This window comes from Actinosynnema sp. NPDC053489, from assembly GCF_044544865.1.
Classification (GTDB): domain Bacteria; phylum Actinomycetota; class Actinomycetes; order Mycobacteriales; family Pseudonocardiaceae; genus Actinosynnema.
The window spans coordinates 1-57,671 of the sequence record NZ_JBITXT010000016.1 but is presented as its reverse complement, the minus strand read 5'-3'; the positions used below and the strand labels follow the sequence as shown (position 1 = coordinate 57,671).

The following is a 57,671-nucleotide window of genomic DNA, read 5'->3' as shown; positions in this document are numbered from 1 at the left end:
GTCGTCGTGCACGAGCGTCGCGGTGTGGACGTACTCCAGCGCGAGCACGGCCGCGGTGACGCGCAGCGGGTCGCCGCCGACCGCCTGCGCGGCGTGCAGCGCCATCAGCGGGCGCAGCAGCTTCCCGGCCGGCACCAGGGCGAACCTGGCCATGGAAGCCAGTTCCTCGGTCGTCTCGGGCCAGCGGCGGCGCAACTCCTCCCGCAGGAGCCGTCCCGACTCGCTCCGGGTCAGACCGTCGAGGAGAGTCCGATGCTGCGGTGAGTCGGAAACGGTCATGCGCGTCCGCCCTTCGGCAGGCGACAGGTTCGGCGCTCAGCGTGACGGTAGGCCGCGTGGAATTCCCCGGCAAGGGTGCGATCAGCGCAACGCCGCCCGGAACTCCAGGAGCGCCAAGCCATCCGAGCCCGCGAACGACCGCGCCGGCGCCAGCCCGACCGACGCGGCGAGCGCGTCGTGCGCCGCGCGGTCCCGTTCCCGGCCGCCCACCTCCACCAGCATCCGCAGGTCGAACGGCGACAGGTGCGGCACGTGCGGCTCGGTGGGCAGCACCTCGACCACGAGCACGCGTCCGTCCGGGCCGGCGGCTTCGGCGCAACGGCCCAGGATCGTCGCGGCCGAGGCGTCGTCCCAGTCGGTCAGCACGCGGGAGACGACGTAGACGTCCGCGCCCGGCGGCAGCGGCTGGAAGAAGTCGCCCTCGACCGCCACGGCCCGTTCGGCCAGGCCGTTCCCGGCGAACCGCGCCACCGCCGAGGCCACCGGCTCGGCCCGGTCCACCAGCATCCCGCGCAGATGCCCGTGCACCGCCAGCAGTTCGGCCAGCAGCGCGCCCGACCCGCCGCCGACGTCGGCCACCAGCCCCACCTCCGACCACGGGTAGAGCTCGGCCACCTGCGGCGCGGTCACCGCCTGGAGGCCGGCCATCAACCGGTCGAAGTGCGCGCGGTACTCCGGGATCGCGTCCAGGTCGCTCCAGAAGTCGCGGCCGTGCACCGACGCGTAGCCCGGTCCGCCGGTGCGCACGGCGTGCGGAAGGCCCAACGCGGCCAGGTCCATCCGCGCCGGGAAGCCGTCCAGATCGAACCTCGTGCCGTAGCCGGTGTCGCCGCGGTCGCGGAGCAGTTCGCCCAACCCGGTCAACGCGAACACGTCCGGGGAGACCTCCGCGAACACCTCGCGGTGGACCAGGTGGCGCAACAAGCGGCCCAACGCGTCCCGGTCGGCGCCGCAGCTCCGCGCCAGCGCGGTCAGGTCCGAGACACCGGAGGCGATCAGGTCGGGCACGCGGAGCGTGACCGCCGTGCGCACGGCCATCGGGGTGACCAGGTCGGTGAGCGCGTCCAACCGCTCCCCTGCGTTCTCGGGCGCCATCGGCGCAGCGTCCCGAACCCCGTCACCGCAGTCAACCCGTGGACCAACTCCCCCGCGTGCCACAGAATGGCCCGATGACGAGTGTGACCGCCCCGGAGATCCGGTTGGTGTCCGGCGCCCTCGGCGCGGAGATCAGCGGCATCGACCTGAACACGTTGACCGACGAGCAGTTCGACCTGATCCGCGACCGGCTGCTGCGTCACCAGGTGGTCTTCCTGCGCGGTCAGCGGGACCTGACCCCGGAGGCGCACATCGCCTTCGGGCGGCGCTTCGGCGAGGTGGAGCTGCACCCGTACCTGCCGCGGCTGGAGGGTCACCCGGAGATCGTCGTCATCGACTCGGAGGACGGCGCGAAGGTCGACGTGTGGCACACGGACATGACCTTCCACGAGAGCCCGCCGATCGCGTCGGTGCTGCACCTGATCGAGCTGCCGCCGCACGGCGGCGACACCATGTGGACCAACCAGCACCTGGTGTACGAGGCGCTGTCGGCCCCGCTGCGCGACCTGGTGGACGGCCTGACCGCGATCCACACCATCCGCGTGGGCACCGAGTTCTCCAGCCGCGCCGAGCACCCGGTGGTGCGGGTGCACCCGGAGACCGGCCGCCGCTCCCTCTACGTCAACCGCCTGTTCACCTCGCACATCCCCCAGCTGTCCCGCAACGAGAGCGACGCCCTGCTGGAGTACCTGTTCCGGTTCTCCGAGAGCCCGCAGTTCACCTGCCGCTTCCGCTGGCAGCCCGGCGACGTGGCCATGTGGGACAACCGCGTGACGCAGCACTACGCCGTCAACGACTACCGCGAACGCCGTCGCGGCCAGCGCATCACGGTGCTGGGTGACGTGCCGACGGGCAACCCGCCGCGCTGGGAGCACTACCAGCCCGCGCCGGGCGAGCGGTACTGGCCCGACCGGGTGAACGCGGTGGAGAGCTACTGATCGTCCCGCCACACCACCGGGAACTCCTCGATGCCCCCGTTGATCCGGTCGTGGCGCCACCGCAGCTCCCCGACCGGGATCGCGGGCGCGAGCCCGGGCAGGCGGCGCAGCAGCGTCGCGATGGACAGCTCCACCTCCATCCGGGCCAGTGCGGTGCCCAGGCAGAAGTGCGGCCCGTAGCCGAAGGCCAGGTGCGCCGTCCGGGCCACGCGGTCGATGTCGAACGCGTTGGGGTCGTCGAAGACCCGGGGGTCGCGGTTGGCCGCCCAGGGTACGGCCATGACGCGGTCCCCGGCGCTCATCGCGACGTCGCCGACGGTCACGTCGTCGGTGACGACCTGCACGCGGAACATGCTGCTGACCGCGGTGTACCGCAGGATCTCGTCCACCGCGGCGGCTACCTTCTCCGGCGACCGCACCAGCTCCGCCAACTGCTCGGGGTGCTGGAACAGGACCCGCACGCCCGCGGCCGTCGAACCCACCTCCAGGCCGCCGCGCAGCAACCCCATGGCCAGCATGATGATCTCCTCGTCGGACAGGCCGTGGTCGTCGCCGTCCAGCCACACCGACAGCAGGTCGTCGCCGGGCTCGGCCCGCTTGGCGGCCAGCTGCTCCGCCAGGTAGGCCCACAGCGACCTCGCGGCGTCCGCGGAGTTGTAGTCCACCACGGAGTTCAGGCCCGCGAGCCAGCCGTGGAACCGCTCGCGGTCGGTGGCCGGGACGCCGATCACCTCGCAGATCACCAGCAGCGGCAGGGGCGCGACGAGGCCGCCGATCAGGTCGGCCGGCCGCGGTCCGGCGATCATGGCGTCCACCAGTTCGTCCACCAGGGCCCGCACCCGCGGCCGGTAGTGCGCCATGCGGCGACCGCCGAACGCGCGGTTGCCCACCCGGCGCACCGCCGCGTGGGCCGCGCCGTCCTGGTTGAGGTCGCGCAGCGGCGGCCGGTCCGGCGGCGGCGGGTGCAGGACCCGGCTGAACCGCGGGTCGGCCAGCACCTTGACGCACCCGGCGTAGTCCAGCACGAGCCAGGCGGGCTCCCCGTCGGGCAGCAGCACCCGGCTCACCGGGTCGGTCTCCACCATGCCGATCAGCTCCGGCGACAGCTCGCCGGCGAACGGCTCGAACGGGTACGGGCGCGGTTCCGGCAAGACGGCCACGGCGGACAACACTGCGCCCGAATCCCCGTCGCGTCAACGGATTCCGCACGCACCCGGTGCGGGTTAGCATGCCCGGTGCGCATTCTGATCTCGACGTGGGGCTGGCGTTCGCACTTCTACTGCCTGGTGCCGGTGGCGTGGGCGTTGCAGGTCGCCGGGCACGAGGTGCTGGTGGCCACCCAGCCGGGGCTCGCGCCGGTCGTGGACGAGGCCGGTCTGGTCGCCGTGCCGCTGGGACCGGACCTGGACTTCGAGGCCGTGTTCACCGGCCGGATCGGCAGGGTCGGCGGCAGCACCGGCACCGGTACCCCCGACCCGGGCGGCCCGGCGATCACCCCGGACGGCGGTGTGGTCCGGATGGCCGACGCCTGGGTGGACGACCTGGTCGCGTTCGGACGGTCCTTCCGGCCGGACCTGGTCCTGTGGGAGCCGTTCAACCTGGCCGCGGCCGTGGCGGCGGCGGTGCTGGACGTGCCCGGCGCGCAGGTCCTGTGGGGACCGGACCACGGCTCCACGCTGGCCTGGGACCACGAGGGCGTCTTCGGCCCGATGGCACGGCGCTTCGGGATCGCGCCGTCGGACGTGCGCGTGGCGGGCGGCCTGGTGGTCGACCCGGTGCCCCCGCCGCTCCAGGTGCCGCTGCCCGTGCCCGGTCTGCCGATGCGCTACCTGCCCTACAACGGCACCCACGTCGTGCCGCCGTGGCTGCGCGAACCGCCGAGCCGGCCGCGCGTGTGCGTCACCGGCGGCACGGTCGCCGGGCCGGGGCTGTCCGAGCGGGCCGACCTCGCGGACGTCATCCGCGCCGTGGCGGACCTCGGCGTGGACGTGGTCGTCGCCGTGGCCAAGGCCCACCGCGACGCGCTGCCGCCGTTGCCCGACACCGTGCGGGTGGCCGACACGCCCCTCGCGCTGCGCCTGGTGCTGCCCGGCAGCGCGGCGTTCGTCCAGCACGGCGGCGCGGGCACGACGATGACCGCCCTCGTCCACGGCGTGCCGCAACTGGTCCTGCCGCAGGTCGGCGACGAGCACTTCAACGCCGAACGCCTGCTGCTGTCCGGCGCGGGCCTGGTCCTGGAGGAGCCCGACGTCGAGTCGGTGCGCGACAGCGTCGCCGCGCTGGTGGACGGGGGACCGTGGCGCGAGGCCGCGGAACTGCTGCGCGACCGCATCCGCGCCATGCCCACCCCGGCCCGGGTGGTCGACCGGCTCGTCGCCTACGCCGAAGGAGGCCGCCCGTGATCCGCTTCCCGCTCCCGCCCGCGCCGTCGCTGCACCACCCGTCGCCGGAGTACGCGCGCCTGCGCGCCGAGGACCCCGTGCCGCGGGTGGAACTGCCCGACGGCACCGTCGCCTACCTCGCGACCCGGCACGCGGACGTCCGCGCGGTCTTCAGCGACCCCCGGTTCAGCCGCGCCGCGGCCACCGGGCCGAAGGGGCCGGAGTGGGAGCTGGGGTCGCTGGCCGACGACTCGCTGCTGGGCATGGACCCGCCGCTGCACACCAAGGTCCGCCGCGTGGTCGGCAGCGCGTTCACCGCGCGGCGGGTCGAGGAGCTGCGCGCGACCGTGGCCGGGCTCGTGGAGGGCATGGTCGACCGCTTGGAGGAGGCCGGTCCCGGCGCGGACCTGAACGTCCACGTGTCCGCGCCGCTGCCGATCGCCGTGATCAGCGGGCTGTTCGGCGTGGCCGACGAGGACCGGGGCCGGGTCAAGGAGTGGTCGGACGCGCTGGTCGGCGACTGGAAGGCCGACCCGGGCCCGCCGCGCGCCGCGCTGGCCGCGTTCGGGGAGCTGATCGAGCAGCGGCGCGAGGAGCCCGGTGACGACCTGATCAGCGCCCTGGTCGCCGCGTGGGACCGGGAGGAGTCGCTGTCGGAGCGGGAACTCGTCTCCGTCACCGCCGGGCTGCTCGCCGGCGGCCACGAGTCCACCACCAACCAGATCAACCTGTTCGTCGCCGTCCTGTCCGCCCACCGCGACCAGCTCGCCGCCCTGCGCGGCGACGACCCGCACGCCGTCGCGGTGGCCGTGGAGGAGCTGACCCGCTACATCCAGCTCGGCGAGAGCGGCATCCTGATGCCCCGGGTCGCCCTCGATGACGTCGACCTGGGCGGCGTGCCGGTACCGGCGGGCTCGGTCGTGCTGCCCGCCGTGGTGTCGGCCAACCGCGACGAGTCGGTGTTCCCGGACGCCGACCGGCTCGACCTGACCCGCTTCCCCAACCCGCACATCGGGTACGGCGCCGGCCCGCACCACTGCATCGGCGCTTCGCTGGCCCGCATGGAGCTGCAGGAGGCGCTGGGCGGCCTGCTGCGCCGGCTGCCGGACCTGCGCCTGGCCGTGCCGGAGTCGGAGCTGCGCCTCAAGCCCGGCCTGGTGGTCAGGAGCTTCGAGGAGCTGCCGGTGACCTGGGACCGGTAGCGGGGGCCGTCGGGTCGAACGCCGCCGCCAGCGCCACCTCCTCGACCGCGTGGAGCATCGCCTCCACCTGGTCGGTGGTGAGCACGGCCATGTCGAACACCATCTGGAGGTGGATCGTGCCCGGGCGGTCCTCGACGCTGATGAACAGCTGGTCCGGCGTCGCGTCGAGGTGGCCGTCCCAGGACAGGAACGTCCGGTGCAGCTCGGCCCGCACCCGCTCCTCGGTGACCGGGTCGTCGTCGGCCAGCAGCTCCCGGGCGTTCGGGCGGGTGCTGAACCTCACATCGTTGATGCGGCAGGTGACGGCGGCCGGGTGGCCGCGTTCGGCGTCGAGGCGGGCGATCAGGCGGTCGAGCTGGTCGGGGTCGTAGTAGGCGCGCATCCACGCGGCCGTCGCCGCGTCCCGGGTCCGCGCCACCACCTCGTCCACCGTGCCGCCCAGGTCCAGCGACAGCACCGAGTTCTGGCTCAGCGTGCCGATCACGTCGGCGAAGCCGGGCCGGAACCGGTTGCCGACGATGACGTTGGTGGTGAGCGGGTCGACCCCGGTGGCGCGGCCGATGGCGATGGCGAGCACGGCCAGCAGCACCCGCGCGGTGTCGGTGCGGGTGCGGCGGGCGATGGCCAGCACCGCCAGGTGGGCGGCGGCGGAGCTGAACCGGCCGTGCCAGTACCGGTGGCCCAGCCGCCCCTCCGGGTGCTTCGGCTCCCCGAAAGTCGAGCGCGGCAGGTGCCGGAGCCGTTCCTCCCAGTGGCGCATCGCCCCGTCGCTGATGCGCCGCACCCGCGGGGTCTGCTCCCGGCGGGCGAGGTCCAGCGAGGTGACGGCGTGGGGGTCGAGCCTGCGGCCGGCCAGTTCGCCGACGCCCAGCCCGGTCATCAGCAGCAGCGTGCCCGTGCCGTCGGCGACGAGGTGGTTGACCGCGAACACCAGGTGCGCCGCCCGGCCGCGGTGCTCCAGCACCGCCAGCCGCACCAGCCACGGGGTGTGGCCGTCGAACGGGGTCGTCAACCACTCGAACCAGATCTCGTGGCTGCGCCGGAGGACCTCGGCCGGGTCGGCGTCGTCGTCGAAGGAGGTCACCTCGACGTCGATCTCGCCGGACTCCACGACGACCTGGCACGGCTCGCCGTCGTCGCCGACGCCGAGCCTCAGCCGCAGCGCGGGGTGGCGGCACATCATCCCGCCCAGCCGGGCCGCCAGGTCGGCCACGGTCACGCCCTCGGGCAACGGGTGCGCGCCGCTGTTGTTGTGCGGCCAGCCGGTCGCGCGCATGTCGCGCATGATCGCCTTCTGGCCCCACGTCAGGGGCGCGGTGCCCGCGCCCGGTCCGGAGAACGGGACGGTGACGCGGCGCTCACGCATCGGCGTGCGCGAGCCCCGCGCCGGAGTCGTGGCCGCCGGACGAGTCGGACCCGGCGGTGCGCGGCGGGGAGTCGCGGAACTCAGCGGTCATGGCCCACGTGTCCTCCCCCTGCCGGTGAAGGAGATTTTTTGTCATGGGGTCCCGGCGGTCAAGCAACCGTTCGAACGCCCCGCGGTCGTCGCGGACCGCGACCGACAGCCGGGCCCTGCCAGGGCCGGTGGCGCTCGACGTCGGAGGCGCGGACCGGAGGCCCGCCTGGTCGTCCTCGTCGTGCGGAGTCGAGAGGCCGGTGGCGGAGGGGGCAAATCGATCGGTCGAATGGAGGTTCGGCCGTCCGGGTGGCGGGGGTTCGCCGCTCGCGGCCGGCGCGCCCGGGTCCCGACCGGCTTCCGCTCCGATGCGAGGTCGAAAGGCTTCTTCATCTCCCGAGAAAGCTTTCAAGAAGCTTCTCGAAGCACGTGTGACCACAAACACCTCCCGCCACGGGTGATCCGCGGTAATACCCGAATCCGCCGGTCGCGGCAGAAACCGGGCCACGTCACCACCTTCAAGGTGAGCAAACCTCGAATTACCGTGGGTAGTACCGGTCCCGCATTTTTGCGCCCGCCGTTCACCCGCTTCGTCGATTGTCGCGCGAAAACCGCCGGATACGCTGACCGAGCTCCACTCGACTTCGGGAAGAAGGACCAAGAAACGTTTGCCAGCCAGAGCGGCGACGGCGCTCGCGACCGCCTTGTTGTGCGTGTCCGGCGCAGTCGCGCCGGCCGATCGCCTGGTCTACGCCACCAATCCTCGCGGCAACACCCTCTCGGCCTACAACCCGACCACGGGGAACGTGGTGGCGACCATCCCGACCGGGAACCTCCCGTTCGGAGCAGCGGTGTCACCGGATGGGAACCGCGTCTACGTCGTGAACTACGGCGACGCCTCCATCTCGGTGATCGACACCAACACCAACGCGGCGACCGGGACGATCCCGGTGGCCGGCGCGAGGCCGGAGCAGGTCGTGTTCTCCCCGGACGGCACCCGCGCCTACGTCGGCCACTTCGTCAGCCCGGGCGTGGGCGGCATCGACGTCATCGACACCGCCGCCGGCGTGGTGGTCGCGACCGTGCAGGTCGGTGCCCAGCCCACCGGGCTCGCGGTGAGCGCCGACGGCTCACGGGTGTACTCGGCCAACTTCATCGCCGGCTCGGTCTCCGTCATCGACACCGCGACGAACACCGTCGTCGCCACCATCAGCGACCCCGCGGCGCGCACCCCGAGCAGCGTCGCGGTCGCGCCGGACGGGACGCGGGTCTACGCGGCCAACTTCAACGGCAACAACGTCTCGGTCATCGACACCGCCACCAACGCGATCACCGCGCTCATCCCGGTGACGGGCGGCCCGGGTTCGGTGTCGGTCACCCCCGACGGCGCACACCTCTACGTGGCCAACCAGAACGCCAACACGGTCGCGGTGGTCGACACCGCGACCAACGCGGTCACCGCCACCGTCCCCGTCGGGACCACCCCGATCGTCGTGCTGGTCGACCCGACCGGCACGAGGGCCTACGTGACCAACGGGCGGGCCAACTCGCTGTCGGTGATCGACACTGCCACCAACACCGTCACCACCACCGCGGCCCTGGGCAACACCCCCTACGTCGTGACCACCGCGCCCGTCGCGCCCACCGTCACCGCGGTGAGCCCCACCAACGGCCCGGCCTCGGGCGGCGGCACCGTCACCATCACCGGTCGCCACCTCGCCGGCACCGGCGCCGTCACCTTCGGCACCACACCCGCCACCGACGTCCGCGTGGTCAGCGACCACACCGTCACCGCCACGGTCCCGCCCGGCACGGGCACGGTCGACGTCACCGCCACCACCCCCGCGGGCACCAGCCCCACCACCCCGGCCGGCCGCTTTACCTACACCCGCGACACCACCGGCCTGACCGCCACGCCGGTCCTGCTCTCCCTGACGCCGGGCGGGCTCAACGTCACCCTGTCGCTGTCGGCGACCCTGACCGACACCACCACCGGACAACCGGCACCGGGCCAGACGATCACCTTCAGCGTCGGCGGCACCACCGCGTGCAGCGCCACCACCAACGCCCAAGGCACCGCCACCTGCCAAGGCGCGGTCCCCGTGCTGCTGGCCCTGCTCCACCTCCAGTACACCGCCACCTTCGCCGGCACCCCCGCCCTGGCACCCGCCACCGCCACCGCACCGCTCATCCGGCTCACCTGACCCGCCGCGACGGGGCCGTCCGGTTCTCCCGCGGGTTCCCCGGTGCCCTGCTCCCGGCGAGGGGTCGCCCCGCCCCGTCGACGTGAGCAGTCCACGCGGCGTGGCCCGGCCGCCGACCGTGCCCCGCCGACACCGGGTCGGGGCACGGTCGTGTCGGGAGTCCGGCCGGTCCGCCGCGCCACACCCCACCGGAAGGTCGCGGGCGGTGGTGGCAGTGGGCGCTGCCGACGAGGCCGGTGACGCCGGATTTGGCAGCGGTCGATCCGGCTCGGCCATTCGCCCGGTCCGGCGGTCGGGCCGATCGGCGCGTTCACCCGGGGGACGCGGAATCAGATTCAGTCGAGTTCACCGAGAATACGTGAGGAAAGAACGGTTCGCGGTCACGAACTCCGCCGACGTGCTTTCCCCGGCTACCTTGGGGAGGTGAGCAGCGGACCGAACTCCGGCACCGACGGCGAATTGACCGAAATTGCGCGGTGGTTCTCCGGTCAGCGGAACGCGTGGGAACGCCTGGGAACTGTCGTGCGCAATTCCCTGGACGAGGTCCTCGACGGGCAGCGCACCGGTCGGTTCGACGTGGCCGACCTCGACGAGGTCGAGAGGGCCTACCTCGGCACGAAGTTCGCCATCCTGGTGGGGGCCGGGTTCGGCCTGCGGCGCGGAACACGGGCGCGTTTCGCGATCGCCGGACATGACGTCGAACCCGCGTTCTCGTCGGGCTCGGCCTGGTCCATCCCGTCCGGCGCGGCGGGGCGCCCGTGCTTCGTCGTTTCGGTGGACGACCGGCGGAGCACCTTCGACGCGGGGCTGGTCCGCGCCACCCGCGACGTGTTGAAAAGGAGCAGCGGGGGGCGGAGGGAGGTGCTGCCCACCGCATCGGCGAAGATCGCCTGGTTGGCGCGCGAGGCCCACCTGCCGGAGAACGCGCTGCTCCACCTACCGCGTCTCGTCAGCAGCGCGATAATGAGCCGGGAGTCCGGGCAACGCCGGGTCAACGAGCTGTTCCGGCGCGTGCAGGGTGAATTGGTCGACCGGACGACCGTCGCCACCGTGGCGACGCAGGCCGACGCCATGAAACGGTGCCGTGACGCTCGCCGCCTGCTCGCCCCCGAGGGCATAGTCGTGCTCGGGCACCAGAAGGACGGTCCCAGGGTCGCCGAAGCGCTGAAGCTCCCCGTCCCGCACAAGGGCTCGCACCTGGCGGTGCGCCTGGTGCGGGTGTCACCGAGCTCCACCGGCCGCCCCACCGCGGAGATCGGCAACGCCCATTACGCGGTGGCACGACCGGGCGACCCGGTGGCGCCCGCACCCGTCATCGACTGCTGACCGACCGGGCCGAACGGCTCGGCCGGTCGGGGTTCAGCTCCACACCACGTCCACCCAGTAGTGGGCGTCCTCCGAGCTCCGGTCGGGGAAGCCGGCGCCGTAGCGGTACACGCCATTGGGGCCGTCGACGCCGCTCGGCAGCGCCGTGAGCGGTTCGAGGTAGGTCCGCTGGCGGCTGAAGTGGCTGAAGTACTCGGTGGTGGCGGAGTAGCGACCGGTCGGGGACAGGTAGGACACGACGTAGGTGGTGTTGGCCGCGACCGGCACCGGGGAGGTGAACCGCAGGGTCTGCCAGCCGGTCGACGTCTCGTTGACGAACGTGCCGGTCGCCAGGCGCTCACCGGTGGAGGTCCACAGGCTGCCGGTGTGCCTGCCGGTGTTGCCGGAGCTCTTGTAGAACCGCACGCCCCGCACGTAGCCGCTCCGGTCGGCACGCCACTTGACGCCCAGCTCCAGCGCGGAGCCGTCGGACAGCTCGGGGTCCGCGGGTCGGTCGTCGGTGGTCCACGCGCCGCACGGGCAGGTCCGCGCCGACGTGGTGGGAGCGGCGGTGACGGGCGCGGAGAGGTTCAGCGAGTCGTCCACCGCGCGCACGCGCAGGTTCGCCCGACCGGACCTGGCCGGGGTGTAGGTGTAGCTCCACGTGCCGCGGCCCGGCTGCCACGCGGCCGGGTGCCAGGACGCGCCGTCGGTGGAGACCTCGACGCCGGCGACCTGGCCCGCCACGTCGGTGACCGTGCCGGAGAAGGTGTAGGCGGTGCCGACGGTGGAGAGGACGGGCACGCTGGTGAGCGCCACGACGGGTGGCGCGGTGTCGGTGCTCGCGGCGGCCGCCCGGAGGGTGGGCTGGAGCGTGGCGGGCTGCGCGCCCATGTCGGCCAGGAAGTTGACGGTGGCCTGCTGCAGCCGCACGTCGGACGTCGGCGTGTTGGTCAGGTAGGCGTGCTCGTCGTCCACGCCCCACGCCCACTGGACCGTGCCGGCGCCGAACACCAGCGCACCGCTCGGGTGCCGGTAGTAGGTGACCGAGTGGGTCGCCGTGCCCGAGCCGTAGAGGTCACCGTGGTTCTTCAACAGGTACGCGCCGTTCAGGGCCACGGTCGTGGACGACATCCGCGCCACGCCGGCGGGCTGGGAACCGTTGTCCGGCACCGTGTTCCACTCGTAGCCCAGCGTCCCGGGCTGGAACGAGTAGGTGGTGCCGGCGGCCATGCCCGGCAACGACGTGTTCCGCCACAGCCGCATCTTGCCGTACGCGGCGGGCACCTGGAGGCGGTCGTCGCGGCGGCCGTTGACCGCGAAGAGGTTGCCCAGCAGGGCGTTCTCGGGTCGTCCGCCGTCCTGGGGCGGGCTGCGGCGCGGGTCGCGCCAGGTGCCGGTCCAGTCGTCCAGGCCGTCGTCCTGGGTGCCCTTGGTCTCCTTGTAGCAGGCCAGGGTGCGCCAGTCGGTGGGCGAGGAGTCGATGCTCTTCTCCCACCGGGTCTTCCAGAAGATCTCGTTGCCGGTCAGGAAGGCCAGGTGCACCCCCGCGTCCCGGGCGGCCTCGACGTTGGCTCGCTGCTCCTCCGACCAGTACTCGTCGTGGCCGACCGCCAGGAAGACGCCGTGGTTCCTGATCAAGTCACCGCGGCGGGCCGAGTCGACGTCGGTGGTGTAGCTGAGGTCGTAGCCGTTGCGCTCCAGGAAGCGCAGCATCGGGTACTCGGCGTTGAAGATGAAGTTCTCCTCGCCGTCGCCGCCGGTGTAGGGGCGGTTGTAGCTGACCTTGTACGCCTGACCGCCCTGCCCCGGCCCGTCGCCGAAGTACAGGCTGTTGCCGCCGTAGCGGTTGTAGGCCACCCACGTCGCGTCGGAGGTCTGGAACAGGATCTTCGACGTGCTGGAGTCGTCGCGCACCACGAACACGACCTCGTTCATCGCGCCGGTGTCGTCGCGCCGCAGCCGCGCGTAGTAGATGCCCGACACCGCGTCGGGCGGCACGGTCCAGCTCGCCGACACCTCCCAGTTCCCGCAGTCGATCAACGCGCTGCCGTCCGCGCCGCGCAGGCACTCCGGCTGGGCCTGGCCCTCGCCGCGCGAGGTCGAGCCGACCAGCCGCGCCCCCGCGCCCCCGTACCAGCCGAGCCGGTAGACGTCCACGGCGTAGGCCGTCGCACTGGTCTTGACCTTGAAGTCGACCCGGCTGCCGGGGGTCGCGCTGATGTCCGTGGTGAAGCCGACGATGGACGGGTCGCGGTAGTCCACCTGCCAGCCGGTCGCGCCGGCCTTGGTGTTCTCGCACGCCACCGGGTTGACCACCGGCGCGTCGCACACCGCCGCCGGGTCGGGCTGCGCGTGGACGGGCCTCGGCCGGACGTCGCCGACGGCCACGACGGACGCCGCCGCGAGGACGAGCACCACGAGGGCCCGCACGGACGACACCCGGGATCTGAGCGGTTTTTCCTGTTGTGCCGACACAACTCCCCCACAAAAAAGAATAGGCCCCCGAAATACCGACGGATGCGCGACGCGCGACAGCGGGCAATCTAACAGGCCGGCTTCGACCTGCGACAACGTTCTCACTCGATCGGCCGCCACCCCACCGGACAATGACGCTCGCAATGGTCCTTCCGGTCGAACGACACCCGTTCCGCCAGGCGATCGGACCCCTCAAATACGGGAAGGGCCGGTCCGGGGCGCCTCGTCCACGCGGAGGGTGAACAGGTCGGGCCTGGAGTAGTGGCCGACGACGTCGAAGTCGAAGCGGGCGCGGGCCAGGTCGTGCAGGTCCAGCTCCGCGGTCAGGACGCCCTCGGCGTCGCGCAGCGGGCCCGCGAGCACCTCGCCGAGCGGGGAGACGATCACGCTGCCACCACCGATGAGGACGGTGCCCGGGTCGTCGCCCTGCACCGGGTGCACGTCGGGCGGCAGGTCGGCGCGCACGAGGTACTGGGAGGCGGCGAGGACGAAGCACCGCCCCTCCAGGGCGACGTGCCGCATGGTGGCCTGCCAGTTCTCCCGGTCGTCGACCGTCGGAGCGCACCACAGGTCGACGCCCTTGGCGTACATCGCGGTGCGGAACAGCGGCATGTAGTTCTCCCAGCAGATCGCGGCGCCCAGCCGGGCCGGGCCGGCGGGCACCACGGGCATGGTCGAGGCGTCGCCCTGACCCCAGACGAGGCGTTCGGCGGCCGTCGGGGCCACCTTGCGGTGCAGGCCCAGGTAGCCGGTCGGGCCGAAGAACAGCGCGACGCAGTACAGCGTGGAGCCGAGCCGCTCGATCGCGCCGACGACGACGTGGCAGCCGAGGTCGCGGGTCAGCTCCGCCAGCACCAGGGTCTCCGGTCCCGGCACGGTGATCGCGGAGTCGTGGTAGCGGCGGAACACCTCGCGCCCCTCGGGGGTCCGGCTGCCGACGGTCACCCCGAAGTCGAGCCCCTTGGGGTAACCGCCGAGGAACGCCTCCGGCAGCACGACCACCTCCGCGCCCCGCCCGACGGCCTCCCGGACGAGGTCCACGGCCTTGGCCAGGTTGGCGGGCGTGTCGAACAGGCGGGCCCCGGCCTGGGCGACGGCCGCCGTCACGCGGTTGCGCTCGATGCTCATGGCGTGCACGGTAACCCGGGTCCCGCCGGGTCCGGCGGGACCGGTCACGCCGGGGCGTCGAGGGCCAACCACGCCTCGCGGCGTTCGCGCTGGCGGGCGGGGTCGGCGACCGGGGCGGCGGCGAGCAGTCGGCGCGTGTACGGGTGCAGCGGTTCGGTCAGGACGTCGGCGGCGGGGCCGGACTCGACGACGCGGCCGCGGTGCAGGACGGCGACGCGGTCGGCCAGCTGTTCGACCACGGCGAGGTCGTGGCTGATGAACAGGCAGGCGAACCGCAGCTCCGCCTGGAGCGCCCGCAGCAGGTCGAGCACGCGGGCCTGGACGGAGACGTCGAGGGCGCTGGTGGGTTCGTCGGCGATGAGCAGTTCCGGGTCCAGGGCGATGGCCCGGGCGATGCCGACCCGTTGCCGCTGCCCGCCGGACAGCTCGTGCGGGTAGCGCTCGCGCAGCGACGGCGACAGCCGCACCGCGTCCAGCAGTTCGTCCACCCGGCGGGCGAGGGCCGCGCCGCGCAGCGGGCCGTGCAGCAGCAGCGGGGCGGCGACGCTGCGGGCGATGGTGGCCCGGGGGTTCAGCGAGGACGCCGGGTCCTGGAACACCATCCCGATGCGGCCCCGCGCGTGCTTCGCCGCACGTCCGCGCAGCCGGGCCAGGTCCTGCCCGGCCAGGCCGACCACCCCGCCGCTCGGCGTGACGAGCCCGGTGACCGCGCCCGCGAGGCTGCTCTTGCCGGAACCGGACTCGCCGACCAGGCCGAGGACCTCGCCCCGCCCGATGTGCAGCCCCACCCGGTCGACCGCCCGGAACCGCCCGTAGTCGACGGTCAGGTCGGTCAGCACGAGCACCGGGTCCTCGCCGGGCCGGTCGGGCACCGACAGCTCCGGCGAGGTCACGGCCACGTGCGTGCCGCGGGCCACCACGCCCGGCGAGACCTCGACGGCGGCGGGTGGTTCGGTGGGCGGCGGCACGCTCAGCGAGATCACGGAGGCCAGCAGCGACCGCGTGTACTCGTGCCGGGGCGCGGCGAAGACCTCGGCCACCGGCCCCTGCTCGACCACCCGCCCGTCGCGCATCACCACGACCCGGTCGGCCAGGTCCGCCACCACGCCCATGTCGTGCGTGATCAGCAGGATCGCCGCGCCGAGCCGGCCGCGCAGGTCGCGCAGCAGCTCCAGGACCTCCGCCTGCACGGTCACGTCCAGCGCGGTCGTGGGTTCGTCGGCGATCAGCAGCGACGGTTCGTTCGCCACCGCCATCGCGATCACCACCCGCTGGAGCTGCCCGCCGGACAGCTCGTGCGGGTACTTCCGCCGCACCTCGACGGGCAGCCCCACCAGTGCCAGCAGCTCGGCCACGCGCCGCGCCGCCTGCGCCTTGGTGCGGTCGCCGTGGGCGCGGGCGACCTCGGTGAGCTGGTCGCCCACCCGGAACACGGGGTTGAGCGCGGTCATCGGCTCCTGGAACACCATGCCGATCTCGTTCCCGCGCACCGCCCGCAGCTCGTCGGGGGTCAGCGTGAACAGGTCCCGCCCGGCGAGCAGGGCCCGGCCGCCGACCCTGGCGCTGCCGGGCAGCAGCCCCAGCAGCGACATGGCGGTCACCGTCTTGCCGGACCCCGACTCGCCGACCACGGCGAGCACCTCCCCCGCCGCCACCGAGTAGTCGACCTCGGTGGCGGCGGGGGCGTCGAACGCCACGGAGACGTCCTCCAGGCGCAGCAGCGGTGGCGTCACTTCGTGACGCCGGCCTGGAGGTAGTTCGGGTAGGCGGGGAAGTCGGCGATGTAGAAGTTGCCGACCTTGGAGCCGCGCAGGAACGAGTTCCGCGTGTAGATCAGCGGCACCACGGGCGAGTCGGCGAGGATCTTCCTGTCCAGCGCGGCCCACTTCTTCCCCGCGGCGGCCGGGTCGATCTCGCTCTGGGCGGCCTCGATCAGGGCGTCCACCTCGGGGTTGCGGTAGCGGGAGAGGTTGTACCCGCCGCCGCCGATCTCGGAGGAGGCGAACAGGGGCTGGATGTTGGCGTTGGCGCTGGGGAAGTCGGGCTGCCACGAGCTGAGCGTCAGGTCGAACGTGGGGTTCGCGGCCTGGCTGGTCTCGGCGGCGTAGGCGTCGGAGTCGAGCACCCGGATGGTGGTCTTGATGCCGGCCTTGGTCAGCGCGGCCTGGAGCGCCTGCGCCTTGGCCGGGTTGTCGTTGCTCTTGGAGACCACGAAGTCCAGGTTCTCCAGGCCGTTGGGGAACCCGGCCTCGGTGAGCAGCTGCTTGGCCTTCTCCGGGTCGCCCGCGGGCTTGGTCTGGTAGAGGTCGAACTCCTCGCGGCCGGCGATGCCCTGGGTGATCAGCGTGGTGGCGACGTCCCCGGCGAGCTGTGCGTTGCCCGCCGACGCGATCTGGAAGGACGTCTTGTCCACCGCGTACTGGAACGCCTGGCGCACCTTGGGGTTCGTCAGCTTCTCGGTGTTGAGGGCGAGGTAGGCCAGCGCGCCGGTCTTGGACGTCACGATCCGCTGCTTGGCCGAGGCGTTGCCCTGGAGCTGGGCCAGCTGGGCGGGCGAGGCGAACGAGGAGCCGAACGCGGCCTGGTCGTCACCGCTGTCGGCGACGAGCCGCTGCGAGACCACGGAGGCGTCCTGGCCGAGCTGGAACACGACCTCGTCGGGCAGGCCGCCGCGGATCTCGTCGGACGCCTTGTCCCAGTTGGGGTTGCGGGTCAGCCGCACCTGCACGCCGCGCTGGTACTGGGCGATCTGGTAGGGCCCGGACGCGACCGGGTGCTCGCCGTAGTCCGGCTCGGCGCCCTTGCCCTCCGGCACGGGTGCGAACGCCGGGGTGCTGGTGATCCACGGCCAGTCGCCGTAGGGGCGGGTGAGGCGGAAGACGATGGTCTTGTCGTCCGGGGTCTCGATCGAGTCCAGGCGCTTGCCCTCGAACGGGCCGCGGTAGTCGCCGCCGCCGACCAGCAGCTGCTTGTGGTAGCCGAGGCCGCCGGAGAAGGCGGGGGCGAAGCTGCGCTCGACGCCCCACTTCACGTCCTGGGCGCGGATCGGGCTGCCGTCGCTGAACTTCTGGCCCTCCTTGAGGGTGAAGGTCCAGGTCTTGCCGCCGTCGGAGGACTTGCCGGTGTCGCCGAGGTCGGGCACCACCTCGACCTGCCTGCCCTCGGCGTTGAGCCACCCGGTGAGCCTGCGGTGCACGTAGCCCAGCGAGGTGATCGGCAGGCTGCTGCTCTTGGCCGGGTCGTAGTTGACCGTCTGCCCCTCGATCAGGATGCGCAACGTGCCACCCCGCTCCGCCTTCCCGGCCCCGGACGCGCCCGTGGTACCGGGATCGTTCGCGCCGCAGGCCGCGAGCAGGGCCACCGCCGCGACGACCGGGACCAGCTTCCGGACTTGACTCGACATCATCTCTCTTCTCCCGCGGGACGTCAGGTCAGGCGGGCTCGTGGGTCGAGCGCGCCGTAGCAGAGGTCGACCAGGGCGTTGGCCAGGACGACGAGGAAGGCGGCGAACAGCGTGCAGCCCAGCAGCAGCGGCAGGTCGCGCTGGTTCACCGCGTCGATCAGCAGCCCGCCGAGGCCGGGCAGGCTGAACACCCGCTCGGTGATCACCGCGCCGCCCAGCAGCGTGCCGAGGTCGATGCCGAACACCGTGACGACCGGCAGCAGGACGTTGCGCAGGGCGTGCCTGCCGATGACCGAGGACTCGCGCACGCCGTTGGCGCGGGCCGTGCGGATGTAGTCCTCGCCCAGCGCCTCCAGCATCTGGGAGCGGGTCAGCCGCAGGTAGACGGCCGTGTGCGCGAACGCGAGGACCAGCCACGGCAGCACGAGGTGCCAGGCCCAGTCGACGGGGCTCTCGGTGAGCGGCACGTACCCGCCGACCGGGACCGCGTCGAGGGTGAAGCCGAGGACGAGGATGCCCAGCAGCCCCACCAGGTACACGGGCGCGGACACCCCGGCCACCGAGGCCGCGAGGGTGATCCGGTCCCACGCCGTGCCGCGGCGCAGCGCGGAGAACACGCCCCCGCCCACCCCCGCGACCAGCCACAGCACCGCCGCGCCGATCGCCAGCGAGAACGTGACCGGCAGGCGTTCGGCGATGAGCACGACGACGTCGGTGTTCTGCTGGAACGAGTAGCCGAAGCACGGTGCGCCGCAGTGGATGGAGGTCGCGCCGACGCCGAACGTGCGGCCGGTGACGATGCCGCCCAGGTAGTCGGCGAACTGCCGCCACCACGGGTCGTCCATGCCCATGAACTCCCTGGCCAGCGCCAGGTTCTGCTCGGTGCACGGCCGGCCGCACGACAGCTGCGCCGGGTCGGACGGCACGAGGTAGAACACCACGTAGGTGATGAACACGACGACGAGCAGCACGAGCGCGGTGCCCGCGATGCGGGTCGCGGCGAACTTGAGGGTGCGCATCAGCGCCTGACGTCCGTCCTGGGGTCGAGGGCGTCGCGCAGGCCGTCGCCGAACACGGTGAACGCCCAGGTGGCCAGGAACAGCGCGGCGCCGGGGAAGAACAGGAACATCGGTTCGGTCGCCACCCAGTCGACCGCCGTGCTGATCGTGCGGCCCCAGCTGGGGGTGGGCGGCGGGATGCCGACGCCGAGGAACGACAGCGCCGCCTCCAGGCCGATCTTGCCGGGGATGGACAGCGTCGCCACGACGATGATCGGCGCCCACAGGTTCGGCAGCAGCTCGGTGCGGAACACCCGCCACGGGCTCGCGCCGAGGATGCGCGCGGCGGAGACGAAGTTGCGCTTCTTCAGGGTCAGCACCTGCGCCCGCACGATCCGGGCGATGGAGGGCCAGCCGAAGAACCCGATCACGAGGATGAGCAGCAACGGCCGGGACACGTGGCTGGGCACCACGGCGCCCAGCGCGATCATGAAGATCAGGTACGGGAAGCCGAGGAAGACGTCGGCGGTCCACGTGACCACCCGGTCCAGCCAGCCGCCGCGGTAGCCGGCCGCCGCGCCGACGAGCGTGCCCAGCACCATCGACACCAGCGTCGCCACCAAGCCGATCAGGAACGACGTGCGCGCGCCGTGCACCACGATCGCGAACACGTCCCGGCCGGTCAGCGGCTCGACGCCGAACCAGTGGTCGCCGCTCACCCCGCCGAGCGCGCCCGCCGGGCCGCCGGTCTCCGGGTCGAGCGCCTCGGTCCGGTAGCTGTAGGGGTCCTGCCCCTCGATGGCCGTGAGCAGGTCCGCGCCCGCGGCGGCGAGCCCGATCAGGGCGATCGTGACGGCACCGGCGAGCGCCCAGCGGTCGCGGCCCAGCATGGCCGTGACGGCCCTGCCGACCGACCGGGTCGGGACCTCGACGCGTGGGGACAACGACGACCTGCCTCGGCGTGGACGGATGATCATCCACGATAGGCACAATCACCTGATCGGGGACCGGCTCCCATCATGTGGGAACGGGTTCCCGTAGTGTCCGGCCGGCGCGTCCGGACCGCCCTCTCGGCGGCAGCGGCCGATCATTGGTCGTTGACGCAGTCGACTGCGGTCAGGTAGTTGGTCGGTGCGCAACAGGGGTACCCGGCGCCCGGACTCCCCCGTGCCGGGCACGCCGTTCCCGCTCACCCCGGCCCTGCCGCGGCAGCGCGCGGAACAACCGCCGGAGGAGCACGCGCGCGGTCCGGGCGCGGACATCGGGCGCGGACATCGGGCGCGGTCGGTGCGTCGTCGCCGCCGTCCGGCCGGCGCGCACCCGACCTCGGCGGCCGGTCCACCGCCCTGCGGCCGGACCGGCGCGTGCCGCTGGACGTGACCGGGGGCCGACCGCCGTCACCGGCGCCGACCCGGACGGCAGCGGTCCCGGTCCGGCGGTGCTGCGCGGTATCGACCCAGCGGCGCTGCACGGTGTCGACCCGGCGGCGCTGCGCGGTGTCGGCCCGGGCGACCGTCCCGAGTGGACCGGCGTGCGCGCCGCCCCGGCCCGACGGCCACGTGGCGTGGGCCGATCGCCCCGCCGACGGCCTCGCCGGCTCCACCCGCGACGCCCGGGCCGCCATCGGCCGCCGACCGCCCCTCCCGGGCGGTCGCCTACGCTGGGCCGGTGGGCAGGACCGGAGCGGGCAGGCCGAGCCCGGCGCGACTGGACCGCGAGGCCGTCGTCCGGGCCGCGCTGGCCGTGCTGGACGACGCGGGCGCGGACGCGGTGTCCACCCGGGCCGTCGCGGCGCGGTTGGACGTGCACATGAACACCGTGCTGTGGCACGTGAAGTCGAAGTCGCGGCTGCGCGAGCTGATGGCCGACGCGATCCTCGCCGAGGTCGACCTCGACCGCCTGCCGGAGCACTGGGCGGACCGGGCCGCCGAGCTGCCCAGGCGGTTGCGCCGGGCGCTGCTGGCCCACCGCGACGGCGCGGCGGTGGTAACCGGGACCTACGCCCCCGAGCCCGCCACCCTCCGCTTCTCCGAAGCGCTCGTCGCGGCCCTGCTCGCCGGGGGCGTGGACGACCACCGGGCGGCGTGGACCGCGTGGACGGTGACCTACCTGGTGCTGGGCCTGGTGCAGGAGGAGCAGGCGGCGACGCGCGGGGACGGCGGGCGACTGGCCGACGCGCTGACGCCCGACCTGCACCCGGCCCTGCACCGGACCGCCCACCACCTGGCTCCGGGCTCGTTCGCCGAGCGCCTGGACTTCGGGGTCGGCCTGGTGCTCGCCGGGCTGCTGCCACCGACCCGGTGACCGGCGTGGCGCGGGAACCGGGTCAGGAGTTGGTCGTCGTGGTGGGCGCTGTGGTCGTGGTGGGGCCGGGCAGCAGGTAGGGCTCGGGCGCGCAGTTCAGCCACGGCCCGCCGGTGGTGCGGGTGACGGTGCCCTGCAGGCCGAGGGAGACGGACCGGCCCGGCGCCAGGGCGCGCGCCCACGGCGGTGCGCTCAGCGCGGCGGCGTTGGCGTACTGGCCCCAGTCGCCGTTCCACGACCCGCTCACGCGCTCGTCGCCGCCGAACAGGGCCGTCACGGTCCAGTCCGTGAACGCGACGGGACCGGTGTTGGTGACGGTCGCGGTGGTGAGGAAGCCGCCGTTCCAGGAGTGGGTGGTGTAGGCGACCTTGCAGTAGCGGTTCAGGTCGGGCGGCGTGGGCGCGGTGCTGGCGTAGACGTGGATGACGCCCGGTGTGACCCCCGGACCGGACACGGTGAAGTCGGCCGAACCGAAGTTCTGCACCGAGATCACCCGGACGGGTTGCGGCACGTCCCAGTCGTCCGGGGTGAAGGTCAGCCGGTGGCGCGAGCTGACGAACACCACGTCCGGCGTGCGCTCCCCCAACTCCACCGTGAGCGTGGTGGTGCCGGCGGGCCTGCCGGACAGCGACACGGTGACGACCGCGCTCGCCGCCCCCGGCATGACCGCCCGCGAGGCGCCCGTCCCGTGGTCCACCACCACGGCGGGCGCGGCCTCCCGGGCCGAACCGGGTGCGGACCCGCACACCAGCGCCGCCAGAGCGGTCAGGGCGACCACGGCCGCGAGCCGTGCGGCCGCGCCACCTCGTCCAGGACGACTTCCGGCCGACGAGTCCACGGCAATCCTCCGTTCGCCTGCGTGCGACGCGCCTGGCAGGCGGGCGGACCCCGGCGCAGGTGCAGGATGACCGACCCGTTTCCGCGGTGTCAATCGGCGGGACGCCCCACAGCCGAGCGCCTTTCGTTGGTGCGGAAGGAGGTTGCGCCCGCCGGCGCGCGGTGGTGCACCGCGCGCCGGTGGTGGTCGGTCACAGGTGCCGGCGACCTCGACCCCGCAGTCGGGCGCGGAGCACCGCGTGACGGGCCCCGGTGCCCAGGTGCCGCTCGCGCCGGGCGCGCAGGCGGCCTTGCCGGGCGGCGTGGCGCCCGCGGCCGGAGGACGGACCGCGGCCGTGCTCGTCGCCCTCGAACAACCGACGCCGGTCGCGTTCGAGCAGCGGCACGTGGATGCGGTCGCGGACCGGTGCCCCCGGTGTGCGGGCGGGAGGCACGGCCCACAGCGCCTCGATGCCGGTGCCGTCGAGGTCGGTGCCGGGGGCGGGGGGCAGGGCGGTACGGCGGAAGTCGCTCATGGTTTCGGTGGACTCCAGTGCTCGTGCAGGAGGCGGGTGCGCCGCCTCGGGACCGGTGGCGTGCGGCCCGCACCGCTCACGCGCGGTCCGGGCTTCGAGCGGCACGGTGGAGGGCGGCGGGAGTGGTTCGAACCCCGCCGTCGGCCCTCCGGGCGTCACTGGTCACTGCTGCACGTCGCCCATGATGTTGGGCGCGCGGCCACCGGTCAATCGATTTCGGGGTGGTCGCGGTCGACGCCACCGCCCGGGTCAGGCGGCCAGGACGAAGGACAGGAAGAAGCCTCCCGCCGTGGCGAACGCGTTGAGCGGGCGGCCGTGCTCGAACGCCTCCGGCATCAGGGTGTCGGCCAGCGACGCGAGCACCGCGCCACCGGCGAACGACAGCGCCACGGCCAGCACGGGATCGCCGAGCCCACCGGCGACCAGCCTGCCGAGGACCACCGCCGCCGCGAGCAGCAGCGCGCACACCGACCACGTCGCGATCACCGCCGCCCGACCCTGCCCCGACTCGCGCATCGAGACCGCGCCGACGAGCGACTCCGGCAGGTTGGAGAAGAAGATCGCCACCAGCAGCGTCAACGACACCCCGCCGGCCAGCGACACCCCGAGCGCGAGGTTCTCCGGCACCCCGTCCAGCGTCACCGCGGCTGGCAGCGCGAAACCGACGCCCTTCCCCGCACCGGCCCTGGCCACCTCCCGCCGGCCGGGTCCCGTGCGACCGGTGACGTAGCGGTCCAGCAGCGAGTCCGCGAGCACGAAGACGGCCGCGCCGGCGAGCAGGCCGAGCCCGGACCGCACCGCGCCGCCGAGGTGGAACGCCTCCTCGAACAACTCGAACGCCAGGGCGAGATCAGCGCACCGCTGGCGAAGGCCAGCAGGGTCCCGGTGACCCACCGCGGCGGGTCCCACAGCGCCCCGACGATCGCGCCGATCACCAGCGCGCTCGACGCGGCCAGGCCATACAGCACAGCGGTCGGCATGTCGACCGTTCTGGGGCCGAACGATCACCCGCACCACCGAAGCCGAATCAGATTCGCATGGCATCGCCGCCTCCCGGTGCGCCGGGCACCGCGCCCCGGTGGCGCGTTCGGGGTTCCGCGGGCGCGGTCCCGGTGAAACCGCGGCCTCGTGCGGTGCGTCAGACCCCGAGCAGTGACGAGGACATGTCCGCCACCCGGCTCGGCGAGAGGCACGCACCCCACCATGGACAGGATCTGGTTCCCCGGCAGCCCGTGGCCCGATGGCCACCGCATCGCGGAGTTCGCGTGGAACGGCAGGCTCGACCACGACGGCAACCTGTGGTTCAACATCGAACTGACCACCGCGCCCTACGCGGAGAACCCGCCGTCCGACAGCGTGGTCGAGACGGATCGCTGGACCTCGTTGTGGAGGTGGTACGAGTACGAGCGCTGCTGGCTGACCTCCTACGGCCTCGGCGACCTCCTGGCGGGCACGCCCGGCAACCCGTTCCGCCTCACCCGGCCGCACCGGCTGACCGCCGACCCGCTGCCCCTCCCCCGCCCGGGCGCCGACCTGACCTGGTTCATCCACGTCCTGGGCCACGACTCCAGCGCCGACCACGACCTCACCTTCACCCCGGAGCCGACCGGAACCGGCCACCGCATCGACTGGACCGCCAAGGTGGCCCTCACCTACCTCGGCGAGGAGGAGTTCAGCCACGACTTCCGCATACTGCTGCGCAACCGCGTGCCGGGCCGCATCACCTTCCCGGACGACGTGCCGATCGCGCGGGCCCGGGAACAGCTCGCCGAGGTCGTCGACGTGCCCGACCTGTTCGTCCCGCAGGAGGGTGACGGCAGCCCCAAGCTCGTCTTCACCCCGCACGCGGGGAAGTAGTCGGCACGGCGAACCGCCCCGGTGTGGTCACTCCCGCACACGCAGCCCCTCCACCGCCTCGTGACCGACGAGCGAGGGCGGGTCGACGTCGGCCGGCCCTGGGAAGGCGACGGTGCCTGGCGACCCGCGGGGCGACCGAGTGCGGGTGCAGCCCCGGAGCACGAAACCACCCGCGCCCAACACACGATCGCTTCGTCGCGCTCGGGACAGGTCGGCCGGCTTCGCGGGTATACCGGGACCCGCACGACCGGCCGGTCGGGGAATCGGGCCCGGAACCGTCGCAGGCGTCGCACGACCTTTCCGCACAACCGCACAACCGCACAACCCGAACCCGGCACCTTGTTCCGATTACCACTGCATCGCGGATTCCCGGAACCCCGTGAGTGCCGGCGGGAATGACGACACCGGGAACGCCACAGCCTCCCGTCCCCTCCCGCGGGAGGGGACGGACCGGGCGGGCCACCCCACATCGGGCAGCGTGACGGCACCGATCTGACCTAGGCTGTCGGTATGGTCGAGACCCAGCACCCGACTCCCCGGGAAGCCTTCGAGCTGCTGCTCGACGGCAACCGGCGCTTCGTCGCCGGCACGCCCCAGCACCCGAACCAGGACGCGGCACGTCGCGCCGAGACCGCGCCGGGCCAACGCCCGTTCGCCGTGCTCTTCGGGTGTTCCGACTCCCGCCTCGCCGCCGAGATCATCTTCGACCGCGGCCTGGGCGACCTGTTCGTGGTGCGCACCGCGGGCCACGTCGTGGGCTCGGAGGTGCTGGGCAGCGTCGAGTACGGGGTGGGCGTGCTGGACTGCCCGCTCGTCGTGGTCCTCGGTCACGACGCGTGCGGAGCGGTCGGTGCCGCGTGCGCCGCGCTCGACGATGGCGCGGTGCCGGGCGGGTACATCCGCGACGTCGTGGAGCGCGTCACCCCCAGCGTCATCGCGGCACGGGCCGCCGGGCGCGGGCAGCCGGACGAGATCCTCGCCGAGCACGTGAGCCGCACCGTCGACCTGCTGCTGGACCGCTCCCGGTCGCTCGCCGAGCGGGTGGCGGCCGGTCAGGCGGCCGTGGTCGGCCTCACCTACCGCCTGGCCGACGGCCACACCCAGCTCGTCGCGACCCGCGGCCTGGACGCCCCCGTCACCGCCGCCTGAGCAGCCCCGAAGGATCGGGCACGGAGGACCGTCACCCAGACGATCAGGGCGCTGGGGGTCGGGGCACGGCGGACCTGGGCCCCGCGGCGCGGCGCAGCCGGTTGGCGATCGCCAGCCCCAGCCCCTCCTCCGCCGGCAGGGAGGCGACGATGAGGTCGCACCCCTGCCGGTCGAGGTCCCGCAGGAACGCGTACAGCCCCCGCGCGTAGGCCGCCGTCGAGCCGGGGACCGCCACCACGGCGTGCGCCTCCACCGGGGAGCCGGCCAGGGCCGGGGGGAGGAAGACGCCGACCCGGTGCCCCCGCTCCCGTGCCCGCTCCGCCTCGACCACGACCTCCTCGGGCTCCACGAGGACGACCCGCGCCCGCGGCGCGTAGTGCGACGGGTGCTGGCCGGGCACCCGCACGGGGCTGGCCGCGGGGACGGCGAACGCGCGTCCCAGCGCGGCCTCGAGGTCCTCGCGCGTCACCCCTCCGGGTCGGAGCACGGCCGGGACGTCACCCGTGGCGTCGACGATGGTCGACTCGACGCCGACCTCGCACGGACCGCCGTCCAGCACGAAGTCGACGGCGTCACCCAGCTCCGCGCGGACGTGGTCCGCCGTCGTGGGGCTGACCGACCCGAAGCGGTTGGCCGACGGCGCCGCCACCCCGCCGCCGAAGGCCGACAGCAGCCCGAGCGCCACGGGGTGGTCGGGCACCCGCACCGCCACCGTCTCCAGTCCCCCGGTGGCCTCCGGCGACACCCGGGGACCGCGCCGCAGGACCAGCGTCAGCGGGCCCGGCCAGAACCGCTCGGCCAGCACGCGCGCGGTCTCGGGGACGTCCTCCACCCAGCCGTCCAGCCGCTCCGCGGCGGCGAGGTGGACGATCAGCGGGTGGGACGGCGGGCGGCCCTTGACCTGGAAGACGCGCGCGACCGCGGCGGGGTCCTCGGCGTTCGCGCCGAGGCCGTAGACGGTCTCGGTCGGGAAGGCCACCAGGCCCCCGGCCCGCAGCACACCGGCCGCCTTGTCGAAGTCACTGCTCGTCGCGGACACGCCCCGATTCTCTCACCCGCCCTGATCTGCGGTGATGGCGGATCCCCGCGCGGCCGCGGAATCGCGCCGACCGCGGCGGGCAAAAGGGACCGCGATCCCGAACCGATTCGGGTGATCGCCGGCCTCAAGAATCGTCGTGGCGCTGATCGCGGCGAATCCGCCGGTTTTCCCGGTTCGCGTGGCCCAATGGCGTCGGACCCAATGGCGTCGGGTGCGCCGAAGTGGACGGCCCCGCGGTGGGCGCACCGGAATTCCGGGCGCGACCGCCGCCGGTTCACCCCGGGTTCACCCACCATTCAGGTGCTCGGGGAATCCGACCGCGTGACCACCCCGCCCTACGCCGAGCACGCGCACGACCTGGCGGCGAGCCTGCTCGGGTCCACCGGGGACCGCTGGCGGCACACGGCGGCCGTGGCGGCCCGTGCCGCCGAACTGTCCACCACGGTCACCACCGGCGACCGGGACCTGCTCGTCGCCGCCGCGTGGCTGCACGACATCGGCTACGCGCCGCCCGTGGTGGACACCGGCTTCCACCCGCTCGACGGCGCGCGCCACCTCGACCGGCTGGGCTGGCCGCGCCGGATCGCCGCCCTGGTCGCGCACCACTCGGGCGCCCGCTTCGTCGCCACCGTCCTGGGCCTGGACGTGCCGCTGGCCGCCTACCCGCGGGAGACCGGACCCGTCGCCGACGCCCTGACCCACGCCGACCAGACCGTCGACAGCCGCGGCCGCCGGGTGTCCATCCGGGACCGGCTGGCCGACATGCTGGACCGGCACGGACCCGACTCCCCCAACGCCAAGGCCCACCACCTGCGCGAGCCGCACCTGCTCGCCGTCGCCCGGCGGGTCGAGGCGCGCGCGGCGACCTCGTGAACCGGACCTCCGGCGAGCGCACCGGGGTTGTCGGGGGTGGCTGGTACGTTCCGGCGCGTCCACGTGGGCCGGGTGGAGGGGGGACGTCGGTGGCAGAGGTGGCGTTGCGGGCGGTCGAGGACTCGGACCTCGACGCGCTGTTCGACCAGATGCGCGACCCGGAGTCGGTCCGGATGGCCGCCTTCACCGCGGAGGACCCCGACGACCGCGCGGCGTTCGACGCCCACATGGCGAAGGTGCGGTCGGCGCACGACGTCGCGCTGCGCGCGGTGACGCGCGACGGCGCGCTGGTCGGCAGCATCTCCAGCTTCGTCGTGGAGGGCGACACGGAGATCACCTACTGGATCGACCGCGCGGTGTGGGGGCAGGGCGTCGCGGGTCGGGCCCTCGCCCTGTTCCTCGACGAGGTCCGCACCCGGCCGTTGCACGCCCGCGCCGCCGGTGACAACGCCGGTTCGCTCCGGGTGCTGCGAAGGGCGGGCTTCGCGGTCGTCGGCACCGAGACCTCCTACGCGCCCGCCCGCGGCACCGAGATCGAGGAGACCGTCCTGCGGCTCGACTAGTGCCGCGGGCCGGAACGCCGACCCGGTGATCGGGGCGGTCGACCGGCGTCGAGCCGCCGCGGGAGAAACCGCCGGGCACCGCCTCCGCGGACCCGGGTGTCGCGGACGCCGCTGGGACCAAGGCCGTCGTCGGGACGAGCGACGCCACAACGGCCGGAACCCACCCGATGGGCACCGACCGGCGGCTCCGCGGCTCGTTCCGGGGCTTCCCGCTCCGATCCGGCACGGGACGGGGTGCCGCGGCGCTACCGTGTTCGGCCGGACGTCGACTTCCGCGACCGCGGCACCGGGTGGGGGACCATGCTCGAAAGCGCCGGCACGCGCTCCCCGACGAAGAACGGCACGTTGCGGACCCTCCTGCTCTGCGCGGTCGTCGTGCAGGCGGGTTGGGCGATGTACACCACGATCACCGAGTTCGAGGTCGACCACAACCGCTCCTCGTCACCGTGGGACCTCGTCGCGGGGGTGGTGTCCGGCGGCGAGGTGGTCGGCGTCCTGCTCGTCCTCGCGCGGCGCAGGGCCGGGTTCGCCGTGGCCGTCTCCGCCGAGGCGTTGCGCGTGCTCATCGCCCTGTTCACCAAGGCGTCGCCGGACGCGCCCATCGTGGTGGCGACGATCGCCGGCGCCATCGCCCTGCTCCACGTCCACCACCGCGACCGCGACAACCCGACCGGCGACGTGGACGGGGTCCGCGCGTCGCCGGACCACGACGCCGGGCAGCCGGCGGGACGGGGAGGGCCGGCGGGGAAGCCCGACGTCTTCCTCAGCTACTCCCGCAAGCAGTTCTACTTCGCCGAATCGCTGATGCTGCGACTGGAGGACAGCGCGGTGTCCGTGTGGTTCGACACGCACCGGATCCAGGCGGGGGTCGACTGTAGGGAGAGCATCGACCGGGGTCTCGCGGCATGCGCGTCCCTGGTGCTGGTGGCCTCGCGCGACGCCATGCGCTCACCCCACGTCGACCACGAGTGGCGTGCGGCGCTCGGGAGCGGCAAGCGCGTGTACGTCGTGCTCTTCGAGGCAGTCGAGCTGCCACCCGAGCTGGAGCGCGAAGCCGTGGCGGTCATCGACATGCGCAGCCGGTTCGAACCGGAGGTGGAGGCGTTGGTCGAGCTGCTGGCGCGACCCCGCCACCACCGCGACCGGATCCCGAGGGGCAACCCGCTGCGCCTCCCGCTCCGCCTCCCGCCGAGCGTCGTGCTCACGACCGCGACGCTGGCCCTGATCGTCGCGGCGAGCCTGTTCTTCGACGTCCTCAACGCCCGGACCCTGGTGGCGATCACCACCCCGCACGAGGAGAACATCCCCGAGAGGTCGGACCCGGGTTTCACGACCCACCTGCTCGGGTTCACCTTCCACGGGCTGTCCAGCAAGGTCTACGCGTTCCTCGGGATCACCGCGGTGACGCTGGCGCTGACGGCCCTGGCGGCGTTCCTCCTGGTGGCGATCCTCTACCGGCGCAGGTTCTTCTTCGGCCTGCTGCCACTGGCGCTGCTCGGTTCGTGCCGGCTCTACCTGAACACCAGCTTCATCGACCACTCGACCAGCCACGTCGTCGTCAGCATCAGCCACGGCCTCATGTCCACACCGGCCAACCTGAACTCGTCGGCGTGGCGGGACCTCGACGACGTGCTCCTCGGGCGGTACGTGGAGTACAGCTCCGCGACGCACTTCGACCACGGCTCCCCCTTCCTCTCCGTTGGCGACGCGGGGTCCTGCCTGACGACCACCGCCGCGCGGTGGCGGTGGCCCGCGCTCCTGCTCTTCGGGCTCGCGGTGATCGCGTTCCGGACGTCCCGGCGCTCGGCGTCCCTGTACCGCCGGCTGGCCACCGGTGTCGCGCCCGACGAGTTGCGGTTGCGGCACAACGCGGTGCCCGGCGCGCGCATCGCGACCGCCCCGCCGCACCGCGCCGATCGACCGGAGGAGTCGGCGGGGTGGCGGCTGCTGCACCACCCCGCCGACAGGGAGGTCGCGAGGGAGGTCGAGGCGGCGCTGGCCGACCGGGCGCGCGCCGACGGCGGGGGTCCGACGCCACGCGGGATCGTCGTGCTGACCAACCGGACCCCGCTGGACTGGCTCGAGGACGTCGAGCGGGAGGGGTCCGACCTGGTCTACGTCGTGTGCACGAGCATCCGGCACGTCGAGACCTCGGAGCTGCTCAGCCGGCACCAGTGGTTCGACCACCGCGAGCGGTCCCGCGACAAGCTCGCCCTGCTCGCGCGCTCGCTCCGGCCGGCTTCGCCGACGAGCGCGGGCTACTCCTTCCCGGCCCTCCCGGAGAGGTTGACCAGGGTGGTCGTGCCCGGACCCGTCTGGTACAAGAGCCACGCGATGAGGCTGTGCGCGACCTGGCTGCTGGCCGTCACCCTGTTCGGAGGGGGTCGTGCGCACAGCAGCTTCATCCAGGACGAGGGCGCGGGCCGCCTCGTCCCGGTGGTGACCCGGCTGATGTTCCTCGTCTGCGTGCCCTGTTGCCTGTACCTCTTCTGGCTGGCCGTCGAACTCGCGTCGTGCCGCACCACCTACCCGCGGTTCCGGGCGCGCCTGAACACCGTCGTGGTCGTCCTCTTCACCACGCAGCTCCAGTTCCTGCTGTCCTTCGACGACCAGTTGGGCACCGTCCTGCTGGGCGCGCTGGTCAACGCCTTCCTGGCGGTCGCCTGGCTCACCCCCGACCCCGACCCGGTACGCCGGTGGCTGCCGACGGTCCCGAGCCGGGAGGTCGACACGCCGGCCGTGCCGTTGCGACACCAGTTCGCGCGGTCGACGGTGATCTACCTGGCGTGGTTCGCGTTGTCCTACTGGTCGGCCGTGACGTTCTTCGCGGACTCCGCGTGAGAGAGCGGTGCGACCGGTCTACGACAGGATCTCGACGTACCCGTCGGTGCCGTTGACGCGGATGCGCTGGCCGTCCCGGATCACCCGCGTGGCGCGTTCGACGCCGACGACGGCCGGCAGGCCGTACTCCCGCGTGATCACCGCGCCGTGCGTCATCAGGCCCCCGACCTCGGTCACCAGGCCCGCGACCGCGACGAACAACGGCGACCAGCTCGGGTCGGTGTGGGCCGTGACCAGGATGTCGCCCGGCTCCACGTCGGCCGTCGCCATGTCGAGGATGACCCTCGCCCGCCCCTCCACGGTCCCGGCGGACACCGGGAGGCCGACCAGCGCCCCGGCCGGCAGGTCGTCGCGCCGGTACGCGCCGTTGACGGTCTCGCCGTCCGAGGTGATGACCCGCGGCGGCGTCAGCGCCTCGTAGGACCGGAACGCCTCCTTGCGCCGGGCGATCAGCCCGTCGTCCACCCGGTTCGCGCGCACGACCTCGTGGAACTCCTGGAACCTCAGGAAGAAGACGTCCTCCGCCTCGCGCAGCACGCCCGCCCGCACCAGGCGCGCGGCCTCGCCCAGCAGGGCCCGCTTGTAGACGAAGTAGCGGCTGATCATGCCGTACTTCGGGAACTCGCGGTACCCCGTGAACGTCCGGACGAGGTCGATCCTCCGCTTGGTCTCCCCGGCCTTCCGCTCGCCGTCCGGCAGTGCCCGCAACCGCTCCAGCAGGTCCCGCTCGGCCTTCGCCGCCTCCTGCCGGCCCCGCTCGAAGCGCCGCGCGCCGGCGCCCGGCTCGACGTCGGCGATGTTGGTCAGCAGCACGGGCAGCAGCGCGGTGGGCCGCTCGCTCCACCGCGGCCTGGTGATGTCGATCTCGCCGACGCAGCGCATGCCGTACCTGTCGAGGTAGGCGGTGATGGCGTCGCGCGCCTCCCGGCCGCCGTCGAGCCCGACCAGCCGGTCGAGGAAGTCGTCGTCCCGGACGTCCCGCAGGAAGGCGACGACCTCCGGGAACGGGCGGATCGCGTCCGCGACGTCGAGCAGCGCCAACCCCATTTCCGAGGTGACGTTGTGCGGCACGGACTGCGTGAGCACGTCGGCCGCGTTGCGCTCGCCCAGCCACTCCAGCAGGTGCTCGTTGAGCCACCAGGTCGCCTGCATCGCCGCCATGATCACCTGGAGGCTCCGCGGCTCGAACAGCAGCCGTCGCAGCTCCTGGACGTCGTCCAGGATGAAGTCGAGCAGCTCCGGTCCGGTCTTCGCGCGGATCTCGGCCTTGACCGCCGCGACGGACTCCTCGCCGAGCCGGATCAGCTCCGCGACGAGGGCGGGGTCGGGTTCGACCGCGACCGGCGCGGCGCCCGGGATCGGCGGTGCGGCCGCCTCGTCGGGCAGCGACGGGACGAAGCCGTCGCGGTCGAGGACGGTACGCAGCGCGTCCTGCATCAGCGGGTCCGACTTCCCGGCGACGCCCAGGAGGCCGGCGCGGGTCGTCGGGGACGCGAGCTGGCGGGTGACGTCGACGAACAGCCGCCCGCCGGCCTCGGCCATCGGTCGGGGCGTGGTCAGCTGCCACACCGACAGCCCCAGGGGCTTCATGGCGTCGGTCATCATCTGCTGGTGGCCGACGGAGAGGTAGACGTGGTTCTCCCCGTCGTCGGCCTCGGGGACGGGGAACAGGGTCGTGATCGGGCGGCTCTGGACGATCTGGAAGCCGTCGTCGTCCAGGCACCACTCGATGTCCTGGGGACGGCCGAAGTGCGCTTCGACCCGCCGGCCGAGCCGCACGAGCCGCACCACCTGCTCGTCCGTCAGCGCGGGCCGGTCGCGCCGCTCCGGGTCGGTCGCCCGCTCCCCCGTCCCGCCGCCCGGCAGGGCGTGCACGGCCAGCTCCTTGGCGGCGATCGCCCTGGCCACCACCCGGTCGTCCCGCACCTGGTAGGAGTCCGCGTTGACCAGGCCGGACACCAGGGCCTCGCCGAGGCCGACGGTCGCCTCGACGGTGGCGACCCGGCGGTTGGACGTGACCGGGTCGGCGGTGAACAGGACGCCGGCCGCGTGCGGGAAGACCATCCGCTGCACGACCACGGCCATGTGGACCCCGCGGTGGTCGAAGCCGTTGCGCAGCCGGTAGGTCACGGCCCGTTCGGTGAACAGCGAGGCCCAGCACCGGCTGACGTGCCGCAGCACCTCCCGCGCGCCGACGACGTTGAGGTAGCTGTCCTGCTGGCCCGCGAACGAGGCGCCCGGCAGGTCCTCGGCCGTGGCGCTGGACCTGACGGCGTAGGGCACGTCGTCGTCCAGCGCGCCGGTGACGGCCTCGGCCACGTCGTCCGGGATGGCGATCCCCTCGACGGCCCGCCGGACCTCCTCGCTGCGCTCGCGGATCCCCTCCCGGTCCCCGGGGGTGAGCCGAGCCAGCCGGTCGAGCGGCTCGGCGATCGACGGCGCGTCCCCCACGACCCGCCGGAACGCCTCCGTCGTCACGCAGAACCCGGCCGGCACCCGGATGCCCTCGACGCGTGACAGCTCCCCCAGGTGCGCGCCCTTGCCGCCCACCGCCGCGACCCGCGTCCGGTCGACGTCCTGGAAATCGAGCACGTAACGGCCCATCCGCCCACTTCCCCCGTCCGCCCTCTCGGGCTTCTCGCGTTTCGCACAGCCGGTCCTCGGGTCGGGCGCGCTACCGGCACGCTTTTTCCGCAGGTCCGAGCCGCAGCGGGAGATTCTGCGGCACCACCGGGGTCTTGCCGCAAGACCCCCTGTGTGCTATATGTTGAACATGGCAGGGAGATGAGATTTCTCCTTGCCTTTTTCGTTCCCGCCGTTGTTCACCCCACCTCCCCGTCGGCGGACCGCGGCGGCGCTCCACCGCCATCATGGCCGCCGCAGGGAGGACCCGCCGGGCGACGTGCCCGCGTCGTACGTGCCGCCGGTCCCCTCCCCTCCGCGCGAGGGGGCGGGGTGCGCTCAGGGAGCGGCAGCGCCGTCGAGCACGGCCGCGCAGGCGGCCTCCATCCGAGCCGTCACGGTCGGGCCGGGCGGCGCGGGGCGCAGGCGGGCGCCCGGACCGAGGTGGACCTCCCGGAGTTCGTCCATGAACGCCTCCCACGCCGGCGGGCCGCCGTCCTCGAGCACCCGGGCCCGGGCGGCGTGCACGTCGGTCACCGGGAGGTGCCGGGTGCCCCAGATGTTGAGCTGGGCGAAGACGGGCACGAGCTGGATGGCCTGCTCGGTGAGGTTGTAGGTGACCTTCTGCTTGTGCGAGGGGTCGTCGGCCTTGGTGAGCAGGCCGTGCTCGACGAGCGCGGCGAGCCGGTCGGCCAGGACGTTCGAGGAGATCCGCTCGGGGCCGGCGAGCAGTTCGCGGAAGTGGCGGGCGCCGGCGAAGATCACGTCGCGCAGGACCAGCAGGGTCCACCGGTCGCCGAAGATCTCCAGCGACAGGTTGATCGGGCAGTTCGACCGCGTGTCCTTGCGCACCGCACCCACCTCCCGGCCGGTTGCCGACATCCACCATTGTGCCCTACCGTTACAACTGGTTGCGAAATGAGAGCAGTCAGCGCCCGTGCGGATGGCGAGGCGCGCGTGGACACGCGTGGAGGACGGTGCACATGAGTACCCAGCAGGCGGCGGCGAGCCGGAGGAGTCCGACTCCCGTCCTGATCACGCTGTTCTTCGGCGTGTTCGTCATGGGGTGCGCGGAACTGCTCGTGGTCGGCGTGCTGGACCTGATCGCCGCGGACCTCGACGTCTCCGTGCCCGCGGCGGGCGCGCTGGTCACCGCCTTCGCCCTGGGCATCGCGATCGGCGGCCCGGCCCTGACGATGCTGACGATCGCCCTGGACAAGCGGGTCGTCCTGGTCGGCGCGCTCGTCGTGTTCGTCCTGGCCAACCTGGTCCTGGTGACGACGGCCGAGTACGGGTTGTTCATCGCGGCGCGGTTCGTGGCGGGCGCGGTCGAGGGCCTGTTCATCGGCGTCGCGTTCGTGACGGGCCTGTCGATCGTTCCGCCGGAGCGCGCGGGCCGGGCGATCTCGCTGATCATCTCCGGGGTCACCGTGTCGGCCGCGCTGGGCGTGCCGCTGGGCACGCTGGCGAGCCGGCAGTTCGGCTGGCGCGGCTCGTTCACCGGGATCATCGTCCTGTGCGTGGTCGCGCTGGTCGCGACCCTGGCGCTGGTCCCCTCCGTGGCCGGCACCGGTCGCGGCGCGGGCGGCCAGGCGAAGTACGCGTTCGCGCCCCGGGTGCTCGGCATGCTGACCGTGAACATCACGGTGTTCGCGTCCCTCTACACCGCCCTGACCTACATCGTGCCGTTCCTGCAGAACGTCACGGGCGTGACCGGCGCGGTGATCAGCGCGTTCCTGTTCGCCTACGGCCTGGCCACCGCGGTGGGCAGCTTCGGGGGCGGCCGGTTCGCCGACAAGAACGCGGCCGGCACGCTGATCGTCGGCACGGCGGGCACGGCGGTCGCGCTGCTCGCGCTCTACTTCGTCGGCTCCGTCCCGATCCTCGTGGCCCTGGTGATGCTGGTGTGGGGCGTGCTCGCCATGAGCATGACCTCCGCCCTGCAGCTCCGCGTGGTGACGCTGGCCGGACCCGGCGCCCAACTGGCGTCCTCGCTGCCGGCCTCCGCGGTCAACGTGGGCATCGCCGCGGGCTCGGCCGCGGGCGGCGTGGCGATCGGCGGGTTCGGGCCCTCGGCGCCGGTGCTCACCGCGGCGGTCATCGCCGGGGTCGGCATCCTGCTCGCCTGGGCCACCAGCCACCTCAAGCCGCCGGTGGTCGAGCAGGCCCCGGAGCCGGCTCCCCGGGTGTCCTGACGCGCGCTCCCCGCGGCGATCCGGGCGCGTCCCGCCACCCGGGTCGCCGCGACCCGCGCGGATCACCCGGTCAGCACGACCGGCAGCGCCGCGTGGCCGTTGGAGACGAACGACCCCAACGGGCGCAGTTCCCCGGCCGGGACGGCGAGCCTCATCGCCGGGAACCTGGCGAACAGGGCGGACAACCCGATCTCACCCTCCAAACGGGCCAGTGGGGCGCCGAGGCAGTGGTGCACGCCGTGGCCGAACGCGAAGTGGTCGCGGCGGGTCGGCCGGGTCGGGTCGAACTCGGCGGCGTTGTCGCCGTGGACCTTCGGGTCGCGCCCGCCCGCGCCGAACGCGACCACGATCGGGTCACCCGCGGGGATGAACGCGTCACCGAGGTCGAGGTCCTCCACGGCGTAGCGCAGCGGCAGGTTCGTGATCGGCGCCTCCAACCGCAGCGACTCCTCGATCACGTCCTCCCACGCCAGCTCGCCGTCCAGCACGGCGGCGCGGTGCGCGGGGTGGGTCAGCAGCAAGGTCACCGTGTGGTCGAGCAGGTTGACCGTCGTCTCGTGGCCCGCGGTGAACATCAGCATCACGGTCGCCACCAACTCCTGCTCGCTCAGGTGACCGCCATCGTCCTCATGCGCCTGGACCAGGCCGGTGGTGACGTCGTCACCGGGTCGGGCGCGCTTGATCGCGACGAGCTCGTGCAGCAGCCGGTACACCTCGATGCCGGTGGCCTGGACCTGCTCGGGGGTGGCCGAGGTGTCCATGACCTCGTGCACCGCGCGCAACAGGTCGCCGCGGATCTCGTCCGGGACGCCGAGCAGCTCGGAGATCATCCGCACCGGCAACGGGTAGGCGAACCGCCGGCGCAGGTCGACCACCTCGCCCGCGGGCACCTCGGCCAACCCGGCCAGCAGGTCCGCGGCGCTCGCCTCGATGCGCGGGCGCATCGCCTGCGTGCGCCGGGCGGTGAACGCCTTCGCCACCAGCTTGCGCAGCCTGGTGTGCTCCGCGCCGTAAGCGGCGATCATGTTCCGCTGGGACACCCACATGGACAGCGACCACGTCTTGGCCAGTTCGCTCTCGCCACCGCCCCAGGCGGGCCAGTGGCGGTAGGTGTCGCGGGACACCCTCGGGTCGGTGAGCAGCTGTTTGATCAACGCGTGGTCGGTGACCCACCACGCGATCACCCCACCGGGCAGCTCGACCCGCACCGCGCGACCCAGGGCGCGCAGCCGCTCGGACTCGCCGTGGACGTCACGTCCGGCCATGTCGATGACGGGGAACCTCGTCTGGCTCGTCATGGGTACCTGCTCCCAACCTGCTCGCGGAGTTCCAATGGACGCGCGGACGACCGCGTCGACACCCGACGCGGTCTTCGGGGGAACCGACGGGCTCACGTTCCCGTCCCGAAAAGCCTAGCCACGCAACGGGATCGCGTCGAGCGCGTACCACGTTTCCGGTGTGCTCCCCGCCCGGGGAACGGAGTCGTCGCCGGGACCGGGCGCCGCGGTTGGGGCAAACGAGTGACAGCCGGGGGCGCACGTGCCCGAACCTGTTGTCCGACCGCGCCGTGAATTACCATAACCGTTGTTGCACAAGGGATCGCGAGATGCGCGACCGCGTCCGCGCGTAGCCGGGGGGCACACGTCGGACCCGTTTCCCCGATCGGCACTTCGAAGGGCGACGGACCGTTCCCACCCACGGGGGGATCTTCGATGGCCACCGCGAGAGCACCCAGGGCGCCGGGTTGGCTGCCGCTGCTGGGTCACACGGTCCCGCTGCTGTTGCGGCGGACCCGGTTCACGTCGTCGCTGCACCGGTACGGCGACCTCGTCGAGGTCCACATCGCGGGCCGTCCCGGTTACGTGGTGACCGACAAGGAGTTGGTGCACCAGGTGCTGGTCGCCGACGCCGGGAACTACGAGCGCGGCCGCGTGTTCGACAAGCTGCGGCCGTTCATGGGCAACGGCCTCGTCACGTCGACCGGAGCGCGGCACCGGCGGCAGCGGCGGATGGTGCAGCCCGCGTTCCACCGGCGGGAGATCTCCGGGTACGTCGCGAGCATGGTGCGGGCCGCCACCGAGCTGGTCGACTCCTGGCAGGCCGGGGAGTCGCGCCCGATCGACGACGACATGCAGCTCGTCGCGGGCACCGTGGTCGCCAGGGCGCTGTTCTCCGACAGCCTCGACGCGCCGAGGCTGCGGGAGTTCCTGCGCTGCAACAGGGTCCTCGTCAGCCAGAGCACCGTGCGGGCGATGTCGCCCGGCCTGGTCGGCGCGTTGCCCCTGCCGGCCAACCGCCGGTTCGACCGGGCGGTCGAGCACGTCCGCCGCACCGTGCGCGAGGTGGTCGCCGAACGCCGTGCGCGCCCCGACGGGCACTCCGACCTGCTGTCGGTGCTGCTGGCCGCCCGGGACGAGGACACCGGGCGGGGCATGACCGACGAGGAGGTCCACGACGAGGTCGTCACGTTGTTCGTCGCCGGCGTGGAGACGGCCTCCCGCGTGCTCGCCTGGGCCTTCCACGAGCTGGGCCGGCGACCCGACGTCGAGTCGCGGGTGGTGGCCGAGGTCGACGAGGTGCTGCGGGGCCGGCCGGTCGAGGTCGGGGACCTCCCGGAGCTGACCTGCACCCGTCGCGTCGTCAACGAGGTCCTCCGCCACTACGGGCCGTGGTTGCTGATGCGGCGCCCGGTCACCGACGTCGAACTCGGCGGTGTCCGGCTGGCCGCGGGCACCGAGCTGATCATCAGCCCGCACGCCCTGCACCACGACCCCCGCAGCTTCCCCGAGCCGGAGCGGTTCGACCCGGACCGGTGGCTGCCCGAGCGCGCCGCCGACGTGCCGCGCCACGCGTTCATCCCGTTCGCCGCGGGCGTGCACCAGTGCCTCGGCAGCAACTTCGCGCTGGCGGAGATCACCGTGGTGCTCGCCACCGTGCTGGCACGGGTCCGCCTCGTGCCGGTGCCCGGCAAACCGGTGCGGGAACTGGTGACCAACGTGCCGGTGCCCAGTCGGCTCCCGATGACGGTCGTGCCGCGCGCCCCTCGTCGGGGGTGAGCGGGGTCGGGAGGCCGTGCCGCGCGGGAACGGCCTCCCGACCGGTCAGGCGAGTACCAGCCGGGGCCGGTAGAGGTCGAGCCACACGGCGAGGTCGAGCGTGCGCTCCAGGCCGAGCCGGTCCAGCCTGCTCATGGCGGTCGGGTCCTCCTCGACCGCGCGGCGCAACCACGCCCGGTCCATCAACTCGAACACGGCGTTGTCCCGGTCGGCCAGCAGGTCCCCGGCCTGCTGTTGCAGCTCGCGGGCGTAGTGCGGGTCCTGCGTGGACGGGTAGGGGCTCTTCGGCCGCCAGGCGACCGACTCCGGCAACACGTCCTTCACCGCGCCGCGCAGCAGGCTCTTCTCCATGCCGTCGTAGGTCTTCATCGACCAGGGGGCGTTGTAGACGTACTCGACCAGCCGGTGGTCGCAGAACGGCACCCGCACCTCCAGGCCGACGGCCATGCTCAACCGGTCCTTGCGGTCGAGCAGGAACCGCAGGAACCGGGTCACGTGCAGGTGGATCATGATCCGCATCCGGTACTCGTGGTCCTCCTCGGTGTCCAACCGCCCGACGTCCGAGACGGCGCCGTCGTACCTGGCGAGCCGGTACTCCTCCAGCTCGAGCGAGGACAGGACCTCCGGCCGCAGCCCGGTGCCGTCCTTGTCGAGCGGACCCACGCTGACCGCGATCCACGGGAACGCGCGGGCCTGCTGGATCGCGGGTGCCCGCATGTGCCGGTAGCCGCCGAAGATCTCGTCGGCCGCGTCGCCCGAGAGCGCGACGGTCGACCGCTTCCGGATCTCCCGGAACAGCAGGTACAGCGACAGGTCCATGTCGCCGAGGGTCATCGGCGAGTCCCGCGCGGCGATGACGGCCCTGCGGACCTCGGGATCGGCCAGCGCCTTCGGGTCCAGCACGATGTCGGTGTGGTCGGAGCCGACGTGCTCGGCGACGTCCTTGATGAAGGGCGTGTCGGCGGTGACGTGGAACTCGTTCGGCGTGAAGTTCTCGGCCTGGCCGACGAAGTCGACCGCGAACGTCCGCACCCGCTCGACGTCGCCCAGGTGGATCGCGGCCAACGCGGTCAGCGCGCCCGAGTCCAGCCCGCCCGACAGCAGGACGCAGCGCGGCACGTCGGCGACCAGTTGGTGGCGCACGCTGTCGGCCAGCAGCTCGCGCACCGTCCCGACGGTGGTGTCCAGGTCGTCGTTGTGGGGACGCGTCTCCAGTCGCCAGTAGGTGCGCTCGCGCACGCCGTCGGCGTCGACGGTGACCACCGTGCCGGGCTCCACCTGGTCCATCCCCGCCCAGAACGCCTCGCGCGGGCTGTAGGCGTAGGACATCGCCTCGCGCAGGCCGTGCACGTCGACCACCGGCTCGGCGATCGGGTTGGCCAGGATCGCCTTCGGCTCCGAGCCGAACAGCAGGCCGTCGGGCGTGCGGTAGTAGTAGAACGGCTTGATCCCCAACCGGTCGCGGACCATCACCAGCTTCCGCTCCCGGCCGTCCCAGATCGCGAACGCGTACATGCCGACCAGCCGCTCCGCCAGCGCGGGCCCCCAGTGCAGGTACCCCCGCAGCACGACCTCGGTGTCGCTCGCGGTCCCGAAGCGCTCACCCCGCCGGATCAGCTCGTCGCGCAGCTCGGCGAAGTTGTAGACCTCGCCGCTGAACACCAGCGACACCTCGCCGCCCGGCGTGCGCACCGACATCGGCTGCGCCCCGCCGGGGATGTCGATCACCGCCAGCCGCCGGTGGCCCAGGGCGACGTGCCGCTCGGACCACGTGCCCGAGGCGTCCGGGCCGCGGCACGCCATCGTCACCGTCATCGCGTCCAGGGTCGCGTGCTCGCGGGTCAGGTCGCGGTCGAACGAGACCCACCCCGTTATCCCACACATGTGTCAGCCTCCCGTGGGGTTCACAACGATTCCCGTGCTCCTGCTCCGCGCCGCTGCCACGACATTCCGCCCGATCGGCGCTGTCGGCATGCGGGGGGTGATTCCCAGTATTCGCGGGGCACAATGAAGGCTCTTCTTTCATCGTGCCCTGTGCGCGTTTTCGGGCGCAGGTGGAATTCGATCACCAGTGGCCTCGGTAGTGAATTCCAGACGTCCGGGAAACAGTCGCCCGACAGGTTACCGCACCGAGGTCACAGGAGGTTGTCGCAGCTAGTCGGGCACAGTGGGAAGGGGAATGACTGCCCGTCCGACGGAAAGACCCGGCGCGCGGGTCACTGATCCGCGGATTCCGATCGCCATTCGAGCCGGGCAATCGCCTCTGCGCGGACGAACGAGGAGTCCGACCCACGGGCGGATCGGCGGCGGTCGCCCGTCAAATGGTTCGCCAAGTGTCGACGATCGTCGTCGCGTCGCCGGGAATGGTGCCCCGACCCGCCACCGGGGACATCGAGGTGCCCGCCGGCCTGACCGCTCGCGGATCGACCGCGGCGCGGCGGGACCGGCGCGGTGGTCGCGGTGATTCCACTGTGGAGGACAAGTCGTCCCATGTGGACGGCCTGACTCTTTCGATTGCGGTGTAACGTATTCACCGTCCGCTGAACCGAGGTCTGTCGCCGAACGACGGTGCCGCGGTGGTGCCACGGGAGGCCGTGGCACCACCGCACAGCGGTCGAGCGGGATCAGCAGGCGCCCACCGCCGACTGGTTGGTGACGAAGGACGAGTGGACGAAGGCCCACTGCGTCGCACCGCCCGTGTGCGTGACGTAGGCCCGGAACCAGCGGTTGCTGGAGTAGTTGCCGGTGGCCCAGTCGCCGTCCTTCCAGCAGCTCACCCAGGACACCTGGTAGTTCGAGCCCGGGTCGGCGGTAACCCAGCCCAGGAAGGTGTTGTTGAGGTAGGCGTCGGTGCGCGCGGCGGCGCCCGACTGGACCAGCATGGTGGCGTACTGGGCGCTCACGTCGCCGCCGGTCGTGGGCTCGGCGTCGGCGGCGGGCGCGCCGAGCACCAGCGCGGCGGGCAGCGCCGCCGTGGCGGCGGCCGCGGAGAGGAAGCGGGACAGCGTCTTCATGGTCGTCGGGACTCCTTCGGTGGCCGGGAGCGCGGGGTCGCGCTCCTCGCACCCCGAACTCTCGTCGCCGGGCGGCGCCCCGGGAACGGACAAATGTGGTCGGTCCGGCCGCCTGCGGGGTGCTATGCGCCGGCCCGCCGGGGGTCATCCGGCGGCTTGGTCTCGGCACTGCGCCGCGGTGGTGCCGGCGAGCCGGTCGTCGTCGCAGACCAACCGCCGGTACGCGGCGGAACCGTTGGCGGACTTCGCGCTGACGCCCCAGTTCCCGGACGTGCCGCCGCACCCGACGTCCACCCGGTACTCGGCGGTGAACCGCTGGCGGAACGTGAAGCGCTTGACCGCGGTGGACCCGCCCTCGCCCTCCTCGCCCCACCACGAGCCGCCCGAGGCGGACTCGACCCAGATCCCGACGGGCGGGTTGCCCGAGGCGCAGCTGACGTCGATGGTCAGGTTCCGGTTGCTCGTCACGGGGACCGTCGCGGCGAGCACGACCCAGGTGGCGACCAGGACGGCCAGCAGGACGTACGGGGTGGCACCGGCTCGACGCCGCCCGGGGTTCGGCTCGGTCATCGGTGGAACTCCCGCACGGTGTCGTCCAGGAAGAACTGCCAGTTCTGCCCGGCGTAGCGGACCACCTCGGCGGAGGGCGGACCGTCGAGGGTGCAGCCCGGGTCGAAGGCCACCAGCCTGGCGCGCAGGGCGTCCATCCCCCGGCGCACGGTCCCGGCGGTGACGCCGACGACCTTCGCGATCGCGGCGTGCTCGTGCACCCCCAGCGCCATGGCCCGCCACACCGCCAGCCTCGTGGCGGAGGTGAAGAACGTGTCGGCCAGCGACGGCGAGGAGGCGGGCGGGAAGTACATGCGCAGCAACGGGTCGACGTGCTCACGGCCCTCCACCGCGGCGCGCACGGCGGCGGGCAGCTTGCCGACCGCGTCCTTGGGGCACATGACGCGGCAGCCGAGCTGTTCGTGGGCGAACACCATGTGCAGGCGGCGGTTGGGTTCGCCGTTGGTCCACAGCACCGTGCGCACGGGCGGTGCCGCCTCGTCGGCGGCGCGCAGCACCGCCAGGCCGCTCAGGTGCAGCCGCTGGTCGGTCAGCCGCACCCCGCCGCGGCGGCGGCGCTGCTCGAACTCCACCGAGTGCGCCTGGTACAGCATGTCCACGACGGCCACGTCGAAGTGCTCGCGCCGCAACCGGACCAGGGCCTCGACCGGGTCGGGCACCACGGTCACCTCGCAGCCCATCGCCCCGACGAGTTCGGTGACCGCCGCCTGGGCCGCGACGCCCTCGTCCTCGACCAGCAGCACGCGCATCCCGCTCACCGGGCCGACCGCAGCGGGAGCGCGAGCCGGATCGCGGTGCCGCCCCCGGGCCCCGGGTCGAGCAGGAGCAGGTCGCCACCCAGCTCCAGCAGCTTCCGGCGGAGGCGCTGCATGGTGCTCGTGGGCTCGGCGAACGCCTCCGGCGCCAACCCGGGCCCCTCGTCCCGCACGTCGAAGACCATCCTGTCACCGTCCAACGCGAAGTCGAGCGCCACCGCGCCTCCCCCGTGGTCCACGACGTTCTTGAGCAGGTCGGCCAGCCCCTGCTCCAGCACGATCGCGCGGTCCCGGGGGATCGTCAGCGCGCCGAGGCGGGGCGGCGAGAGGAGGACGAGCCGGTCCCCGTGCAGGCGGACCGCGTTCTTGACGATGTCGACCGCGCCCACGTTGTGCTCCTGGAGCAGCAGTTGCCTGCGTCGCGCGTACGTGATCTCCCGCAGCTCCCGGCTCACCTGCCGCGCGTCGTGCCCGGAGTCGATCCGCCGCGCGGCGCCCTCGACGTGGGAGTGGAAGTCGCCCAGCGCGACCTCGTAGCTGCGGGTGAGGGCCTCGGTCTCCACCCGCACGGCGATCCGGCACAGCCAGGCGATCCCCTTGCCGGTGAGGAACCACACCACGGCCCACACCGCGTACTGGGCCACGCTGCGCACGTGCGCCCCGGTCAGGTCCCAGCGGTGCATCAGCCCGAGGATCAGCAGCGGGTGCAGCACGATCGCCACGACGAGGCCGCACTCGATCGCCCACCTGCGCAGCGGGTTGCGGAACCCGTCCCACGGGTAGAACGCGAACACCGTCAGCGGGATGAGGGCGTAGTTGCCCATCGGCACGCCGTTGCCGTAGGCGGCGAAGTCGCCGGGCGCCAGCAGGTGGGCCAGCAGGAGCTGGACGACGAAGATCATCGCGATCCACACCGACGTCCACGCGTGCCCGCGGGTGAGGGGCCCGCGCCGGTACACCACCAGCAGTGCCAGCAGCAGGTGGAGGCCGCCCAGCGCGAAGACGACCGGCAGCGCGCCGTCGCGGTAGCGGTCGTTGACGGCGCTCATGACGAGGTTGGTCGCCTGGAGCAGCAGCACGACCGCCTCGAACGGTTTGATCAGCTTGCTGGTGGTGGCCGCCAGGAGTTCGACGTCGGGCCGCGGCATGGGTCAGTGGTAACCCGGAACCGGCGTGGTCGACACCGCACTATTGCCGTCGCCGTCGACCGGGCCGCTCACAACTTGTCGTTGACAAGATCCTCGGGCCCCCATATCTTGTCGATGTCAAGATCCCTGGGGAGGCAGTTGTGGCACCGCTCATCGTGCTGGTCGTAGTCACCGGGCTCGCACGGCTCGCGGGTCTCGCCGTCGCCTGGTTCGACTCCTGGCCGCACGCGGTCGCCGTCGGGCTCGCGGCGATGTTCCTGCTGACGGGCAGCGCGCACTTCACCGGGCCCCGGCGCGACCGGCTCGTCGCGATGGTGCCGCCCGGCCTGCCGAACGCGGCCGGCCTGGTGACCCTGACCGGGGTGCTGGAACTCGCGGGCGCGGTCGGCCTGCTCGTCCCGCCGACCTCGCGGGTGGCGGCGGCCTGCCTGGCGGTCCTGCTGGTGGTGATGTTCCCGGCGAACGTGCACGCGGCTCGCGCCGGCACCGGCGTCAAGACGATGCCGCTCCCGGTGCGCACCCTGGTCCAACTGGTCTTCCTCGTGGCCGCCGCGGTGGTCGTGATCGGGTAGCGCCCCGCCCGTGGCATGCTGTCGCGGTGGTTCTGGGGGAAGGACCGGCGCACGACGGGAGGGCGGCGGTCGCCGTCGCGCTGGTCGGCCGGGTGTGCGCCCGGCACCGGTTCGTGGTGATCGGCGCGTGGGTGTCGTTGGTGCTGGCGTTGGTGGCGGCCGCACGGGTGATCGGCACGCCGACCGACAACGACGTGAGCCTGCCGGGAACGGACGCGCAGGTCGTGCGCGACCTCACCGCGTCGCCCGAGGCCCCGCTCACCTCCGGCACGGTGATCCTGGTGGCCCCGGACGGCAGGCTGGACGACGCGGCGCGCTCCGGCGCGCTGGCGACGGCGGAGACCTCCCTGCGGGCCGCCGAGCACGTGAGCGACGTGAAACCGCCCTCGCGGCGGGACGGGTCGCTGTCCGAGGACGGCCGCACGGGCTGGTTCACGGTCGGCCTGGACGTGCGCCGGGCGGAGCTGACCAAAGCCGTGGCGCACGACGTGGTCGACGCCGCCGGGCCCGCCGCCGACGCCGGGCTGCGGGTCCTGCCCGGTGGGGCGTTCGCCCAGGCCGTCGACGGCTCGGGCAGCACCGGCAACGAGGTCTTCGGCCTCGTCCTGGCGGCCCTGGTGCTCTTCGTCGCGCTCGGCGGCCTCGTCGGGGCGCTGGTGGCGCTGGTGACGTCGGCGCTCGCGGTGCTCGCGACGCTGGAGGTCGTGGGGCTCGCCGGGAACCTGACCTCGATGCCCGCCCAGGCGTCGACCCTGGCGCTGATGGTCGGCCTCGGTGTCGGCATCGACTACTCGTTGTTCCTGCTCAACCGGTTCCGCCGGGCGGCCGGGCACACCGTGCCGGAGGCGATCGACCGCGCGGCCGCCGAGTCCGGCACGGCGGTGGTCTTCGCCGGTGCCACCGTCGCGGTCGCGCTCGCCGGGCTGGCCCTGACCGGGGTGCCGCTGCTCCAGACGCTCGCGTGGACGTGCGGGATCGCCGTCGCGTTCGCCGTCCTCGCCGCGCTCACGCTGCTGCCGGCGTTGACGTCGCTGGTCGGGAAGCGGATCGCCGGTGTGCCGCCCGACCGGGTCGGACGGGGTGGCTTCTGGGCCCGCCTGGCCGACCGGGTCACGCGCCGGCCGTGGCTGTCCGGCGGGGCGGCGCTGGTGCTGCTGGCCCTGCTCGCCGCGCCGGCGACCGACCTGCGGCTGGGCCAGCTCGACGCAGGCTCCTCGCCCGCGTCCACCGCCGTCCGCCAGGCCGACGACGCGGTCTCGGCGGCGTTCGGCCCGGGCGCGGGCACGCCTATCGTGGTGCTCGGCGAGCTGTCGGCGCCGGCCACCGAGGCCGACCTCGCCGCGCTGGTGGCGGTCGTGCGCGCCCAGCCCGGGGTGGCCGCCGTCGGACCGGCGGTGCCGGCCGCGGACGGGCGGGTCGTCACGGTGCGGGTGATCGCCTCCACCGCGGGCGGCGACCCGGCGACGGCCGACCTCGTCCACCGCCTGCGCGAGCGGTCGGTGCCGGGCATGACCGTGCACGTCGGCGGCGGCGTCGCGGCGCGGGTCGACCTGGCCGACCGGGTCACCGACACGCTGCCCCTGGTCATCGGGGTCGTGCTGCTGCTGTCGGTCGTGGTGCTGCTGGTGGCCTTCCGGGCGCCGCTGCTGGCGCTCAAGGCGGCCGTGATGGACCTGATCTCGATCGGCGCGGCCTACGGCGTCCTGACGGCGGTGTTCACGTGGGGCTGGGGCGTGACCTGGATCGGGCTGTCCGGTCCGGTGCCCGTCCCGAGCTTCGTGCCACTGGTGCTCTTCGCCCTGCTGTTCGGCCTCTCGATGGACTACGAGGTGTTCCTGCTCAGCGACGTCCGCCGGCGGTGGAGCCGGACCGGCGACAACCTGCGCTCGGTGCGCGAGGGGCTGGTCGGCACCGGCGGGGTGATCACCGCGGCGGCGGCGATCATGGTCGGGGTCTTCCTCGCGTTCGTGCCGAACGACGACCCGACGATCAAGATGTTCGGCGTGGGGTTGGCGGTCGCGATCGCCGTGGACGCGACGGTCGTGCGCTGCCTGCTCGTCCCGGCCACGATGGCCGTCCTCGGCGACCTCAACTGGTGGGCGCCGGGTCGTCACCGGCACGGCGGGGTGAAGGCGGTGTCGCCGAAGTAGCGCCGCCACCCGGTCTCGTCGATCGGCGGGTGGGTGGCGCAGACCCGGTCGGTCGCCCCGTCGGTGGTGACGTCCCACAGGCGCGCGGTGGTGTCGAAGCTGCCGCTGACCACCGCGGTGCCGCTCGGGGTGAACTCGACCGAGCCGACCCGGTCGGTGTGGCCGCGCAGCACGCCGAGGGGCGCCGGGCGCGTCGGGTCGGTGATGTCCCACAGGCCGATCGTGGTGTCGTGGCTGCCCGTGGCGAGGGTGCGCTGGTCGGGGCTGACCGCGATGGAGCCGACCCCGTTGCCGTGGCCGTCCACCGCGGACAGCAGCACGGGGTGGTGCGGATCGGCGACGTCCCACACCTTGGCCGTGTGGTCGGTGCTGGCGGTCGCCAACCGCCGGCCGTCGCCGAGGACGACGAGGTCCTCGACCCCGTTGGCGTGCGCGGTGAACGCGGTGGGTCGGCGGAGCGGGTCGGCGAGGGGCCACATCCGCACGGTGCGGTCCGCGCTGCCGGAGACGAGCGTGCGGCCGTCGGGGGTGAAGGCGAGGGCGAGGACGTCGTCGGTGTGGCCGGTGAGCGTGGTGGCGGGTCCGGGCCGGCGCGGGTCGGAGACGTCCCAGAGGTGGACGGCGTCCTCGTCGCCGGCGGCGAGGGTGCGGCCGTCGGGGCTCAGGGCGAGCGTGAAGACGTTGTCCGCGGCGGCGGTGAGGGTGGTCAGCCGCGCGGGTGCGGCCGGGTCGGCGAGGTCCCACAGGATGATCACGCTGTCGAGGCCGGCGGTGATCAGCGTGCGCGAGTCCGGGCCGAAGACGGCGGCGACGACGTTGTCGGTGTGCCCGGTCAGCGTGGCGAGCGGTGCCGGGCGGTGCGGGTCGTGGATGTCCCACAGCCGGGCGGTGCGGTAGCTCGTGGCGACGAGCAGCCGCCCGTCCGGGCTGGGCACGGCGGCGTGCACCGGCCCGCTGTGACCGCCGAGCACCGGGCCCCGCACGTCCCACAGCCGCACCGCGGCGTCACGGCCTGCGCTGGCGAGGGTCCGCCCGTCGGGGCTGAACGCGACCGCGTACACCGTTTCGGTGTGGCCGCTGAGGGTGACGGGTTCGGAGGGGAAGGAGGGGTCCTCGACGTCCCACAACCGGACCGTGAGGTCGTAGCTGCCGGTGGCCACCGTCCGGCCGTCCGGGTCGAACGCGACCGCCACCACCCCGTTGGCGTGACCGGTCAGGGCGGCGACCCCGGTGGTCCGGCGCGGGTCCCGGACGTCCCAGAGCCGCAGGGTGTTGTCGAAGCCGCCGCTGGCGAGGGTGCGCCCGTCCGGGCTGAACGCGGCGCACAGCACGCGGTCGGTGTGGCCCGCCAGTTCGGCGAGCGGGGTGGGTTCGCGCGGCCGCGTCACGTCCCAGAGGCGGACCACCGCGTCGGACCCGGCCGTGGCCAGCGTGCGGCCGTCCGGGCTGAACACCGCGGTGTTGGCACCTCCCGGGTGGGCCGTGACCTCGGCGAGCGCCACCCGGTCCGCCACGTCCCACAACCGGACGGTGCCGTCGTGGCCCGCCGAGGCGAGGGTGCGGCCGTCCGGGCCGAACGCCACCCGGCGCACGGCCCCGGTGTGCCCGGCCAGTTCGGCGAGGGGGCGCGGGGCGGTCGGGTCGGCGACGTCCCACAGCCGGATGACGTGGTCGTCGCCCCCGGTGGCGAGGGTGTCGCCGGCGAGCGCGACGCCGAGGACGTCGTGACCGGTGATCGCGCCGACCCGGGCCGGACGTCGCGGGTCGGTGGCGTCCCACAGCAGCACGGTGCCGTCGACGCCCGCGGTGACCAGCAGCCGCCCGCCGTGACCGAAGACCGCGGCGTACACCGAGCCCGTGTGCCCGGTCAGGGTCGTGGAGTAGGTGTTCCCGGTGGCGCTGAGCAGGCTGCCGCGCGCCTCGGCCGTCGGTGCCAGTCGGTAGGCGGCGAGGCCCAGTTGCCCGGCCAGGGCCGGGTCGGCGGCCCGCAGCGCGGTCGCCTCGTTGGCCACCTTGGCCGAGACCGCGACGTCGCGCTGCTCGCGCGTCTCCCGCAACGCCGTCACCGCGAGGAACGTCGAGGCGACCGCCAGCACCAGCAGCACCACCAGCCCGGCCACCAGCCGCCGCAACCGCCGGGCCCGCCGCCGCGCCGCCCGCCGCTCCCCCCGCTCCCGTTCGACCGAGGCGGCGACGAACTCCCGCGCCAGCGGCGTCACCGGGCGCCCGCCCGCGTCGAGGTGCTCGCGGATGACGGCGAGCCGCGTGCCGCGGTAGAGGGCGGCGTCGTCGCGGTCCTCGCGCTGCCACGTCGCCGCCGCTTCCTCCAGCCGCCGGGCGACGACGAGGCCCGCCCGGTCGGCGTCGAGCCACCGCCGCAGCAGGGGCCACGCCGTCAGCAGCGCTTCGTGGCTGATCTCGACGGTGTCCCGGCTCGCGGTGACCAGCCGTTGCGCGACGAACCGGTCCAGCACCGGCGCCACGCCGTCCTGCGCGCGCAGCTCCGCCATGCCGACCCGCCGGCGGGTGTCCGCGGCGTCGGGGGCGATGTGCACGAGGCTGAGGAAGAGCCGCCGGGCCACGTCGCGCTCGTGCTCGGTCAGGTCGTCGTGCACGGCCGCCGCGCTGGCGGCGACCGCGCCGCGGATCCCGCCGACCGCGCGGTAGTCGGCGATGGTCATCCGCTTGCCGCCGCCGTGCGACCAGGTCGCGTACAGGGCGTGGGACAGCAGCGGCAGGCCGCCGGGCTCGTGGGCGGCGTCGTCCCCGCCGGGTGACACCTCGCGCAGCAGCAGCTCCACCAAGCCGTCCTGCAGGTCGATCCGCGCGCGTCGGGCCGGTTCCACGATGGCGCGGCGCAGGTCGGCCTCGCTCATCGGCCCCAGGGCGAGTTGGTGGTGCTGCAACGCGTCCACGAGGGCCGGGTGGCGCAGGGCTTGGCCGTAGAAGTCCGCGCGCAGCGCCAGGACGACCACCGCGCGGCCGGTCGTGGCCAACTCCCGCAACGCGGCGACGAACCCCCGTCGCACCTCCTCGTCGGGACAGGCCGTGAACGTCTCCTCGAACTGGTCCACGACCAGGACGAGCCCGTCGTGCCGCTCCGGGAGTGCGGCGGCGAGGGCTGCGAGCGGATCGGCACCGGGCTGCAGCACCACCGCGGTCCACTCCCCCGCGTCCAGCGCCGGGATCACCCCGGCCCGCAGCAGGGACGACTTGCCCGACCCCGACGGCCCGACCACGACCTGGAGGCCGCCCCTGCCGCGCGCCGCCCGGATGCGGTCCACCACCTCGGCGACCACCGCCTCCCGCCCGAAGAACCACTCGCCGTCCTCGCGCTGGAAACCCGCCAGGCCGCGGTAGGGCTCGGGACCGTCGGGCGCCGGGCCGGGCGCGCGTCGCACGCGGTGCCAGGCCGCGAGCCACTCCGCCAGGTGCGGCTCGTCCACCCCGCAGGCCCGCAGGACGCCGACCAGCACGTCCCGGGAGGACAGCGACGGCAGCCCCCGGCCCGCGAACCAGTCGCCGATCGTCGTGTGCGCGCCGCGGATCCCCACCTCCTGCGCGACCTGCCGGATGGTGAGCCCGGCGCGTTCGCGGGACAGCGTGAGCTCGCGGGCGAAGTCGGCGCGGTCGTGGATCCGGTCCGGTCGGCCGGGTCCGTGGTCCTCGGGGCCGGGCATCGGCGCTCCACTCGGGCAGGCGTCCGTGCTCGGATCCTAGGAACGGCCCGGTCCGGCCGGGATAGCCCAGACGGTTGGTCGTCGCCCTGTCCGGACCTGTCCGGAGAACCGCCGACGCCTTCCGGCCGGGCGGTGACCTCCCCGATCGTCGGGAGTGGCGGCCCGCCGGTGGTGGCCGGGCCGACGACGATCGGGAGGGACGATGCCGGTGTTCACGAGGACCCGTCGCGGACGTGGCGCGTTGGCCGTGCTCGCCATCGCCGCGGTGACCACGGTCATGACCGCCCCCACGGCGTCCGCCGGGACGGCGGGGGCGTTGGCGGCGTGCAACAACAGCCAGGCCGCGGACTTCAGCCAGTTGGTGGAGATCCCGGGCAACTCCGGCGCGAGCGTGCCGGCCGGGTCGAACCCGTCGAACGTCCTGCTGGACGGCGACGTCTTCCTGCTCCTGTCGGGCACCTACCCGCAGGTGAAGATCGGCGCGTGGCCGTGGGACCCGAGCTACGGGCCGGACGGTGACGGCGTGGCCGCGCCGACGGGCTGGCCCTACCCCGGCCTGAACCGGTACTCGGCCGTGCTGCGGTTCAACAACAACCCCGGCGGCTGGGTGGGCGCGCCGACGCGGGCGACCGCCTTCGGCCGCTGCACGGTCTGGTCGGGCCCGCCCGTGCGGCTGCTGTTCGGCGTCAACGACCCCACCCTGAGCGACAACAGCGGCTCGTGGTGGCTGTCCTACTACCAGTACTTCCCGGAGAACCACACCTGACCGGACGACCGGGCCGGACCCGTGCCCCCGGGCGAGCGCGGGTCCGGCCCGGTCGTGCTCCCGCGGTGCTCCGGGGGGGTGGCTTCCGGTCCTTACTCGAAAATGATTATCATCTCCTCATCGACCGGCGCGTGGTGCGCGGTCGGGGAGGAGGACCGGTGGCTCACCTGTTGATGATCGAGAGCTGGGTCGGTGCGATGAGCTCGTTGCTGCCCCGGGCGGTCAACGAGTCGGGGCACCGCTTCACGTTCCTGACCCGCGACCTGCACCACTACCTGCGCGCGGCGCCCGCCCGGCCGCACCCGCTGCTGGCCGCGGAGAACGTGCTCACCGCCGAGACCAACGACGTGCCCGCCCTGCTCGACCACGTCGAGCGCCTGCACGGGGTCCTGCGCTTCGACGGCGTGATCTCCTCCTGCGACTACTACCTCCCGACCGTCGCCCGGGTGGCCGCGCGCCTGGGCCTGCCCGGTCCGGACCCGCGTGCCGTCGAACGGGCCTGCCGCAAGGACCTCACCCGGGTCGCCCTGCGGGACGCGGGCGTGCCCGGCCCCCGGTTCGCCCTCGCGGACGACTGGCCCTCGCTGGCCCGGGCCGCCGCCGACCTGGGGTACCCGCTGGTGGTCAAGCCGGTCGACCTGTGCGCCGGGATGCACGTGCGCGAGGTGGCCGACGAGGACGAGCTGCGGGACGCCTTCGCCGTGCTGGAGGCGTTCCCGGTCAACGCGCGCGGCCAGGCCAGGGTGCGGACCGTGCTGCTGGAGGAGCTGCTGGTCGGTCCCGAGGTGAGCGTCGAGACGGTCACGGTGGACGGTGCCACGCACGTCGTCGGCGTCACCGACAAGAGCACCGCGGGCCAACCGTGGTTCGTGGAGAGCGGGCACATGTTCCCCGCGGACCTGCCCACCGCCGAGGCCGAGGCGGTGGCCGTCGCCGCGATCGAGGCGCTCGGCCTGGACCGCGGCGTGGCGCACACCGAGGTCAAGCTGACCGCCGACGGCCCCAGGCTGGTCGAGGTCAACCCCCGCCCGGCCGGCAACCGGATCACCGAGCTGGTCCGCCGCGTCACCGGCGTCGACCTGCCAGCCGCGCACGCGCGGCTGGCCGCGGGCGAGCGGCCGGACCTGCGCTCGGTGGACACCGGGGTGCGCAGCGCCGCGATCTCGTTCCTCCTGCCCGACCGCCCCGGGCTGGTCGCCGCCGTCCACGGCGTCGACGCCCTGGCCGCGGCGCCCGACGTGGTCGAGTGGGCGGTCAAGCAGCCCGGCCACCGGGCGGGCGACCCGACCAGCAACAACAGCTACCTCGGTCACGTCGTGGTGACCGACCCGACCGGGCCGGGCGCCCGCGCGCGGGCCGAGCGCCTCGTCGCCGGGCTGACCGTCGACTACGCCGAGGTGCCCGCGTGACGCTCGACGACCTCTTCGACCTGGTCCGGACGGGCGGCCTCGGACCGAGTCCGGCGCGGTGCTCCGTCAGCGTCGCCTTCACCACCCGGCAGGGCGCCCGGCACGCCACCCGCGGGCGGTCCTACCGCAACACCGTGGTCAGCCTGCGCGTGGAGGAGGCGGTCGGCTCCTGCGCGGTGGAGGACATCTCCGACGAGGAGGTGCACGGGTGCGTCGGCGCCGCCGTGCCCGACCTGCTCGACCACCCGAACCCGGCCATCCGCACCGCGGCGCTGGACGCGTACCTCGCCCACGCCCGCCCGCACCACTCGTCCGCCACCCGGTCCGTCACCATCGGTCCCGGCAACTCCCTGGCCAAGTCCCTCGCCCGCGCGCGGGCCGTGGTGGACCTGCTGGACCCCGCACCCGGCGACCGGGTGCTGGTGGTGGGCGTGGTCAACTCGCTCCTGCACCACCTGCGCGAGCGCGGCGCGACCTACGTCCCGTGCGACCTCAGGGGTGGTCGCACCGAGTGGGACGAACCCGTCACCACCGACGCGCTGGGCGCGCTGGAGGGGTGCGACCTCGTGCTGGCCTCGGGGATGACGGTCGGCAACGGCACGTTCGAGCCGCTGCTGCGCCACGCCGCCGACGCGGGCAAGCCGGTGGTGGCGTTCGCGCAGACCGCCGGCGCGGTCCTCCCCTGGTTCATCGGCCACGGCGTCCGGGCCGTGTCGGCCGAGCCGTACCCGTTCTTCTGGCTCGACGGCGGTCCCACGACGATCCACCACTACGCGGAGCGCCCGTCGTGATGGTCCCCCGTCAGAACCGGCACCTGGCCGGCCTCCTCGGCCGCAGCCCGGTCGCCCTCATCGACGCGCCGCTCCCGCACCGGCACGGCGGGTTCTGGGCGAAGCTGGAGTGCCTGAGCGCGGGCGGCATGAAGGCGCGGCCCGCGGTGGCGATGCTGCGCGCCGCCCACGAGCGCGGCGAGTTGCGCCCCGGCGCGGTGGTCGTGGAGTCGACCAGCGGCACGCTGGGGCTGGGTCTCGCGTTCGCCTGCCAGGTGTTCGGCCACCCGGTGGTCCTGGTGGTGGACAGCGAGCTGGAGCCGTCGATGCGCGCCCTGCTGCGCGCGCACGGCGCCCGGCTGGAGGTGGTCGACCGACCGCACCCGGTAGGCGGTTGGCAGCGGGCGCGGCTGGACCGGCTCCAATCGGTGCTGCGCGAGTTCCCCGACGCCTACTGGCCGGACCAGTACAACAACCCCGACAACCCCGCGGGGTACGCGGGGCTGGCCCGGGAGCTGGTGGAGCAGCTGGACCGCGTCGACGTGCTGGTGTGCAGCGTGGGCACCGGCGGCCACAGCGCCGGTGTGGCCCGGGAACTGCGCCGGTACTGGCCGGGTGCCCGCCTGATCGGCGTGGACGCCGTCGGCTCCACGATCTTTGGGCAACCGGCCCGGCCGCGGGTGATGCGGGGGCTGGGCAGCAGCATCCACCCCGGCAACGTCGCCTACGGGCAGTTCGACGAGGTGCACTGGCTGGGGCCGGTGGAGGTGGTGGACGCCTGCCGGAGGCTCGCCCGCGACGCCTTCGTCACCGGCGGCTGGAGCACCGGCGCGGTCGCGCTGGTCGCCGCGTGGGCGGCCCGGGTCGAGCCGGGCGCGGTGGTGGCGACCATCTTCCCCGACGGTCCGCACCGCTACCTCGGCACGATCTTCGACGACGACTTCTGCCACGCCCGCGGGCTGCTCGGGCCGACCGCCGACCGACCGGTCGAGATCGGCGACCCGCACGGCGTCGAGGTGACGGGCTGGACGCGGTCCCGCTCGGTCGTCGCACCCCGGGCGGCGGTGCCCGCGTGAGGCTCGACTGGGAGGTCCACGGCCTCGAACTGGCCACGCCGCTGCGCATCTCCAGGTCGGTGATGTCGCGCCGGGACGCCGTGCGGGTCGTCGTGGGGCACGACGGGAGGCACGGTCACGGCGAGGTGGTCACCAGCACCTACTACCGGCTCGACGTGGGGGCGATCACGTCCCTGTTGGACGGCCTGCGGCCGGTCCTCGCCGGCGCGGGCTCGCCGGAGGCCGCGCTCGACCTCCTGCACGGGGAGGTCGCGCTGCCCGCGGGCGTGCGCGCGGCGGTCGACGCGGCGCTGCACGACCTGCTCGGCCTGCGCCACGACGTGCCGGTGCACGCCCTCGTCGGTATCCCGCAGTGGCACGACACGCCGACCGCCTGCACCATCGGCATCTCCACGCCGGACGAGGCCGCCGAGCGGGCCGCCGCGCTGGTCGGGCGCGGGTTCTCCGTGCTCAAGGTCAAGGTCGGCGCCGACCCGGAGCAGGACGTGGCCGCCCTGGTCGCGGTCCGCGCCGCCGCTCCGGACGCCCGGCTGGTGCTCGACCCCAACGGCGGGTGGAGCCCGCGGGAGGCGGTGGGCGCGGTCGAGCGGATCACCGCCGCCGGTGTCGCGCTCGACGCGGTCGAGCAGCCGATCCCGCCCGGCGACCCGGACGCGCTGGCCTGGGTCCGGGAGCGCTGCCCGGCACCGCTGGTCGCCGACGAGGACGCCGCGACGGTGGCCGACGTCCGGCGGCTGGCGGGCGCGGTGGACGGCGTCAACGTCAAGCTCGCCAAGTGCGGCGGGCTGCGGCCGGCGCTGGAGATCGTCTCGGCCGCCCGCGCCGGTGGCCTGGACGTGATGCTCGGCTGCCTGGTGGCCAGTTCCCTCGGCATCGCGCCCGCGGTCCACCTCGTCGGGCACGCCCGCTGGGTCGACCTCGACGGGCACCTGCTGCTGGCCCACGACCCCTGGTCGGGCCTCGGCGGCGAGGACGGCACGCTGCGGCTGTCCGGGGCGCCCGGTCTGGGCGTGGTGCGGCGATGACCCGGTTCGCCCGGCCGGTGCGGCTGCTGCTGGTCAACCAGTTCGCCGTGAACACCGGCTTCTACCTGCTCATCCCCCACCTCGCCGCGCACCTCGGGGGCCTCGGCATGTCGGCCGCGGTGATCGGCGTGGTGCTGGGCGTGCGGACGCTGAGCCAGCAGGGCCTGTTCCTCGTCGGCGGCACGGCGTCGGACCGGCTCGGACCGCGCGCGGCCATCCTGGCCGGCTGCGGCGTGCGGGCGGTGGGATTCGGCCTGTTCGCGGTCGGCGGGTCGCTGCCCGTGGTGCTGGCCGCGTCGGTGCTCAGCGGGGTGGCCGGTGCCCTGTTCAACCCGGCGGTGCGGGCGTACATCGCGTTGGAGGCAGGCGATGCGCGCACCGAGGCCTTCGCCCGGTTCACCGCCTGGGGCCAGGCCGGCGCGCTCCTCGGACCGGTGCTGGGCAGCGTGCTGCTCCTGTGGGACTTCCGGGTCTGCGCGGTGGTGGCCGCCGGGATCTTCGCGGCGCTGACCGTCGCCCAGGCCGTCGTGCTGCCCGGCCGGCCGGCCGGTCGACGAGGCGGGTCGGTGGTCGGGGACTGGCGCGAGTGCCTGGCCAACCGCCGGTTCGTGGCGTTCACGTGCGTGCTCAGCGGGATGTTCGTCCTGCAGAACCAGCTCTACCTGCTGCTGCCCCTCCAGGCGCAGGAGGCCACCGGGTCCGCCGGGGTGGTCGCCGCGCTGTTCGTGGTCTCCGCGGTCACCACCCTGCTGTTCCAGGTCCGGATCACGCGGTGGCTGGCGGACCGGGCGCGGGGGCCGGTGCTCGCGGCGGGCCTGGCCGTCACGGGCACGGGCTTCGTCGCGCCGGCGCTGTGGTCGGGGCTCGTGCCGGTGCTGGTGGCGACGCTCGCGCTGGCGGTCGGCGTGATGGTCGCGCAGCCGCTGGTGCACGACCTGATCCCCTCGTTCGGCCCGGAGAGCCTCGCGGGCACCCGCTTCGGCGTGTTCTACCTGGGCTCCGGGCTGGCCGCCGCGCTGGGCAACGCCGCGATCGGGTGGGTGAGCGGGTTCGGCGACCGGCTCGCGTCCCTGCTGTGCGCGGCGATCGGGCTCACCTGCGCCGGGGGCGTGGTGTGGCTGCACCGCCGCCGTGCGCTCACCCCACCGTCACCGGAGGTCGTCCGATGAACCTGCTCACCGACAACCCCGGGCTGTACGAGCACCGGTTCCCCGACCCGGAGCACCTCGCGGCCCGGTTCCTGCACGACGTGGTGACGCGGTTCGGCGGCGGGCGGGACGTGCTCGACGTCGGGTGCGGCACCGGCCGCGACGCGGGCTGGTTGTCCCGCAACGGTTACCGCGTCGCCGGGATCGACACCTCGGAGGCCATGCTCGCGCACGTCCGCGAGCACCACCCGGCGGTCGACGTGGCGCGGGCCGACATGCGCTCCTTCGACCTGGGCCGCCGCTTCGACGTCATCACCTGCCTGGACAGCGCGATGCTGTACTGCCACACCAACGCCGACCTCGGCGCCTTCCTGGGCCGCTGCCGCGAGCACCTGGTGCCCGGCGGGTTGTTCGTCGCGGAGATGCGCAACGGCGCGTTCTTCCTCGGCAACACCGAGCTGCTCGACGGGGAGCGCACCGGTTCGGTGACGTGGCGCGGCGTCGAGTACACCTCGCACACCCGGCTGTGGATCGACCACGCCGCCCAGTTGCTGCGCCGCCGCCGCGCCTGGGAGTGGGCCGGGCGCGCCGAACCGCTCGTGCAGCGGTCGGCGTGGCGGTTGCTGTTCCCGCAGGAGTTGCGCCACCTGCTCGACCTCGCCGGGTTCGACGTCCTGGCCCTGTTCGACGCACCCGGTCCGCGCACCGACCCCCCGTGGACCGCCGACGCACCGCTGAGCGGCGCGCTGTCCGGCGACCGCCTCCACGTCGTGGCCCGCCTCCGCCGACGCGGGCACCAGTGAAAGGAATCTGAATGATCGTGTCAAGCTGCGGCGGTGGCCGGTGGTGGCGCGGTCGGTGTGAAGGTTCGGCCGTCGCGCAGCAGTGCCCAGAGGACGTCGACCAGGCGGCGGGCCAGGGCGAGCAGGG

46 protein-coding genes (1 of these 46 running past the window's edge) are annotated in these 57,671 nt (G+C 73.6%); 23 read left to right on the top strand and 23 right to left on the bottom strand.

Going from position 1 to position 57,671, the window contains the following annotated elements:
* Together ACIGNX_RS29675 and ACIGNX_RS29670 are read right to left on the bottom strand one after the other, a co-directional pair.
* On the bottom strand, positions 1-153 hold the beginning of the coding sequence (locus ACIGNX_RS29675) for a polyprenyl synthetase family protein (protein ID WP_396544120.1). Its footprint begins 765 nt before the window's first position; only the first 153 of its 918 coding nucleotides appear in the window; its start codon is at positions 151-153; its stop codon lies off the left edge, out of view.
* 207 nt (positions 154-360) lie between these two features.
* Complete coding sequence (locus ACIGNX_RS29670; RefSeq protein WP_396544119.1) at positions 361-1,374, bottom strand: methyltransferase; 1,014 nt, start codon at positions 1,372-1,374, stop codon at positions 361-363.
* A 74-nt stretch (positions 1,375-1,448) separates the two neighbouring features.
* On the opposite strand from ACIGNX_RS29670, the gene ACIGNX_RS29665 reads away from it, so the two are divergent.
* Positions 1,449-2,312 (top strand): TauD/TfdA dioxygenase family protein, encoded by an 864-nt coding sequence (locus ACIGNX_RS29665; RefSeq protein WP_396544118.1) that lies wholly within the window; start codon positions 1,449-1,451, stop codon positions 2,310-2,312.
* Here ACIGNX_RS29665 and ACIGNX_RS29660 read toward each other — a convergent pair.
* A complete protein-coding gene (locus ACIGNX_RS29660) occupies positions 2,306-3,472 on the bottom strand; it encodes a cytochrome P450 (RefSeq protein ID WP_396544117.1) in 1,167 nt (388 codons plus the stop codon). The genes ACIGNX_RS29665 and ACIGNX_RS29660 overlap by 7 nt on opposite strands.
* A 75-nt stretch (positions 3,473-3,547) precedes the next feature.
* Here ACIGNX_RS29660 and ACIGNX_RS29655 point away from each other — a divergent pair, with 75 nt between their 5' ends.
* Together ACIGNX_RS29655 and ACIGNX_RS29650 are read left to right on the top strand one after the other, a co-directional pair.
* Positions 3,548-4,714: a nucleotide disphospho-sugar-binding domain-containing protein gene (locus ACIGNX_RS29655; protein WP_396544116.1), complete on the top strand. Its 1,167-nt coding sequence runs from the start codon at positions 3,548-3,550 to the stop codon at positions 4,712-4,714.
* On the top strand, positions 4,711-5,895 hold the full coding sequence (locus ACIGNX_RS29650; protein ID WP_396544115.1) for a cytochrome P450: 1,185 nt from the start codon (positions 4,711-4,713) through the stop codon (positions 5,893-5,895). Before ACIGNX_RS29655 ends, ACIGNX_RS29650 begins: the two co-directional genes overlap by 4 nt.
* On the opposite strand, the gene ACIGNX_RS29645 is transcribed toward ACIGNX_RS29650, so the two are convergent.
* Positions 5,855-7,261 carry a condensation domain-containing protein gene (locus ACIGNX_RS29645; protein WP_396544114.1) on the bottom strand — a complete coding sequence of 469 codons (1,407 nt, stop codon included), beginning with the start codon at positions 7,259-7,261 and terminating at the stop codon, positions 5,855-5,857. The two genes, ACIGNX_RS29650 and ACIGNX_RS29645, sit on opposite strands and share 41 nt — an antisense overlap.
* 698 nt (positions 7,262-7,959) lie before the next feature.
* Between ACIGNX_RS29645 and ACIGNX_RS29640 the strand changes: the two genes are divergently transcribed.
* Both ACIGNX_RS29640 and ACIGNX_RS29635 read left to right on the top strand, forming a co-directional pair.
* Entirely contained in the window at positions 7,960-9,495 is a 1,536-nt protein-coding gene (locus tag ACIGNX_RS29640; RefSeq protein ID WP_396544113.1) for a beta-propeller fold lactonase family protein, read from the top strand.
* Positions 9,496-9,918: 423 nt separating this feature from the next.
* Positions 9,919-10,821: a NaeI family type II restriction endonuclease gene (locus ACIGNX_RS29635; RefSeq protein ID WP_396544112.1), complete on the top strand. Its 903-nt coding sequence runs from the start codon at positions 9,919-9,921 to the stop codon at positions 10,819-10,821.
* A 33-nt stretch (positions 10,822-10,854) separates the two neighbouring features.
* Here ACIGNX_RS29635 and ACIGNX_RS29630 read toward each other — a convergent pair whose 3' ends face one another.
* The 6 genes from ACIGNX_RS29630 to ACIGNX_RS29605 all read right to left on the bottom strand — a co-directional run bounded on the left by ACIGNX_RS29630 (position 10,855) and on the right by ACIGNX_RS29605 (position 19,697).
* Positions 10,855-13,233, bottom strand: coding sequence for a N,N-dimethylformamidase beta subunit family domain-containing protein (locus ACIGNX_RS29630; RefSeq protein WP_396544111.1), 2,379 nt, complete (start codon positions 13,231-13,233; stop codon positions 10,855-10,857).
* A gap of 237 nt (positions 13,234-13,470) precedes the next feature.
* Complete coding sequence (locus ACIGNX_RS29625) at positions 13,471-14,406, bottom strand: nitrilase-related carbon-nitrogen hydrolase (RefSeq protein ID WP_396544110.1); 936 nt, start codon at positions 14,404-14,406, stop codon at positions 13,471-13,473.
* 44 nt (positions 14,407-14,450) lie between these two features.
* Complete coding sequence (locus ACIGNX_RS29620) at positions 14,451-16,139, bottom strand: dipeptide ABC transporter ATP-binding protein (protein WP_396544109.1); 1,689 nt, start codon at positions 16,137-16,139, stop codon at positions 14,451-14,453.
* Positions 16,136-17,809 (bottom strand): ABC transporter substrate-binding protein, encoded by a 1,674-nt coding sequence (locus ACIGNX_RS29615; protein ID WP_396544108.1) that lies wholly within the window; start codon positions 17,807-17,809, stop codon positions 16,136-16,138. Before ACIGNX_RS29615 ends, ACIGNX_RS29620 begins: the two co-directional genes overlap by 4 nt.
* A gap of 23 nt (positions 17,810-17,832) precedes the next feature.
* Positions 17,833-18,828, bottom strand: coding sequence for an ABC transporter permease (locus tag ACIGNX_RS29610; RefSeq protein WP_396544107.1), 996 nt, complete (start codon positions 18,826-18,828; stop codon positions 17,833-17,835).
* Positions 18,828-19,697, bottom strand: coding sequence for an ABC transporter permease (locus ACIGNX_RS29605; protein ID WP_396544198.1), 870 nt, complete (start codon positions 19,695-19,697; stop codon positions 18,828-18,830). Before ACIGNX_RS29605 ends, ACIGNX_RS29610 begins: the two co-directional genes overlap by 1 nt.
* Before the next feature lie 778 nt (positions 19,698-20,475).
* On the opposite strand from ACIGNX_RS29605, the gene ACIGNX_RS29600 reads away from it, so the two are divergent.
* A complete protein-coding gene (locus ACIGNX_RS29600) occupies positions 20,476-21,111 on the top strand; it encodes a TetR/AcrR family transcriptional regulator C-terminal domain-containing protein (protein ID WP_396544106.1) in 636 nt (211 codons plus the stop codon).
* A 22-nt stretch (positions 21,112-21,133) separates the two neighbouring features.
* Here the strand turns inward: ACIGNX_RS29600 and ACIGNX_RS29595 are convergent, their stop codons facing one another.
* The 3 genes from ACIGNX_RS29595 to ACIGNX_RS29585 form a co-directional block, all read right to left on the bottom strand.
* A complete protein-coding gene (locus tag ACIGNX_RS29595; protein WP_396544105.1) occupies positions 21,134-21,889 on the bottom strand; it encodes a cellulose binding domain-containing protein in 756 nt (251 codons plus the stop codon).
* A 250-nt stretch (positions 21,890-22,139) separates the two neighbouring features.
* Positions 22,140-22,463: a hypothetical protein gene (locus ACIGNX_RS29590; RefSeq protein WP_396544104.1), complete on the bottom strand. Its 324-nt coding sequence runs from the start codon at positions 22,461-22,463 to the stop codon at positions 22,140-22,142.
* Positions 22,464-22,712: 249 nt separating this feature from the next.
* Positions 22,713-23,357: a ZIP family metal transporter gene (locus tag ACIGNX_RS29585; RefSeq protein ID WP_396544103.1), complete on the bottom strand. Its 645-nt coding sequence runs from the start codon at positions 23,355-23,357 to the stop codon at positions 22,713-22,715.
* 309 nt (positions 23,358-23,666) lie between these two features.
* Here ACIGNX_RS29585 and ACIGNX_RS29580 point away from each other — a divergent pair, with 309 nt between their 5' ends.
* Together ACIGNX_RS29580 and ACIGNX_RS29575 are read left to right on the top strand one after the other, a co-directional pair.
* A complete protein-coding gene (locus ACIGNX_RS29580; protein WP_396544102.1) occupies positions 23,667-24,320 on the top strand; it encodes a hypothetical protein in 654 nt (217 codons plus the stop codon).
* Positions 24,321-24,830: 510 nt separating this feature from the next.
* Entirely contained in the window at positions 24,831-25,469 is a 639-nt protein-coding gene (locus ACIGNX_RS29575) for a carbonic anhydrase (protein ID WP_396544101.1), read from the top strand.
* 43 nt (positions 25,470-25,512) lie between these two features.
* Here the strand turns inward: ACIGNX_RS29575 and ACIGNX_RS29570 are convergent, their stop codons facing one another.
* A complete protein-coding gene (locus ACIGNX_RS29570; protein WP_396544100.1) occupies positions 25,513-26,508 on the bottom strand; it encodes an L-threonylcarbamoyladenylate synthase in 996 nt (331 codons plus the stop codon).
* A 321-nt stretch (positions 26,509-26,829) separates the two neighbouring features.
* On the opposite strand from ACIGNX_RS29570, the gene ACIGNX_RS29565 reads away from it, so the two are divergent.
* The 3 genes from ACIGNX_RS29565 to ACIGNX_RS29555 all read left to right on the top strand — a co-directional run bounded on the left by ACIGNX_RS29565 (position 26,830) and on the right by ACIGNX_RS29555 (position 30,785).
* Positions 26,830-27,381: an HD domain-containing protein gene (locus ACIGNX_RS29565; RefSeq protein ID WP_396544099.1), complete on the top strand. Its 552-nt coding sequence runs from the start codon at positions 26,830-26,832 to the stop codon at positions 27,379-27,381.
* An 89-nt stretch (positions 27,382-27,470) separates the two neighbouring features.
* Complete coding sequence (locus ACIGNX_RS29560; RefSeq protein ID WP_396544098.1) at positions 27,471-27,944, top strand: GNAT family N-acetyltransferase; 474 nt, start codon at positions 27,471-27,473, stop codon at positions 27,942-27,944.
* A 300-nt stretch (positions 27,945-28,244) separates the two neighbouring features.
* Positions 28,245-30,785, top strand: a complete 2,541-nt coding sequence (locus tag ACIGNX_RS29555) for a toll/interleukin-1 receptor domain-containing protein (protein ID WP_396544097.1) — start codon at positions 28,245-28,247, stop codon at positions 30,783-30,785.
* An 18-nt stretch (positions 30,786-30,803) separates the two neighbouring features.
* Here ACIGNX_RS29555 and rph read toward each other — a convergent pair whose 3' ends face one another.
* Both rph and ACIGNX_RS29545 read right to left on the bottom strand, forming a co-directional pair.
* Positions 30,804-33,389: a rifamycin-inactivating phosphotransferase gene (gene rph / locus ACIGNX_RS29550; protein WP_396544096.1), complete on the bottom strand. Its 2,586-nt coding sequence runs from the start codon at positions 33,387-33,389 to the stop codon at positions 30,804-30,806.
* 357 nt (positions 33,390-33,746) lie between these two features.
* Positions 33,747-34,259 (bottom strand): winged helix-turn-helix transcriptional regulator, encoded by a 513-nt coding sequence (locus ACIGNX_RS29545; RefSeq protein ID WP_396544095.1) that lies wholly within the window; start codon positions 34,257-34,259, stop codon positions 33,747-33,749.
* A gap of 131 nt (positions 34,260-34,390) precedes the next feature.
* On the opposite strand from ACIGNX_RS29545, the gene ACIGNX_RS29540 reads away from it, so the two are divergent.
* Positions 34,391-35,602, top strand: coding sequence for an MFS transporter (locus ACIGNX_RS29540; RefSeq protein WP_396544094.1), 1,212 nt, complete (start codon positions 34,391-34,393; stop codon positions 35,600-35,602).
* Positions 35,603-35,664: 62 nt separating this feature from the next.
* On the opposite strand, the gene ACIGNX_RS29535 is transcribed toward ACIGNX_RS29540, so the two are convergent.
* Positions 35,665-36,900, bottom strand: a complete 1,236-nt coding sequence (locus ACIGNX_RS29535; RefSeq protein WP_396544093.1) for a cytochrome P450 — start codon at positions 36,898-36,900, stop codon at positions 35,665-35,667.
* Between the two features lie 414 nt (positions 36,901-37,314).
* On the opposite strand from ACIGNX_RS29535, the gene ACIGNX_RS29530 reads away from it, so the two are divergent.
* Entirely contained in the window at positions 37,315-38,658 is a 1,344-nt protein-coding gene (locus ACIGNX_RS29530) for a cytochrome P450 (RefSeq protein WP_396544092.1), read from the top strand.
* 45 nt (positions 38,659-38,703) lie between these two features.
* Here the strand turns inward: ACIGNX_RS29530 and asnB are convergent, their stop codons facing one another.
* Positions 38,704-40,542 (bottom strand): asparagine synthase (glutamine-hydrolyzing), encoded by a 1,839-nt coding sequence (gene asnB, locus ACIGNX_RS29525; protein ID WP_396544091.1) that lies wholly within the window; start codon positions 40,540-40,542, stop codon positions 38,704-38,706.
* A gap of 449 nt (positions 40,543-40,991) precedes the next feature.
* On the opposite strand from asnB, the gene ACIGNX_RS29520 reads away from it, so the two are divergent.
* Positions 40,992-41,183, top strand: a complete 192-nt coding sequence (locus ACIGNX_RS29520) for a hypothetical protein (RefSeq protein ID WP_396544090.1) — start codon at positions 40,992-40,994, stop codon at positions 41,181-41,183.
* A gap of 99 nt (positions 41,184-41,282) precedes the next feature.
* Here the strand turns inward: ACIGNX_RS29520 and ACIGNX_RS29515 are convergent, their stop codons facing one another.
* From ACIGNX_RS29515 to ACIGNX_RS29500, 4 genes are all read right to left on the bottom strand, one after another.
* A complete protein-coding gene (locus tag ACIGNX_RS29515; RefSeq protein ID WP_396544089.1) occupies positions 41,283-41,672 on the bottom strand; it encodes a hypothetical protein in 390 nt (129 codons plus the stop codon).
* Positions 41,673-41,816: 144 nt separating this feature from the next.
* A complete protein-coding gene (locus tag ACIGNX_RS29510) occupies positions 41,817-42,242 on the bottom strand; it encodes a hypothetical protein (protein ID WP_396544088.1) in 426 nt (141 codons plus the stop codon).
* Positions 42,239-43,000, bottom strand: a complete 762-nt coding sequence (locus ACIGNX_RS29505; RefSeq protein WP_396544087.1) for a response regulator — start codon at positions 42,998-43,000, stop codon at positions 42,239-42,241. The genes ACIGNX_RS29510 and ACIGNX_RS29505 overlap by 4 nt, the downstream gene beginning before the upstream one ends.
* Complete coding sequence (locus ACIGNX_RS29500; RefSeq protein ID WP_396544086.1) at positions 42,997-44,145, bottom strand: ATP-binding protein; 1,149 nt, start codon at positions 44,143-44,145, stop codon at positions 42,997-42,999. Before ACIGNX_RS29500 ends, ACIGNX_RS29505 begins: the two co-directional genes overlap by 4 nt.
* 140 nt (positions 44,146-44,285) lie before the next feature.
* Here ACIGNX_RS29500 and ACIGNX_RS29495 point away from each other — a divergent pair, with 140 nt between their 5' ends.
* Positions 44,286-44,717: a DoxX family protein gene (locus ACIGNX_RS29495; RefSeq protein WP_396544085.1), complete on the top strand. Its 432-nt coding sequence runs from the start codon at positions 44,286-44,288 to the stop codon at positions 44,715-44,717.
* A gap of 26 nt (positions 44,718-44,743) precedes the next feature.
* Entirely contained in the window at positions 44,744-46,867 is a 2,124-nt protein-coding gene (locus ACIGNX_RS29490) for an MMPL family transporter (protein WP_396544084.1), read from the top strand.
* Here the strand turns inward: ACIGNX_RS29490 and ACIGNX_RS29485 are convergent.
* A complete protein-coding gene (locus tag ACIGNX_RS29485) occupies positions 46,828-50,547 on the bottom strand; it encodes a helix-turn-helix domain-containing protein (protein WP_396544083.1) in 3,720 nt (1,239 codons plus the stop codon). The genes ACIGNX_RS29490 and ACIGNX_RS29485 overlap by 40 nt on opposite strands.
* A 202-nt stretch (positions 50,548-50,749) precedes the next feature.
* Between ACIGNX_RS29485 and ACIGNX_RS29480 the strand changes: the two genes are divergently transcribed.
* From ACIGNX_RS29480 to ACIGNX_RS29450, 7 genes are all read left to right on the top strand, one after another.
* Positions 50,750-51,313: a hypothetical protein gene (locus tag ACIGNX_RS29480; protein ID WP_396544082.1), complete on the top strand. Its 564-nt coding sequence runs from the start codon at positions 50,750-50,752 to the stop codon at positions 51,311-51,313.
* Between the two features lie 158 nt (positions 51,314-51,471).
* A complete protein-coding gene (locus ACIGNX_RS29475) occupies positions 51,472-52,722 on the top strand; it encodes an ATP-grasp domain-containing protein (RefSeq protein WP_396544081.1) in 1,251 nt (416 codons plus the stop codon).
* Positions 52,719-53,513, top strand: a complete 795-nt coding sequence (locus ACIGNX_RS29470) for a Rossmann-like domain-containing protein (RefSeq protein WP_396544080.1) — start codon at positions 52,719-52,721, stop codon at positions 53,511-53,513. The genes ACIGNX_RS29475 and ACIGNX_RS29470 overlap by 4 nt, the downstream gene beginning before the upstream one ends.
* Positions 53,513-54,568 carry a PLP-dependent cysteine synthase family protein gene (locus tag ACIGNX_RS29465; RefSeq protein WP_396544079.1) on the top strand — a complete coding sequence of 352 codons (1,056 nt, stop codon included), beginning with the start codon at positions 53,513-53,515 and terminating at the stop codon, positions 54,566-54,568. Before ACIGNX_RS29470 ends, ACIGNX_RS29465 begins: the two co-directional genes overlap by 1 nt.
* A complete protein-coding gene (locus tag ACIGNX_RS29460; protein ID WP_396544078.1) occupies positions 54,565-55,593 on the top strand; it encodes a dipeptide epimerase in 1,029 nt (342 codons plus the stop codon). The genes ACIGNX_RS29465 and ACIGNX_RS29460 overlap by 4 nt, the downstream gene beginning before the upstream one ends.
* Positions 55,590-56,762, top strand: coding sequence for an MFS transporter (locus ACIGNX_RS29455; RefSeq protein WP_396544077.1), 1,173 nt, complete (start codon positions 55,590-55,592; stop codon positions 56,760-56,762). The genes ACIGNX_RS29460 and ACIGNX_RS29455 overlap by 4 nt, the downstream gene beginning before the upstream one ends.
* Entirely contained in the window at positions 56,759-57,544 is a 786-nt protein-coding gene (locus ACIGNX_RS29450; protein WP_396544076.1) for a class I SAM-dependent methyltransferase, read from the top strand. Before ACIGNX_RS29455 ends, ACIGNX_RS29450 begins: the two co-directional genes overlap by 4 nt.
* Positions 57,545-57,671: the final 127 nt, after the last annotated feature.

Bases quoted from the DNA above. Each gene is read 5' to 3' on its own strand.
- ACIGNX_RS29625 (WP_396544110.1), bottom strand. From the start codon at position 14,406: ATGAGCATCGAGCGCAACCGCGTGACGGCGGCCGTCGCCCAGGCCGGG.
- ACIGNX_RS29510 (WP_396544088.1), bottom strand. From the start codon at position 42,242: ATGACCGAGCCGAACCCCGGGCGGCGTCGAGCCGGTGCCACCCCGTAC.
- ACIGNX_RS29670 (WP_396544119.1), bottom strand. From the start codon at position 1,374: ATGGCGCCCGAGAACGCAGGGGAGCGGTTGGACGCGCTCACCGACCTG.
- ACIGNX_RS29465 (WP_396544079.1), top strand. From the start codon at position 53,513: ATGGTCCCCCGTCAGAACCGGCACCTGGCCGGCCTCCTCGGCCGCAGC.
- ACIGNX_RS29615 (WP_396544108.1), bottom strand. From the start codon at position 17,809: ATGTCGAGTCAAGTCCGGAAGCTGGTCCCGGTCGTCGCGGCGGTGGCC.
- rph (WP_396544096.1), bottom strand. From the start codon at position 33,389: ATGGGCCGTTACGTGCTCGATTTCCAGGACGTCGACCGGACGCGGGTC.
- ACIGNX_RS29580 (WP_396544102.1), top strand. From the start codon at position 23,667: ATGGACAGGATCTGGTTCCCCGGCAGCCCGTGGCCCGATGGCCACCGC.
- ACIGNX_RS29515 (WP_396544089.1), bottom strand. From the start codon at position 41,672: ATGAAGACGCTGTCCCGCTTCCTCTCCGCGGCCGCCGCCACGGCGGCG.
- ACIGNX_RS29455 (WP_396544077.1), top strand. From the start codon at position 55,590: ATGACCCGGTTCGCCCGGCCGGTGCGGCTGCTGCTGGTCAACCAGTTC.
- ACIGNX_RS29535 (WP_396544093.1), bottom strand. From the start codon at position 36,900: ATGACGAGCCAGACGAGGTTCCCCGTCATCGACATGGCCGGACGTGAC.
- ACIGNX_RS29485 (WP_396544083.1), bottom strand. From the start codon at position 50,547: ATGCCCGGCCCCGAGGACCACGGACCCGGCCGACCGGACCGGATCCAC.
- ACIGNX_RS29500 (WP_396544086.1), bottom strand. From the start codon at position 44,145: ATGCCGCGGCCCGACGTCGAACTCCTGGCGGCCACCACCAGCAAGCTG.
- ACIGNX_RS29480 (WP_396544082.1), top strand. From the start codon at position 50,750: ATGCCGGTGTTCACGAGGACCCGTCGCGGACGTGGCGCGTTGGCCGTG.
- ACIGNX_RS29605 (WP_396544198.1), bottom strand. From the start codon at position 19,697: ATGCTGGGCCGCGACCGCTGGGCGCTCGCCGGTGCCGTCACGATCGCC.
- ACIGNX_RS29450 (WP_396544076.1), top strand. From the start codon at position 56,759: ATGAACCTGCTCACCGACAACCCCGGGCTGTACGAGCACCGGTTCCCC.
- asnB (WP_396544091.1), bottom strand. From the start codon at position 40,542: ATGTGTGGGATAACGGGGTGGGTCTCGTTCGACCGCGACCTGACCCGC.
- ACIGNX_RS29610 (WP_396544107.1), bottom strand. From the start codon at position 18,828: ATGCGCACCCTCAAGTTCGCCGCGACCCGCATCGCGGGCACCGCGCTC.
- ACIGNX_RS29540 (WP_396544094.1), top strand. From the start codon at position 34,391: ATGAGTACCCAGCAGGCGGCGGCGAGCCGGAGGAGTCCGACTCCCGTC.
- ACIGNX_RS29555 (WP_396544097.1), top strand. From the start codon at position 28,245: ATGCTCGAAAGCGCCGGCACGCGCTCCCCGACGAAGAACGGCACGTTG.
- ACIGNX_RS29575 (WP_396544101.1), top strand. From the start codon at position 24,831: ATGGTCGAGACCCAGCACCCGACTCCCCGGGAAGCCTTCGAGCTGCTG.
- ACIGNX_RS29645 (WP_396544114.1), bottom strand. From the start codon at position 7,261: ATGCGTGAGCGCCGCGTCACCGTCCCGTTCTCCGGACCGGGCGCGGGC.
- ACIGNX_RS29530 (WP_396544092.1), top strand. From the start codon at position 37,315: ATGGCCACCGCGAGAGCACCCAGGGCGCCGGGTTGGCTGCCGCTGCTG.
- ACIGNX_RS29665 (WP_396544118.1), top strand. From the start codon at position 1,449: ATGACGAGTGTGACCGCCCCGGAGATCCGGTTGGTGTCCGGCGCCCTC.
- ACIGNX_RS29590 (WP_396544104.1), bottom strand. From the start codon at position 22,463: ATGAGCGACTTCCGCCGTACCGCCCTGCCCCCCGCCCCCGGCACCGAC.